Here is a 55,755-nt window from a genome sequence, read left to right as displayed (position 1 = left end):
TCATCACGATCACCGTGCAGCCGGTCATCCTGGCCATGAGGTAGCGGACGGTGTGGGTCTTGCCGGTGCCGGGCGGACCGTGCAGCAGCAGGCCGCGCTTGAGGTGCTGGCCGTGCGCGCGCAGCCGCGGCGCCTGCTCGGCGACTCCGACGATGTGCCGTTCGATCGTCTCCAGCACGCCGTCGGGCAGCACCACCTGGCCAGGCCTCAGGTCGGGGCGGGGCAGGAAGGTCACCAGGTCGTTGCCGCGGTACTCGCTCCACGCGAACGACAGGATCTGCCCCCGGTAGACGTCGTGCTCGCGCATCAGGCGCTCGATCTCGTCGCGCGACTCCTTGGCTGCGGCCCTGTCCGGCGCCAGCACGACCACCTGGCAGTCGGTCGACATGTGCTCCTGGGCGCCGCGCAGCGCCAGCACCACGGGCGTCCCGCCGGGGGCCCGGGTGAGCACCATCCCCAGCGAGACCACCTCGGTCGTCTCGTCGGGGCCGATCGCCACGGCCTCGTAGTCGACCGCGCCCGGCTCGTACCGCTCCCAGCCGCGGGCGGCGCGGGCCAGCATGTTGACGATGTCGTCGTGCTCGCGGCCCTGACCGGCGATGCCGAACCACCCGGCGCCGGGGGTGTGCGCGGCGAGGTAGGCGTCGACGCCGCGCTGCAGGTTGGCGTGCTCCCAGCCGGGGAACGCGGCCACCACGTTGACCACGTGTCTCAGCTCGCAGCCGAGGTGGCCGGTCACGCGGGTCACCAGCTCGGGTGGCGTGTCGAGGGCGAGGGTGTGGTGGGCGTCCTGGATCAGCTCTCTCAGCGACCGGGCCAGTGACCGGGCGTCGTCGGTGTCCATGACCGCCCACACTGACAGATCGCCGGGCCGCGCGCCGCTCCTTGTCCGTCAAGCGCGGTCATGCCGCTCGTCAGCGCTCCAGCTCGGCCAGCTCCGCGCTCACGGCCTCCCGGGCGCGCGCCTCCCACAGCTCTCGCGCCGGCGGCGTCCTGTAGAGGCGGGGTACGGCCAGCAGACGGCGGAGCACCTGGGCCCGGCCCCGCCTGAACAACTCGCCGGGGACGTGCGCGTACTCCTGCCTGATCTTGGCCGCGTAGTCCGCGTACCCGTCGCCGCCCAAAACCGCCAGGTCGGCGTCGCAGAGCACGGCCCCGTCGCGGTCTCCTTCGGCCAGCGTGTCGTGCGCCGCGGTCAGCCGTACCAGCCTGGCCACCTCGGCCACCCGCCGCGCCGGCACGCCGCAGCGGGGCAGGCGGGACCGGGCGAGCTGCGCGCTGCGCTCCTCGTCCCACCCGGGCCTGCCGTCGTAGACGGCGTCGTGGAACCAGGCGGCCAGGCGCACGGCCACGGGGTCCGCGGCCCACTCCTGGATCAGGCCGACGGCGCGCAGGACTGCCCGCAGGTGGTCGAGGTCGTGGTAGCGCCGGTGCGGCTCGGACCACCGGGCGACCAGCTCGGCTCCCACCGCGTCCCCGGCCCGGGACCCGCCCACCAGCGCACGCCACTCCTCCAGCACCCGGCCACCCTAGCCGCGCGCCGTGACCGCCGGGAAGGTTCACGGGTCGCCGCCCGCTTGTTAGCGTGGCGGCATCGAGCAGGGTCAGGGTGCGGGCCGGCGGCTGCCGCGGTGGCGGGAGCTGCGCGCGTTCGTGCCCCGGAGGCGGGCGCGGGGCGGGCTGGCCGGGGCGGCTGACGTGGCGGACGTGCGCCGGCTGGCGCGGCGGCGGGCGCCCCGGGTGGTGTTCGACTACGTCGACGGCGCGGCCGAGGGCGAGCTGTCCACGGCCAGGGCGGCGGAGGCGTTCGCGCGGGTGGAGTTCCGGCCGCACGTGCTGCGGGACGTGTCCCGCGTCGACACCGGGACCGAGATCCTGGGGCGGCGGGTGGCGATGCCGGTGGTGCTCGGGCCCACGGGGTTCACCCGGATGATGCACCGGGCCGGTGAGCGGGCCGTGGCCAGGGCCGCCGCCCGCGCCGGGGTCCCGTACGCACTCTCCACGATGGGCACCACGAGCGCCCGGGACGTGGCCGCGGCGGCGCCCGGCGGGTGGAACTGGTTCCAGCTGTACGTGGTGCGTGACCGGGGGCGGGTCAGGGACTGGCTGCGGCAGGCCCGTGAGGCGGGCATGGACGTGCTGGTCGTCACTGTGGACGTGCCGGTGGCCGGCGGGCGGCTGCGTGACGTGCGCAACGGCATGACCATGCCGCCGTCGCTGCGCTGGGGCGGGCTGGCGCAGGCGATGACCCGGCCGGCCTGGTGGTTCGGCTTCCTGACCGGCGAGCCGTTGCGGTTCGCGACGGTGGAGGGGGCGCCGGACGACCTGGCGGGGATCACGAACCTGATGTTCGACCCGGCGGTGACCCTCCGCGACCTGGAGTGGATCCGCGCGGAGTGGGGCGGGCGGCTGCTGGTGAAGGGCGTGCAGCGGGTCGACGACGCCGAGGAGCTGGTGGCGGCGGGGGTGGACGGCCTGGTGGTGTCGAACCACGGCGGCCGGCAGCTCGACCGCTCCCCCACGCCGCTGGAGCTGCTGCCGGAGGTGGCGGCGGCGGTGGGCGACAGGACCGAGGTGTTCCTCGACGGCGGCGTGCGCAGCGGCGCGGACGTCGCGGCGGCGGTGGCGCTGGGCGCGCGGGCCTGCCTCGTCGGCCGCGCCTACCTGTACGGCCTGATGGCGGGCGGGGAGGCGGGCGTGGACCGGGTGCTCGCGATGCTCCGCGGCGAGCTGGTGCGCACGCTCGCGCTGCTGGGCGCGTCCGGGGTGGACGGTCTGGACGCGGACGTGGTGCGGCTGCGCTGAGCCTGGGCGGACTACCTGAGCCGGGACAGCCGGTGCTCCATCAGCTCGTCCTCGGCCTGCTCGGCGGCGGTCCGCAGCTTGCGGACCGCCCGCAGCGCCTCCTCGACGCCGGTGCCGCTCCGCTCGACCTCCGCGGCCGCCTCCCGGACCCGGCGGAGCGTGGTGGCGATGAACGTGTCATTCATGACCCGACGGTACGCCGGACATATCTCCCCGAACAGGGCCCCTGCGCGGGGCTGTTGAACCCGGGCCGTGCGCTGCGCGTATCCCCGCGTGTGAGTGGTGTTCGCGCACGCGGCGCCCGGGAGGCGCAGGCGACCGGCCGGTCCGCCGTGCGGCTCCTGGGCGCCGCCGTGTTCGCGACGGTCTGCGTGTACGCGGCGCTCGGGACGCACGTGCTGGCCGGTGGTTCCGGGGCCTCCCTGGGGGTGGTGGCCGCGACGACCGTGGCCGCCGGGGCGGGCGCTTACCTGCTGGGCCGGCGCCGCCGGGGCAGGGGTGTGCTGGTGGCGGCCTCGTTCTCTGCCCAGTACGGCATGCACCAGGTGTTCAGCGCGGATCTCCCCGGTGCGGCGCACGTCCTGGGCCACGGCGCGGGCCACCATGGCGGGGGCCCGCTGCCCGGGATGGCGATGCCGCTCGCGCACGTGCTGGTCGCCGTGCTGTGCGCCTGGTGGCTGGAGCGGGGCGAGACGGCGCTGGTGACCGTGCTCGTCCTGCTGGGCTGCTCGCTGGCCGGGCTGTCGCGGCCGTCGCCGCGCGGCCCGCTGACTCCTACGCCTCTCCGGATCGTGCCCGCCGCCGGAGAGCCACCGGTACGCGGGCCACAGGTGCTCGCGTGGGCCGTGAGCCATCGGGGGCCACCCCGCTAGAGCAGGGAAAGACATCACCCGCCGACGGACCCGCGCCCTGACCACGGCACCGGTCTATCGCGCCGTGATCACGGCGCCGGAACCGCCGTCGGTCCGATCGTGCCGCGGGATGCCCGCCGCTGTGACCGGTCGCCGTCGCGCGGCCTGATCGTCATGGCCGGATACCGGCTGTGGCGGCCCCCCTCGCTCTCGTTCTTCCGGAGTTGACCATGACCACTGTCCACGCGCGCCCGGAGACCGTCACCGTCCGGCCCGCCCCGTCCTCCTCGCGGCGGTACCGCGCCTTCTGGCGCTGGCACTTCTACGCGGGCCTGTTCGTCGCCCCCGTCCTGCTCGTCCTGGCCGTCACGGGGTCCGTCTACCTGTTCAAGGAACCGTTCGAGGAGTGGCGCTACCAGGACGTGCGCACGCTCGCCGAGCCCGTCACCACCGCCCGCCCGCTGTCGGAGCAGATCACGGCCGCGCAGCGGAGCATGCCCGGCGCGCCCGTCATGTCGGTGATCCCGCCGGCCGCTCCCGACCGCACGACCCGGATCATCTTCCAGGGCGAGGACGCCGGCCCGTGGGCGGAGGGCGTCTCGGTGTACGTCGATCCGGGTTCGGCCACGGTCGTCGGCACGATCGACGACGCGGCCACGTTCATGCGGGTGGTGCGCACCATCCACGGCGAGCTGATGGCGGGCACCGCCGGCGACCGGGTGGTGGAGACCGCGGCGTGCTGGTCGCTGATCCTGGTCGCGACCGGCACGTACCTGTGGTGGACCAGCCGCGGCAGGCGCCCGGCCCGCTCGCCGAGGGCCAGGCTGCGCCGCGTGCACGCGCTGACCGGGGCGGGCGCCGGCGTCGTCATCGTGTTCCTGGTGATCTCGGGCCTGCCCTGGTCGGGCGTGTGGGGTGACGCGCTGCAGCGGATCCAGGAGCGGACCGGCTCCACCTACCCCGACGCCGGCGACTACCCGAACCGTTCGGCGGACCTGTCGGACAACCCCGACGCCAAGGTGCCGTGGGCCGCGGAACGGCTGCCGGTGCCGACCTCCCAGGACGGCGGGCACGCGGGCCACGACACGGGAGGCGGAAGCGCCTTGCACCCGGGCGCGCTCCCCCTGGAGCAGGCGCTGGCCGCCGCCCGGCCCGCCATCCGGGACTGCTCGCCGGCCGAGTGCGACCTGAAGATCCTCCTGCCGAAGGACCACGAGGGCGTCTACACGGTCGTCACCGCCCCGCGCCGCGACCCGTCGGCCGCCCAGACCCTGCACGTGGACCAGTACAGCGGCCGCGTGCTCGTCTCGTACGGGTGGGACGAGTACGGGGTGCTGGCCAAGGCGGTGGAGCAGGGCGTGGCGCTGCACGAGGGCCGCCGCTACGGCACGGTCAACCTGCTGGTGATGCTGGGCGCCTGCCTGGCACTGATCACGCTGGTCGTCTCGGGGGCGTGGATGTGGTGGAAGCGGCGTCCGAAGGGCCGGATGGGCGCGCCCGCCCGCCTGATGGACAGGCGCGCCGCGTACGGGGTGACGGCGATCATGGTGGTGCTGGGGGTGCTGTTCCCGCTGGCGGGCGTGACGATGCTGGCGGTGCTGCTGCTGGACCGGCTGGTGCTGCGCCGGATCCCGCGCCTGGCCGAGATCGTCGGCTGACGGCGCGGGCCGATCCGGGCGTTCAGCCGCGGCGGACGGGGACTTCCAGCCGGGCGGCCAGCTCGTCGAAGCCGATGCCGTACGTCTCCGCCACCGTGACGCCGTCCGGGCCGAGGTGGAAGATCGCCTGGTCGGTGTAGAGGCGGCTCACGCAGGCCAGGCCCGTCAGCGGGTACGTGCACTCCGGGACGAGCTTGGCCGTGCCGTCCTTGGCGAACAGCGTCATCATGACGAACACCTGCTTCGCCCCGATGGCCAGGTCCATGGCGCCGCCGACGGCCGGGATGGCGTCGGGGGCGCCGGTGTGCCAGTTGGCCAGGTCGCCGCGCCGCGACACCTGGTAGGCGCCGAGCACGCACACGTCGAGGTGACCGCCGCGCATCATGGCGAAGGAGTCGGCGTGGTGGAAGTAGGACGCCCCCGGCAGCTCGGTGACGGGCAGCTTGCCGGCGTTGATGAGGTCCGGGTCCACCTCGTCGCCCTTGGCGGCGGGGCCCATGCCGAGCATGCCGTTCTCGGTGTGCAGGATGACGCCCGAGTCGGCCGGCAGGTGGTCGGCGACCGTGGTGGGCTGGCCGATGCCGAGGTTGACGAACGCGCCGCGCGGGATGTCGCGGGCGACCACGGCGGCCAGCTCCTCGCGGCCGAGCGGGCCGCGGCCCGGATGCTCGACGGTGCTCATGCTGCCTCCCCCGCCTTCGTGTCCAGGATCCGGTCGACGTAGACGCAGGGGGTGACGACGGTCTCGGGGTCCAGGTCGCCGACCTCGACCACGTGGCTCACCTGCGCGATCGTCAGGGCGGCCGCGGTCGCCATGACCGGGCCGAAGTTGCGCGCGGTCTTGCGGTAGACGAGGTTGCCGAGCCGGTCGCCGGCGTGCGCTGCGATGAGCGCCACGTCGCCCTTGATCGGGTACTCCAGCACGTGGTCGCGGCCGTCGATGGTGCGCGTCTCCTTGCCCTCGGCCAGCGGCGTGCCTGCGCCGGTGGGGCAGTAGAACGCGCCGATGCCGGCCCCGGCGGCGCGCATCCGCTCGGCGAGCGTGCCCTGCGGCACCACCTCAAGCTCGATCTCGCCCGCGCGGTAGAGGCCGTCGAACACCCACGAGTCGCTCTGCCTCGGGAACGAGCAGATCATCTTGCGTACCCGGCCTGCGGCGAGCAGCGCCGCCAGGCCGGTGTCGCCGTTGCCCGCGTTGTTGCTGACCACGGTCAGGTCCTTGGCGCCCTGCCGGATCAGCGCGTCGATGAGCGTGACCGGCATGCCGGCCATGCCGAAGCCGCCGATCAGGACGGTCGAGCCGTCCTCGACGCCCGCGAGCGCCTCGTCCGGGTCGGTGAGTATCGCGGTCATGCGACGCTCACGTTCTCCAGGACGACCGCCAGGCCCTGGCCGACGCCGATGCAGATGGCGGCGACGCCCCACCGCTCGCGCCGCTCGCGCAGCACGTGGGCGAGGGTGCCGAGGACGCGGCCGCCGGAGGCGCCCAGCGGGTGGCCGATGGCGATGGCGCCGCCCTTGACGTTGACGATCTCCGGGTCGATCCCCCAGGCGTCCACGCAGGCCAGCGACTGCACGGCGAAGGCCTCGTTCAGCTCGACCGCGCCGACGTCGTCCCAGCCGATGCCGGCCCGTCTCAGGGCCTGGTTGGCGGCCTCGACCGGGGCGTACCCGAACGCCTGGGGTTCGAGGGCGGCGGCGCCGCGGCCGGCGACGCGCGCGATCGGCTCGGCGCCCAGCCGCCGGGCGGCCGTCTCGGAACCGAGGACCAGCGCCGACGCGCCGTCGCTGAGCGGCGAGGCGTTCCCGGCGGTGATCGTGCCGCCGGGCCGGAAGGCGGGCTTGAGCCCGGCCAGCACCTCGGGCGTGGAGCCGGGCCTGACGCCCTCGTCGCGCGCGAGCTCCGTGCCCTCGACCGGGACCGCCAGGTCGTCGTAGAACCCGGCGCTCCAGGCGGCGTCGGCCAGCGCGTGCGAGCGGGCCGCGAACGCGTCCTGCCGCTCCCTGGAGATGGAGAACTTCTCCTGCAGCTGCTCGTTGGCCTCGCCGAGCGAGACCGTCCACTCCTTGGGCATGCGCGGGTTGACCAGGCGCCAGCCGAGCGTGGTCGACACGGCGGTGACGTCGCCGGCGGGGAAGGCCCGCGACGGCTTGGGCAGGACCCACGGCGCCCGCGTCATCGACTCCACCCCGCCGGCCACCACGACGTCGGCGTCGCCGCTCTCGATCGTGCGCGAGGCCATCATGGCGGCGTCGAGGCTCGACCCGCACAGCCGGTTGACGGTGGTCGCCGGGACCGTCACCGGCAGCCCCGCCAGCAGCACGGCCATCCGGCCCACGTTGCGGTTGTCCTCCCCGGCGCCGTTGGCGTTGCCCCACACCACGTCGCCGATGCCGGCCGGATCCAGCTCGGGCACCCTGGCCAGTACGCCGCGCAGCGCGGCGGCCGCCAGGTCGTCCGGTCGGACACCGGCGAGCGCGCCGTTGAACTTGCCGAACGGCGTGCGCGCGGCGGCGTAGACGAAGGCCGAACCCATCACGTCCTCCCCTTCTGTTCGCTATACGAACACACGTTCTTTATGCGAACAGTGTGTAGCTTAGCGCAGCACCCGCACCTACCGAAGAGGCATGAGATGTTGCCTTTGTCAGGGTGTCCGCATTTCCCATCGCGGCACCAGAGGGAGCGCGACACAGTGATCTGGGACGGCATCACCCTCCGGCCGGGCCACCACGAGGCCGGGGAGCGCGACGCGCTCGCCGACGCCGCGCGGCACGGCGACTGGGACGCGGTCTTCGCCCTGCTCGGCGAGCACCCCGGCTGGGTGAACAGCGGCAGACTCGGCGGCGCGACTTGGTACGCCCCGTTGCACCAGGCGGCCTGGCGAGGGGCCGCGCCGGAAGCCGTGCGGCGGCTGGTCGCGCTCGGCGCCTGGCGTACGCTGCGCACCGCCAGCGGGGAGCGTGCCGTGGACGTCGCCCGCCGTAAGGGGCATCGGCACCTGGTCGAACCGCTCACGCCCGCGATCCTCCACCCGGTGCCGGAGGGCACGCTGGCGACGATCCAGCGCCACTTCCACGGCCTCATCCGCCAGCGCGCCGAGGACCTGGTCACCCTCCACCGGCTCCGGCTGCCCGAGCTGGAGCCGCTCACCGAGCAGGCGGACCCGTCCTGCTGGTTCCCCGTGCCCGGCATGTACGGCGGGTTCGGCTACCGACTGGAGCCGCCCGGGCTCGTCGTGGAGAGCTGGTGTCGCGTGGTGGGCGGGTCGGGGCAGAGGCACGCGATAGACGAGGGCGGCGTACGGCTCCTCGACGAGGGCTTCGTCTGAGGCGGTCAGGGCTTCGCCGAGCCCGCCAGGGCCGCTTTGTCGATCTTGCCGGTGGCGTTGCGGGGCAGGGCGCCGACCAGGACGATCTCACGGGGCACCTTGAAGCCGGCCAGCCGCTCCCGGCAGTGGCCGATCAGGTCCTCCGGCGTGACGGCCAGGCCCGGGCGGGGCACCACGTAGGCCCGCCCCACCTCGCCCATCCGCGCGTCCGGCACGCCGGTCACCACGGCTTCGGCGACCGCGTCGTGCCCGGCCAGCGCCTGTTCGACCTCGGCCGGGTAGACGTTGAAGCCGCCGGTCACGTACATGTCCTTGGAGCGGCCGGTGATGGTGAGGTAGCCGCGCCCGTCGAGCCGGCCGCGGTCGCCGGTGACCAGCCAGCCGTCCCGCACGGCGTCCGCCGTGGCGGCCTCGTCGCCGAGGTAGCCGAGCATCACGTTGTGGCCGCGTACGAGGATCTCGCCGTCCTCCCCGGCGGGCACCGGCTCGCCGTCGGCGCCGGTCACCCGCACCTCGACGCCCTCGATGGGCCTGCCCGAGGTGGTGGCCACGGTCCGGTCGTCGTCGTCCACGGAGCAGGCGGTGACCGTGCCGCACGACTCGGTGAGCCCGTACGCGGTGACGACCTCGGGGAACAGCTCGGCCCGCATCCGGCGGACCAGCGCGACCGGCACCACCGACGCGCCGGTGACCGCGAGGCGCAGCGACGACAGGTCGTGCCGCGCGCGTTCCGGGGCGTCCAGCATGGTGATGTAGATGGTCGGCGCGCCGGGCAGGACGGTGATCCGCTCGGCCTCGATCAGCCGCATCGTCTCGCCCGCCTCGAAGACCGGCTGCAGCACCATGGTGGCGGCCCTGATCAGGCAGGCGAAGACGCCGGCCTTGTAGCCGAAAGAGTGGAAGAGCGGGTTGACGATCAGGTAGCGGTCGCCGTGGCGCAGCCCGGTCCTGTCGGCCCAGGCGCGGTTGGTCCTGACGTCCTGGGCGTGGGTGCACATGGCGCCTTTGGAGCGGCCGGTGGTGCCCGAGGTGAAGAGGATGTCGGCCACGTCGCCGGGCCGGACGGCGGCGGCGCGGGCGTCCAGCTCCTCGTCGCCGACCGAGGCGCCGGCGGCGAGGAAGTCCTCCCAGGTGGTGGCGCCCGGACGGGGTCCGGCGTCGTACGTGACAGCGGTCAGGCCGGGCGGAGCCGGGACGCCCGCGCCGGGCGTGAGGCCGAGCATGGCGAGATAGCCGTTGCCGAGGAAGCCGTCCTCGGTGAAGAGCAGCCGCACGCCGCCGCGGCCGAGCATCCAGCGGGCCTCGTCGCCCTTGTAGCGGGTGTTGACGGGCACGACGACGGCGCCGGCGGTCAGCGCGCCGAGCGCGGTCACCACCCAGCGGTGGCTGTTGGGCGCCCAGATGCCGATCCGGTCGCCGTGCCGGACGCCGGCCGCGACGAACGCTTTGGCCGTCTCCCGCACGCGGGCTCCGAGCCTGGCGTAGGTGAGCCGGACCGGGCCGTCGACGACGGCCTCGGCGTCCGGGTGCTCGCGGACCGCCCGGGCCAGGACGCCGGGGATCGTCAGGTCCTCGTTCATCGGTCCGCTCCCAGCATCAGGCCGCTGGTCGGCACGCCGGTCCCGGCCGTGACGAGGACGTGCCGTACGGACGGGGGCTGGTTCACGGAGGTGCCGCGGACCAGCCGCACGCCCTCGGCGATGCCGTTCATGCCGTGGATGTACGCCTCGCCGAGCTGGCCGCCGTGGGTGTTGACCGGCAGCCTGCCGCCGACCTCCAGGTGGCCGTCGGCGATGAAGTCCCGGGCCTCGCCCCTGCCGCAGAAGCCGAGCTCCTCCAGCTGCGGCAGCACCAGCGGCGTGAAGTGGTCGTACAGGACGGCCGCGTCGACGTCGGCGGGGCCGAGCCCGCTCTGCCCGTAGAGCTGCCGTCCGACCAGGCCCATCTCCGGGATGCCGGTGATCTCGGGACGGTAGTAGCTGGTCATCATGTGCTGGTCGTCGCCGGAGCCCTGGCCGGCGGCGAGGATCAGCGCGGGCGGGTGCGGCAGGTCGCGGGCGCGTTCGGCGGAGACCACGACCAGGGCCTGGCCGCCGTCGCTCTCCTGGCAGCAGTCGAGCAGGCGCAGCGGCTCGGCGATCCAGCGCGAGGCCTGGTGGTCGGCGAGGGTGATCGGCCGCCCGTAGAACCAGGCCGCCGGGTTGGTCGCGGCGTGCTTGCGGTCGACCACGGCGACCCGGCCGAAGTCCTCGCCGGTGGCCTTGTACTCGTGCATGTAACGGCGGGCGAACATGGCCACCCACTGGGCCGGGGTGAACAGCCCGAACGGGCTGACCCAGGCGAAGGCGGCGTCGTCGGCCCCGGCGCCGGAGGGCGCGTCGGCCCTGCCGAGTCCGAAGCGCTGCCCGGACCGTTCGTTGAAGGCCCGGTAGCAGACGACCACCTCGGCGACGCCGGTCGCCACCGCCATCGCGGCCTGCTGGACGGTGCCGCAGGCCGCGCCGCCGCCGTGCGGGACGCGGGAGAAGAACCTCAGCTCGCCCATGCCGGTGCTGCGGGCGATGTGGATCTCGGAGCTGGAGTCGGCGGTGAACGTCACCATCCCGTCCACGTCGGACGGCCGCAGCCCGGCGTCGGCGACGGCGGCGAGCACGGCCTCGCAGGCCAGCCGGAGCTCGCTGCGGCCGGAGTCCTTGGAGAACTCGGTGGCGCCGATCCCGGCGATCGCCGCCCGCCCGGACAGCCCGCTCACGACTCCGCCCCGCCCGGCAGCCGCACCGCGACGGTGCCGGTGACGTGCGCGCCGAGGCGGTTGGCGCCGCGTACGGCGATCTCGACCCGGCGGTCCTCGTCGTGCTTGGCGGTGACGGTCCCGGTCAGCACCATGGTGTCGCCGGGGTAGTTGGGCGCGCCGAGCCTGATCTTGATGGCCTTGACCTCGGCGGCCGGTCCCGCCCATTCCGTGACGTACCGGTCGATGAGGCCGTTGGTGGTCAGGATGTTCATGAACACGTCCGGGGAGCCGCGCTCGGCGGCCAGGCCGGGGTCGTGGTGCACGTCCTGGTAATCACGACTGGCGATCGCCGTCGCCACGATCAGCGTGCGGGTCAGCGGGACGGGCAGCTCGGGCAGCGTTTCGCCGACCGTCACCTCGTCGTACGCGCGGCTCCTCATGCCGTCACCGGCCGGAACACCGGGAGCGACAGCTCCGGGTCCGGGTCGAGCCATTCGAGGGCGACCGGCATGTCGATCTCGACCTCCTCGGGGGCGACGCCGACCAGGTTGGTGACGAGCCTGGTGCCTTCCTCCAGCTCCACGAGCGCGACCACGTACGGGGGCTCGAAGGCCGGGTGGCGCGGGTGGTGGCTGACCACGTAGCTGTAGACGCGTCCCCGGCCGGACGCCTCGGCGGTGTCCCATCCGTACGAGCCGCACCGCGGGCAGCAGGGGCCGGGCGGGTGGCGCAGGGCGCCGCAGCCGTCGCAGCGCTGGATGACCAGGCGGTGCTCCCGCGCGGCCTCGAACCAGAACGCGTTGTCCCGGTTGACGGCGGGCCGCGGCCGCGGGGCCGCCGGCTCCCGGCTTCCGGGCGGCGTCCGAGCGGGGCGGAACCACAGCATGCGCCAGCGCTGGACGGCCACGGTCCCGCCGTGCTGGTCCAGGTACGTGCGCTCGGTGGTCACGAAGCGCCCGGCGCCGAGCGCGGTCTTCTTCTCCGGCGAGATCGACTCGATGATCTCGCGCACCCCGACGTGGTCGCCCACGGTCAGCTCGCGGTGGAAGGCGAACTCCGAGTCCGTCGCCACCACCGAGGTGTAGCCGCCCTCGGCCAGCAGCGCGATCAGCTCGCCCAGGCCGGACCCGTCGTCCTGCCCGGCGGTCGCGGCGGCGTACCCGCGCATGGTCCAGGCCTGCATCATCGAGGCGGGGGCGACGATCCCGGCGCGGCCGGTCCGGCGGGCGGCCTCCTCGTCGAGGTGGACGGGGTTGCGGTCGCCCATCGCCTCCACCCAGTGGCGGATCATCGGCACGTTGACCGGGTCGGGTCCGGGCCTCAGCGGCGCCGCCTCCCGGCCGGCGAACTCCCCCAGCCGTTTCTCGTAACCGTCCTGCTCTGTCTGGGCCAACGGGGTCCCTCCCTGAGCAACGCCTGCCGGCCTCCGACGTTAACCATCCGGGAGCCCCGGCAGGAGGGCGAATCCCGCTGAACGGGAGCGACGTCAGGCGTTCGAGCGACCGGCGAGCAGGAGGCGGCAGGCGATGCGCAGGTCGCTCTCCATCTGAGGAATCGGCAGCCGCCCGTTGAGCCCGGACTGCAGCACCCCGTACCAGCACTGGACGAGCAGCCGCACCAGCGTGACGTCCATCGGGGTGGGCTCGTCGACGGCCAGCGTCCGCAGGATGATGTCGCGGGAGGTGTCCTCGACGCGCGCGGCGTCGGCGACCACGGACGGGTTGGCGGTGCTGGCCGACTGGAGCATCGCGGCGGCCAGCGCGGGCCGGCGCAGGAGCTGGCGGCTGGCCTGGACGAGCACGTCGGCGACCGCGTCCTCGGGGCAGGCGGCGGGCTCCGGGCGGCGGAGGCTCTCGCTGAACCGGTCGATCTGCTCGGCCAGCACCGCGGTGAACAGGTGGGTCTTGGACGGGAAGTAGCGGTAGAGGGTGGCGATGGCGACCCCTGCCTCCTTGGCCACCTCGTGCATCTGCACGCGCTCCAGGCCCCTGTCGGCGCCGATCCGCGCCGCCGCCCCGAGGATGCGCAGGTGGCGGGCCCGCTGCTCCGGCGAGCTGGGCTCGGCCGGTGTCCTGACCTCGGCGATCCTCGGCACCTTCTCCCCCCGACCGGTCTGTGGGATGGCACGACCCTACACACCCGCGCGCCCGTGGACCTGGGAGTCTTCCACTCAACGGGATCCCGGGGGTGGAATGCCGGAGGGGGGTTTGTAGGTTCGAGTCGTCAAGCGCACGTTGAGGGGAAGCGATGACAGCCGAGTTCGCCGACGCCGAACCCCTGATCGACCCACCTACCACGGCCGAGTTCCGCAGGGCGATGGGCATGTTCGCCAGCGGGGTGACCGTGGTCACCGGCCTCGACGACGGCGAGCCGGTCGGGTTCACCTGCCAGTCGTTCGCGTCGGTGTCGCTGGAGCCGCCGCTGATCCTGTTCTGCGCCGATCACCGGGGGCGCGCCTGGCCGCGCATCAGGAAGAGCGGCCGCTTCTGCGTGAACGTGCTGGGCGAGGACCAGGTCGAGCTCTGCGGCCGGTTCGGGGCCGGCACCGGCCGGAAGTTCGACGGCCTCGGGTGGGATCTGTCCCGCTGGGGCGTCCCCGCGCTGCGCGACGTGCTGCTGCGGGTGCACGGCGAGGTGCGCGACGTGCACGTCGCGGGCGACCACGACGTGGTCATCGGTCTGGTACGGGAGCTCGAACCGGTCACCGAGCAGCAGCCGATGCTGTTCTACCGCGGCCGGTTCGGTCTCGGCGAGCAGCGGCCCGGCGAGCCCGGCGCCAACCTGTGGAGCTGGGGCGACTACTGAGTCCGGCCCGCGATCCCCTGGACAGGAGCAAGGACCGGCGCACGACGATCGTCCGGGCAGGAGCGTGGGCTGCCGCGGGGATCAGGACCGGTCGCCTCGTCCGGCGGTGAGCAGCCGGTCGATCGGTCCGGGGAGCCGTCCCCGATGCGGCACGCGGGCGGCGTGCCGGAGCGGCTCCGGCTCGGGGAACAGCGCGCGCGACGCCTGACGCGCGGCGTCGCGCACCAGCGGCGCCACCCGCTCCAGCGGCGCGCGGGAGTCGCCCGCCAGCGAGATGCCCGCGACCGGGCCCTCGGGCCCGCGGATCGCCGCCGCGACCGACGCGATGCCGGGGAAGCAGTCGCCGCGTTCGAAGGCCAGCCCGCGGCGCTGCCGGACGCGGTGCAGCTCCTGGTGCAGCGAGCCGGGGTCGCCGATGAGCGCCTCCACCCGTTCCGGCTCCAGCCAGGCGAGGATCGCCCGGCCGAGCGCGGTGGCGCGGGCGGGCGCCCGGCCGCCGACCCTGGACGGCACCGACCGCGCCAACGGGCCGCCCGCCTTGTCCAGGAAGCGCACGTCGGCGCCGTCGAGGACCGCGAGGTGGACGACCAGGCCGGTGCTCAGCTGGAGCTCGTGCAGCAGCGGCGCGGCGGCCTCGCGGATCCGGCCGTGGCCGCCGTCGCCGCCGAGCCCGAGCGCGCGCCGGCCCAGGCGGTAGCCGGACGAGGTGTGCTCCAGCCAGTCGAGCCTGACGAGCTGGTCGAGGATGCGGTGCGCGGTGGAGCGCGGCAGCCGGGTGCGGCGGGCGACGTCCTCCAGGGTGAGCAGGGCGGCGCGGCCGGCGAACGCGTCCATGATGAGCGTCATCCGCTCGACCATGGACGGCGGCGGCTCCGCGCCCGCGTTGAGAGGGGTCATCACACCTCCCAAATCTGAAATGAATTCTTGCGTGGACCCTAACAACGGGACGTACCCGTGGGAAGGCCCGGCGCCGTCACGCGCCGGGCCCGGGACACCCGTGGGGTCAGGAGGCGCTGTGGCCCACCGCCCTCGCGTAAAACGAGCGGTCCACGTACCGGTCCTCCGCGATGACGTCCGCGTACTTCACGGTCTTGAAGGCGATGAACACCTTCTGCTCCGACTCGCCGGTCCCCTGGCGGATCTCCCAGTCGAAGGTGAGCGACGGCGTGCGGGTCAGCGAGTCGCGCGGCTGCTGGGTGCCCTCCGCCATGGCGTCCAGCACCTTGTCGTCCTTGATGTAGTCGCCGTCCAGGTAGGTGTTGACCGTGCGGATGTACGCGCGGACGAACGCCTGGAGCACCTCGGGCCGCTCCTCGATCATCGACTTGCCCGCGTAGAAGCCGCCGAGCGGCTCACCCGCCGGCTGCCCGCCGACGAGCACGTAGCTGTCCGGCTGGTCGGCCGCGGCCAGCCAGTACGGGTCCAGCAGCCAGGCGGTGTCGATGGCCTTGTTGGACAGCGCGGTCATCAGGTCGGCGGCCGGGAGCTGCTTGATCTCCATGTCCCCCAGCGTGATGCCGTGCTCGCGCAGGGCCTTGTCCATCGGGTAGGCGATCGCGGAGGCGGCGCCCACGGTGGAGCCGAGGGTCTTGCCCTTCAGCTCCTTCAGGTCCGGATCGGCCGGATCGGAGAAGATGTCGCGGCGGGCCCACAGCCCGGTCTGCGGCTGGGACAGGTCGGCCGCCTTCGGCTCGACGAAGTTGCCCAGCACCCACTTGATGTCCAGCCCCTGGCTGACCGCGTTGAACAGGCCCGCCTCGGTGCCGCCGTACGAGACGTCCACCCGGCCCGCGGCGAGCTGCGGCATCGCGTCGGCGAACGGCAGGACGGAGAACTCGATCTTCAGGTTCTCCTTCTCGAACTCGCCCTGCGCCATCCCGACGAAGATCGGCGCGAGGCTGCTGGAGCGGGACGCGGAGGTCATGCGGATGGTCGCGGGCTCCTTGAGCGGCTGCGCCGCGGGCGTGCCCGCCTCGCACCGGGCGATCTTGCGGTCCGGGCTCAGGTCGGCGGGGTCGACGTACGAGTCCGGCCCGCAGCCCTCGACGGGCACGACCGCGCCGAGGTCGGTGGCGGGCGCGGCCGACGGCTCCCCGCCGCCACCGCCGCACGCCGCGGCGGACAGTAACAGCAGCGCGGCGCCCAGGACGCGGAATCTGGACATGGGTTCCTCCAGGATGAACATGCGGAAGGGGGGTCAGGTCGGGATGATCGCGTTGTCGTCGGACGTCCACCGGATGAACAGCCGGCCGATGGCCTTCACCAGGAGCGCGAACAGGTAGCCGATGAGGGCGACGAGCACGATGCCGACGTAGCTCTGCTCCAGCAGCAGCAGGGTGCGGCCCTGCTCGATGAGATAGCCGAGACCCTGGTCGCTGATCACGAACTCGATGCCGACGAGCATCAGGACAGAGACGCCGGCGGAGATCCGCAGGCCGACGAAGATCTCCGGGAGCGCGGCGGGGAGCAGCACGTGGCGGAACATCTCCCACCGGTTGGCGCGCAGCATCAGCGCGGCCTCACGGTAGCCGGTGGGCACCGCCATGACGGCCGACATGACCGAGATCCAGACGAAGAAGTAGACGGTCGCCGCGATCAGGACCACGACCGAGGTGTCGCCGAAGCCGAAGATGGTCAGGAAGATCGGCAGCAGCGCCAGCTTGGGCACGGTGTACCAGGCCCAGGAGAAGGGTTCGAGCGCCGCGCGCAACACCCGCGACATGCCCATGAGCAGGCCGACCACCAGCCCGCCCGCGGCCCCCAGCAGGTAGCCGAGTATGACCCGGCGGACGCTGGTGACGGTGGCCTCGACCAGCTTGCCGTCCTCCCACAGCGCGACGAGGCCCGGGATCAACCGGCTCGGCGGCGGGTAGAGGAACGGGTCCACCAATTCGAGCACGGCGCTGAGCTGCCACAGCACCACGAACCCCACGGGCACCGAGACGCCGAGCACGACCTTGGTCGCGTTCCAGCGGCGGCGGGTCCGTACGGGATGCAGTTCGGCCACCCCGGGACGGCGGTACAACGTCGTGCTCATCGCGGGTCCTTCCCGGCGTCGAACTGGGCGACGACCTCGGAGTGCAGGCTCGACCAGAGCTCGCCGCGCAACTTGGCGAACAGGGGATCGGTGCGGATGGCGCTGGAGCGGGGGCGCTCGAACGGGACGTCGATGTCGGCGATGACGCGGCCGGGCCGCGCGCTCATCACGACCACCCGGTCACCGAGCAGCAGCGCCTCCTCCAGGCTGTGGGTGACGAACACGACCGTGCGCCGCCTGGCCTGCCAGATGGCCAGCAGCTCGTCCTGCAGCACCTCGCGGAGCTGGGCGTCGAGCGCCGCGAACGGCTCGTCCATGAGCAGGACCTCGGGGTCGATGGCCAGCGCGCGGGCGATGGAGACGCGCTGGCGCATGCCGCCGGACAGCGCGCTGGGGTAGACGTCGGCGAAGTCGGTCAGCCCGAGGCGGCCGAGCCAGTCGTCCACCGTCTCACGCCGTTCGGCGGGAGGCCGGCCGCTGAGCCGGAGCCCGAGCTCGACGTTGGCGCGGACGGTCTTCCACGGGTAGATGCCGTAGTCCTGGAAGACCATCGCGATGGGGATGCGGTTGTCTCCGGAGATCTCGACCGCGACCTCTCCCGAGGACGGCGCCAGCAGGCCCGCGATGATCTTCAGCAGGGTCGACTTGCCGCAACCTGACGGCCCCACCACGCAGAGGAACTCGTCATCGCCGATCGACAGGTCGACTGGTCCCAGGGCGTGCACGGTCGAGCGGCCGGTCGTGACGAAGGAGCGGGTGACGTCGCGGGCGGCGATGCGCCGGCCAACGTGATCCATGGGTCTCCCTGTCGGCGAGGGGATATTAGATTTAGCATTGCTATTATTTACAAGATAGTAATGAGAATAGAGACAAGTCAACGATCAGGAGGCAACGTGGCGGTCCGGCTGCTCGAAGGTGTCCGCGTGGTGGAGTTCGCTCTCCTCGAAGCGGGGGGTGTCGGCACCGTCCTCGCCGACCTCGGCGCCGACGTGGTGAAGGTGGAGCGTCCCGGCGGGGGCGACTACATCCGCCAGGTCGGGTGGCCGTTCGTGAACGGCGTCTCCCTCATGCACCACCACCTGGGCCGGGGCAAGCGCAGCCTCGCCCTCGACATCCAGCGGCCGGAGGGCGCCCGGCTGGCCGCCCGCCTCGTCGAGGCGAGCGACGTCGTCATCGAAGGCATGCGGCCGGGCGTGCTCGCCCGGCGCGGGCTCGGCTCGGCCGAGCTGCGCGAGCGCCACCCCGCGCTGGTGTGGTGCACGGTCTCCGGGTACGGCACCACCGGCCCGTACGCCGGGCTGGCCGCGCACGGGGTGGCGTTCGACGCCTGGGCGGGCGGGCTGCGGCTGGGGACCGACGAGCGGGGGTTCGCCTCGGCCGAGCTGAACGTGCCGCTCGGGACCCGGGTGGCGCCCCTGCTGGCGGCGAGCGCCATCCTGGCCGCGGTGCTGCGGGCGGCGCGCACCGGACGCGGGTGCGCGATCGACATCGCCCAGGCCGAGGCGGCCGCGTCGGTGGACTGGCTGACGATCGAAGGGCACCGGGCGCATCTGCGGCCGGCGACCGAGGTGACCGGCAACCCGTCCGACGGCGGGGTACGCCGCGAGCCGGGCACGGCGGGGATGGGCGACAGCGTGCGCTACCAGGTGTACCCGAGCGCCGACGGGCACGTCCTGATCATGGCGACGGAGCGGAAGTTCTGGGAGCGGTTCTGCCACGCGGTCGAGCGGCCCGACCTGCTCGGCGACACCCCCGGCGGAGAGGTCGCCGACCACGCGCTCGGCGACCACCGGCTGCGCGCCGAGCTGACCGAGATCTTCCGCACCCGTGACACGGCCGGCTGGATCCGGCTCGGGCTGACCGCCGACGTGCCGATAGCGCCGGTGAACTCCCCCGCGACCCTTCCCGCCGATCCGCACTTCGCCGCCCGCACCCCGTGGCTGCCCGCCGCCGAGTACGGCGCCGACCTGCTGCCGCTCCCCGTCCACCTGGAGGACGAGGAACTCGCCCGCCCCTCCCCCGCCGCCACCCCCGGTCAGCACACGGACGAGGTCCTGACCTCCCTGGGCGTCCCGGCGTCCGAACTGGCCGAACTCCGCGAAGCCGGCGTTCTGGGCTGACCCCCAGCGGTCCCTGAAGACGACGCACCGCGAAACCGCCACCCTGGGTCTATTCAGGGCGGCGGACCGCGCCGTGAGGTCGGGGCGTCGTGGCCGGCGGTGACGGAGCCCGCCTGATCTGGACGCCCTTGCTCGGCGAGCTCAGAGCACCTCGATGGCTGCCAACACCGGGTCGCCCGTGCGGCAGACCTGGACGTCGATCTGGACGGCGCAGGCCGGGCAGTAGAGGCGCCGCAGGACGAAACGGTCAGCGCCCTCGTACACGGCTCCGAGCGGGCTGCGCTCGGCCGGGGAGGCGTCGGACACGACGAGGTGCTCGTACACGTTCCCGGCCGCGCCGCCCAGCACGGTGCCGCACCGCCCGCACGCCACGACGCCCTCCCGGTGCGGCGCGTCGCCGGCCGGTGGGAGGAGGTCGAGGACGGCCGAGAGGGGACGGCCCTGGCGGGAGGGGGCAGGGGGCGCGGGCGGTCGGCCGATCCTGGCGTGCCTGCGGTCGTCGCGGCACCGGGACGTGGCGGGCTCGTCGACGCGCAGCCCGTCCGGCCGCCGCGGGTCGCCGGTGACGACGACGCCGTAGTCGCGCAGCGCGCCGCGTACCGACACCAGGCCGTCCAGGACGTCGTCCAGCACGGCGGCCGGGTCGCGGTCCAGCGGGTCGCCCAGCCCGCCGCCGCCCTGGGAGACGGAGACCAGCAGCTCGCCCGTCCGGATCGGCACGGTCGCCGACGGCATGGGCAGCCGCCGCTCCCCCTCGTCCGCCAGCCCCGCGAGATCGGGCACGACGGCCACGACGCTCTGCCCGCCGTACTCGCCCCCGCACACCCCCGCCGCCAGCGGATGCTGCAACCCCTGGCCGAACGACATCATGGTCATCGAGGCCCCGTCCCCGTGCGGGGTCAGCGCGTGCAGGGTGCCGACGCCGCCGCGGTGCCGTCCGGGGCCGCCGGTGTCGGCCAGTTCGGCGCGCCGTTCGTACAGCAGCGGCAGGTACGCCTCGTTGACCTCGACGTTCGCGCACGACGCGCCGGGCGAGGTGGTGTAGCCGGAGGAGTCCGCGCCGTCGCAGGACCAGGTGGCGCCGCCGCCGCCGGTGATCTCGTCGAGCGTCATGGTGGCGTACGAGGTGCCGTCGCCGCGCTCCCCGTGCACCGTCCCGCCCCCGCCGCCCGCGGCCTGGCAGCTCGCCATCACCAGGTGCGCCAGGTCCCGCGACGCCTCCAGCATCCTGGCGAGGCACGCGTTGACGGAGACCCGGACCGCCTGACACGTGGCGGCGGTGCTCATGGCCACCCCGGCGGGCCACCGGGCGTGCACGACGGTGCCCTCGCGGCTGCGGATCCGCACGACCGGCCACACCCCGCCGGGCACCCAGGGCAGGCCGCCGCACAGGTAGATGAGCACGCCGCCGATCGCGAACCCGGCCAGCGCGGGGTAGGCGGCGTTGATGGTGCCGGGCGCCTGCGGGTCGCTGCCGGTGAAGTCCAGCTCCAGGTCGTCGCCGCGCTTGGTCATGGTCAGCCGCACCGCGTACACGGCCTCGATGGTGCCGCCGTGCGGGCGGTACTCGACGTAGGCGACGTGCCGCCAGCGGCCGTCCGGCAGCGCGCGCAGCCGCTCGCGCAGCAGCGCCTCGGTACGCTCCAGCAGCCGGTCCATGACGGCCGCCACCGCGTCCGCGCCGTACTGCCCGCACAGCCGGCCCACCTCGGCGGTGACGCTCCGGTTGGCGGCGACCTGGCCGACCAGGTCCAGCCGGTTCAGTTCGGCCGTACGGGAGCGTACGAGATATTCGCGTTCGAGGTCGCGGCGCAGCCGGCCGCCCTCGACGATCCGCACCGGAGGCATGGGCACGGCCTCGTCGAAGATGGAACGGGCGTCATACGTGATGCCGCCCGGGTTGGGGCCGCCCACGTCCGCCTGGTGGGCGGTGGAGCCGCACCAGCCGACGAGCTCGCCGTCCACGAAGATGGGCGCGACCACGACCACGTCGGGCTGGTGCAGGGTGCCGATGTAGGGGTCGTTGGTGACGAACTGGTCGCCGGGGCCGAAGCCGGGGTTGTCCGCGTAGTTCTCCAGGATGTCCCGTACGACCAGGTGCATCGAGACGACCTGGGCGAGCACGTAGCGGCCGCAGCAGACGACCCGCCCGTCCGGCGCCATGATCGCGGTGTTGAGGTCCCTGGCCTCGGCGGCCAGGTGCGAGCCGGACAGCCGTGCCAGCACCGCGGCCGCGTCGTCGTTGATCGTGTCGAGCCGGTGCCTGAGCACCTCGAACGTGATCTCGTCGATCATCGCTGTTCCTTGTCAGCTCGGGGATCAGGTCAGGTGGAGGTGGCCGCCGGCGTCCATGCGCGCCCGGCGCCCCGGGGGGAGCACGACGGTGGTCTGGCCGGACTCGACGAAGGCAGGCCCGGTGATCTCGCAGCCGGCGCTCAGGCGGCGCCAGTCGTAGACGGCGCAGCGGTGCTCGGCTCCGGCGAACCAGGCGGCCCGCTCGTCCACCGGCTCGGCCGCGCCGCCCGGCCGCGTGGCCGGGGGCGACACCGGCACCGGGGCCACCAGCTCGACCCGGACGCCGACCGCCTCGACCGGGGTGCCGTCGGCGGCGGTGCCGGCGCCGACGATCTCCTCGTACCGCTTGCGGAACTCCGACTCCAGCCGCGCCAGCTCGGCGGCGTCCACCGGCACGGCGACCGGCAGCTCGATGCGGCGCTGCTGGCGGTAGAAGCGCAGGGCCACGGTGTGGCGCAGGACGGGGGCGCGGCCGGACACCGCCGTGACGCTGTCCACCGCGCCGGGCAGGTCCGCCTCGATGCCGCCGGCCAGCTCCGCCAGCGCGGCCGCGACGGCCGGGCCGGCCTCGGCGACGGGCCCGGGGACGAGGCCGCGCTCGACGCCGATGCTCAGGTCGCTGGACACCGCCCCGTACGCGGACAGCTCGGCGGCCAGGTTCGGGATGATCACGTCCGTCGCACCGAGCCCGTCGGCGTACCAGCTCACGTACTGCGGTCCCGCGCCGCCGAAGGCGACCAGCGCGAACGCGGACGGGTCGTGCCCGCGCTGGATCGTGGTGCGGCGTATCAGGTCGCGCATCTGGTCGGCGGCGATGCGGACGATCCCCTCGGCGGCGGCCACGACGCCGATGCCGAGCGGCTCGGCGATGTGCGCGCGGATCGCCTCGCGGGCGGCCGCCACGTCGAGCGGCATCGACTCGCCGAGCCTGCTCAGGTAGCCGAGGACGGCGGAGGCGTCGGTGAGCGTCGGACGGGTGCCGCCCCGGCCGTAGCAGGCCGGTCCGGGGTCGGCGCCCGCGCTGCGCGGGCCGACCCGCAGCGCGCCCAGGCCCCGGTCGAGCCAGGCGAGGCTGCCGCCGCCCGTGCCGATGGACTCGACCTCGACCACCGGGATGGCCAGCGCGTGCCGGTGCACCATCGGGGTGCTCGCCCGCTGCATGGCGCCGCCGATGACGAGCCCGACGTCGAAGCTGGTGCCGCCGACGTCGGTGGCGACGACGTTGGCGTGCCCCAGCTCGGCGGCGAGCGCGGCGGTGGCGGCGAGCCCGGCGACGGGGCCGGAGCGCAGGGTGTTCACCGGGGCGCGCAGGGTGTGCTCGACGGGTTCGGCGCCGCCGCCGGTGCGCAGGATCATCAGCACCCCGCCGAAGCCGTCCTCGCGCAGCCGTTCCTGCAGCGCGCGCAGGTAGGTGGCGACGACCGGGGCCACGTACGCGTCCAGCACGGCGGTGGACGTGCGCTCGTACTCGCCCACCACCGGGGCGATGGCGGAGGAGCAGGAGACGTGCACGCCGGGCAGTTCCTCGGCGACCAGGGCGGCCAGCCGCCGCTCGTGCCCGTCGTTGACCGGCGACCACAGCAGGCAGACGGCGACCGAGTCGGCGCCGCGCTCGGCGAGGCGCCGGATGGCGGCCCGGGCCTGCTCCTCGTCGAGCGGCCGCACGACGGCGCCGGACACGTCGACGCGCTCGCTGACGCCGGCGATGCGGGAGCGGGCGACGAGCTGGTCCGGCTTGCGCCAGCGGACCGGCATGGTGACGTCCAGCTCGTCCAGGCCGTGCAGCTTGTTGGCCTTGGCGATGGGCAGCGTGGACTCGAACCCGGCGGTGGTGAGCAGGCCGACGCGGGCGCCGCCGCCGGTGAGGAGCGCGTTGAGCCCGACCGTGGTGCCGTGGGTGAGGATCACCGTACGGGACAGCAGTTCGGACAGGGTGAGGCCGAGCCCGGCGGCGGCCTGCCCGATGGAGTCGAGCACGCCCTGCTCGACCCGGCCGGGGGTGCTGAGCGCCTTGCCGACGCCCAGGCGGCCGTCGGAGAGGGTGACCACGGTGTCGGTGAAGGTGCCGCCGGTGTCGACGCCGATGAACGCCTTGACGCCGCTCGTCTCCGTCTGGATCATGCGGCGGCCCCGCCCGCGACCGGGAGGTTCACTCCGCTGACGAACGAGGCGGCGTCGGAGACGAGGAACTCGACGGCGGCGGCCACCTCGTCCGCCGACTGGCCGCGGCCGAGCGGGATGGTGCGGGCGAGCCAGTCGGCCAGCGGGAGCCCTTCGCGTTCGGCCAGCCTGACCAGGCCGGGGTTGGGGAACCGGGGGTCGCCCGGGTGGACGCCGAGCGGGCAGACCGTGTTGACCCGGATGCCGAGCGGGCCGAGCTCGCCGGCGAGCGCCGCGGTGAGGTGGTTGACCGCGGCGCGGGCCACGCCGACCACGCCGGCGTCGGCGACCGGGGTCAGGCCGGCGTACGAGGAGAGGGTGACGATGGCGCCGCCGCCGGCCGCGGTGAGCGGGGGCACGCAGGCGCGGGCGATGAGCCAGGCGGCGGTGAGGTTCCAGTCCAGGCCGCGCTGCCAGGCGTCCGGGCCGGTGGCCGCGAGCGGACCGTCGCCGAGCGCCGGGCCGGTGGCGCCGACCATGTTGCAGCAGGCGTCGAGGCGGCCCAGCTCCCCGACGGCACGGGCCACGAGCTCCTCGACCGAGGCCGGGTCGGTGGGGTCGACCGGGAACGCGGCCACCGGCCGCCCGGCGGCCTCGGACACCTCGGCCGCGACCTCCGCCAGCTTCGCCGCCGCCACCCTGCCGGTGCCCGCGTCTCCCTGGGACACGTCCACGGCGTCGGCGAGGACCAGCCGCGCGCTGGCCCTGGCCAGCCGTAGCGCCGTGGCCCGGCCGATGCCGGGCGGGCGGGCCGCTCCCACCACCAGGATCGCCTTCGCGCTGAGGTCCATGCCACCTCCACTGATATTATTGTCTTATCAATCTTAACCATGATTGCTCTCTTTGAGCTAGGCTTGATCACATGACTTCACCCCCACTCGACGTCAGCGGCCGCCCGCTCGCCCTGCGGGCCATCGACTGGGACCCCCTGTTCGCCCCGCGCTCGGTCGCGGTCATCGGGGCCACCGACACCGAGGGCAGCCCGCAGCGGGCCCAGTGGCGCCAGGCCAGGGAACGCCTGCTCGCCAGGGGGGCGCACGCCGTCCACCCGGTCCACCCGGTCAAGCCCGCCATCGACGGCGTCCCCGCGTACCGCACCGTCCTGGACGTCCCCGGCGACGTCGACGTGGCGATCGTGCTCGTCCGCGACCCGCTGCCGGTGCTGGAGGACTGCCTGGCCAAGGGCGTGCGGTTCGCGTACGTGTTCGCGGCCGGCTTCGCCGAGCTGGGCACCGAGGAGGGGCACGCGGCGCAGCGGCGGCTGGAGGAGCTCGCCCGCGGCCCGATGCGGATCATCGGCCCCAACACGAACCTCAACCTCATCGAGCCGTGGCGCGAAGGTCTGCCCGGCCGCAAGCTCGCCGTGGTGACCCAGTCGGGCAACCAGGGACGGCCCGTCGTGCAGGGGCAGGAGCTGGGCATCGGCGTCCACGCCTGGGCGACCGTCGGCAACGAGGTGGACCTGGAGTTCGCCGACTTCGCCGCGCACTTCGCCAGGACGCCGGGCGTCGGCGCCATCGCCGCGTACGTCGAGGGCTTCGTCGACGGCCGCACCATGCGGCTGGCCGCCGACGAGGCGGTGCGCGCGGGCGTGCCCATCGTCTGCATCAAGGTCGGCCGCAGCGACCAGGGCCAGGCCATGGCCAAGGCGCACACCGGGCACCTGACCGGCCCCGACGCGGTGCACGACGCCGTGTTCCGCCAGTCCGGGGTGATCCGGGTGGACGACATCGACGAGGCGATCGAGGTCTCCGGCGCGTTCTGCCACACGCCGCCGCTGGCCGGGGACCGGGTGGCGCTGTGCGTCATGTCAGGCGGCACCGGCTCGCACGTGGCCGACCTGTGCGGCCTGGCCGGGGTGCCGCTGCCCCGGCTGGAGGAGCGTACGATCGCCCGGCTGCGCGAGCTGCTGCCCGGCTACCTGCACCTCGGCAACCCGGTCGACACGGGCGGCGTCGCGACCGCCCGGCCCGAGGGCCGCAAGGTGCTGGAGGCGCTGATCGAGGACGCCAACACCGACGTCCTGCTCGCGCCGATCACCGGCGTGTTCCCCGGCATGAGCGACGCCATCACCCGCGACCTGATCGCGCTGCACGAGCGGGGCGGCAAGCCGATCGTGGTCGCCTGGACGTCGCCGATCAGGGACGCCGACCATCGGGCGCTGTGCGAGGCGGGCATCCCGGTGTTCCACTCCTTCCGCACGGCGGTCCGCGGCATCCGGGCGATGGCGGACTTCTGGGCGCTGCACCGCGGCTACCGGGGCCCGTTCGCGGACGCGTCGCGCGAGCCGTCCGCCGCCTTGGCCGCCGTCCGTGGACGGCTCGTGCCCGGCTCGACGCTGGACGAGGTGGCCGCGAAGGACGTGCTGCGCGCGTACGGGATCCCGGTGGTGGAGGAGGCGGTCGCCGCGTCGCCGGACGAGGCGGTGGCGGCGGCGGCCCGCTTCGGGTATCCCGTGGTGCTCAAGGCGCTCGCCGACGGCCTGGCCCACAAGTCCGACCTCGGGCTGGTCCGGGTGGGGCTCCGCGACGCGGACGGGGTACGGGACGCGTACGCGGAGATCGTGGCCGGGGCCTCGGGGCTGCGGCTGACGGGGGTGGTGGTCCAGCCGCAGGTGACCGACGCGGTGGCCGAGCTCATCCTGGGGGTCAGCCACCAGGCGCCGTTCGGGCCGACGATCACGTTCGGGCTGGGCGGGGTGTTCACCGAGGTGGTGCGGGACGTGTCGTTCCGGGTGCCGCCGTTCTCCCGGGAGGAGGCGCTGCGGATGATCGGCGAGACCCGCGCGCCGGCGTTGCTCGCCGGCGTCCGCGGCCGGCCCGCCGGCGACCTGGACGCGGTCGCCGACGCGGTCATGCGCCTGCAGACGCTGGCGCTGGAGCTCGGCGACTCCATACGCGAACTGGACGTCAACCCCCTGCTGGTACGGCCGAGCGGCCTCGGAGCGGTGGCCGTCGACGCCCTGGTGATCACATCCTGACGTGAACCCCCGCACGACGCGGGGCCGGGCCGGGCTCCCACACCCGGCCCGGCCCCGAACACTTCGCGGCGGCCGGATTTGTCACCACACCTGACCCGGCCCCGCGCACGATGCTGCGGCGAATCCGTCACCACACCCGGCCCGGCCCCGCGCGCGGTGCGGCGGGCTGGTCTGGTTACTCTGACCAGTCCTCGGTGCGGTCGGAGCGGGACGGTTGGCGGCCGATGCGCATGGGGGACAGCGGGGCGTCGACCAGCAGGATGCGCTGGAACGACCGGGCCGTGTCGCGGAGCCGGGTCTTCCAGCCGCCGGCGGCCCGGTCGGCGTCGTTCGCGGCCTCGAAGGCGGCCCACCGCTCGTAGTCCGGCACGGCCCAGAGCAGGAAGCACTCGGAGTCGTCGCCGAGCGCGGTGCGCCAGGCGCCGGCCAGGTCCCAGCCGAAGCGTCCGTAGTGCGGGACGGCCTGGTCGCGGGCCCGTTCCAGAAAGTCGGCCGCGTCCCCCGGCGGCACCGTGATCCGCTCGTGCGCGTACACCTCGCCGCGCACCCCGTCGGCGCACAGCTCCTCGATGGTGCGCGTCCACGGCGCGGGCAGGAGCAGGCGGTCGACGCCGCCGGAGCGCATCTCGGCGGCGGCCGCCCACCAGGCGGCCAACTTCGGGTCCTGCAGCGACGGGTGGCCCAGCTCGTGCCGGAACGACGACGCCAGGCCGTCCCACCCGTCCTCCTCCCAGATGTTGACCACGCCCGGCCACCAGGCGGTCGAGCCGACGACGCCCCACACCCCGTAGCAGAGCTGGTCGCGCTCCTCCTGGGCGATGGGGCTGAAGTTGGCGGTCATGTGGTGCATGTAGCGGGCGCGGTTGTGGCCGGTGACGTCGATGAACTCGTGGATGTACATCTTGTCGTTCACGGGGACCCTCCGGAGGTTCAGGCGCTGAGGCGCATGGTCTGCTCGGCGACCCCGGCCAGGGAGGCGCCGTCCTGCCACAACGCCACCCGGCCGGCGGCGGTGCGGCCGGCGCGGGCCACCAGGCTCACGTCGAGCAGGACCCACTCGGCGACGGGACCGCCGAACAGCCGGAGCGACGCGCTGACGGTGGTCACCCGGGGCCGTCCCGGCAGGGTCCGGCGCAGCAGGTAGGGGACGTGGTCGCTGACCACCGCGAGCCGCACCTCGTCCGGCACGTCGCAGAGCACCCGCGCCCACAACAGCACCGACCCGGGCGACCCACCGGCCACCCGGACGTCGAGCATCATCGCGCCGCCTGACCCCGACTCGTACGAGCGCTCCGGACACTCCAACGGCCCGGGAACCCGCGGCGGGCTCGCGACGCCGCCCGAGGTCACCGTCCCAGGGCGAGCGACGACGCCGCCCGGCGCCACCGTCCCAGCGCCCGCGACCTCAAGGAGCGCGGCGGCCCCGGCCGAGGCCGCCGTCTCAGGGTGCGCGGCTGAGGTCGCCTCCACGACGGCGGTGCCGGTGAGGGCCGGTCGGTCGCCGTCGGTGGCGTCGAGGCGGCAGTGGGACAGGGCCCGGCCCTCGGTGAGCACGTCGCACCGTACGGAGAGCCGGGCGCCACGCGCGACGGGCCGCAGGAAGGCCGCGGACAGGTCGCGCAACCGCCGCCCGGTAGCGCGCTGGGCGGCGTCGGCGAGCAGCCCGAGCCCCCAACCGCCGAAGAGCGCGCCGGTCCCGGAGCAGATCTCGCGGGACACGGGCACGTCGGACGGCGGGCCGCCGAGCGGCCAGGTCATCGCCTGATCACGGGTTTGGTCACCGAGTTGGTGCCGCCGAAGCAGAACTGGCTGCGCCCCGCCTTGGCCCCGACCACGAACAGCTCGAAGCAGTCGGCCGACGGGTTGACGGTGACCGGCGTCTCGGGGGCGTCGAGCAGCCAGCGCAGCTCGGGGTGCGAGGTCTCGAAGGCCGGCATCGACTGGTTGAGCATGAGCTGGCGGAAGGGCAGCTTGGTGCGCCGGTGGATGGCCTCCTTGATGTCGGCGGGCGTCCATCCGGCGGCGGCGAACGCGGCGGCGTGGTCGGGCGCCATCAGCAGCAGGTTGGAGAACGTGCCGTGGAACGGGTAGCCGGCCTCCAGCGGCGCGTCCTTCTTGATCAGCCACGCCCCTGCGGACGGCGTGCCGACCGCGTGGGAGGTGAGCGTGGACCAGCTCTCGATGAGCTTCTCCGGGTCGGAGTTCTGGAAGTCGAAGAACTCGGTCATCCCGTACGGCACGTTCACGGTGACCGTGGAGTCTTCGAGGGAGTGGCCCTGCTGCACCCGCCACGGCTCCCACGGGGTGCGCTCCTCGTTCTCCGCCACGCAGGCGGAGAACTTCATCGGCGTGCCGATGGTGTCCATGTCGGTGATGCCGGGGTAGGACAGGCCGACGTTCATCATGATCAGCCGCAGGGCGCGGCCGATGGCGACGTTGACCTCGGAGACGGAGCCGGGGCCGAGGGCGCACATGCCGCGGTTCATGCCGATCTCGTCGGCGATCGGGCCGGACACCAGCACCACGGGCGCCTGCGGGCCGGTGGACATGGCCCAGGTGCGCAGCCCGATGGACGGGTCCAGCACGCACTCCATCATGGCCATGATCACCGGCATGGTCTCGGGCCGGCAGCCGGCCATGACCGCGTTGGCCGCGATCTTCTCGACCGTGCCGATGCCGAAGCCCGGCGCGAAGTCGCCCACGACGTGGCCGCCGTCCAGCCCGGACGCCGCGATCATGGCGTCGACCTTGGCCCGCGTGGGCGGCACCAGCGGCATGCCGTCGCTCCAGCCGTTGGCCACGAACCGGCGCTGCATCTCGTCGAACGCCTCCAGCAGGTCGCCGCCTCCGTAGTGCAGCTCGGGGGCGCTCTCCAGGACCATCGAGGCGAACTCGGGCAGCACGTCGAACACCGGCCGCGGCTTGGTCAGGCACTCGACCACCTCGGCGAACGACTCCTCGACCATGCGGTGGATCTCGGCGGTGTCCTTGTTGGAGAAGCACTCGGGCACGATGACCGGGCAGGCCTCGGGCACCCCGAAGGTCTTGGCGCTGAACCGGGCGTCCTCGTCGAAGATCGCCGCGGTGTAGCCGATCGCCGGCACGCCGCGCCGCTCCACCTCGCACAGGTCGCGGATGAGCCAGGAGGTGCAGCTGCCGCAGTCGGCGGAGGTGCCCACCAGGGCGTCGACCTTCTCCTCGATGAGCGTGAGCTGCTCCTCCGACAGGTAGCGGGTCGTGCCGCCGAGCGCGCCGGTCATCTCGACGAACGTGACGTCCTCGTACGCGGCCTCGATCAGCTCGCGGGCCTTGACCAGCGCGTCGAGGCCGTTCTGCTTGCCGTTCCAGTAGAGCGCCACCGTGGCGCCGTCGAGCGTCTCCGGCCGCGGCGCGGGCGGGAACCGGTCGCCGTCGGCGTGGGAGCGTGGCGTGGCCACCGGGTTGACGATGCTCAGCCGGGCACTCATGTAAGGACCTCCACCACGATCTCCGTTCCTGGGCTGCGGCGGCGCAGCGTCTCCGCCATGAGCTGGCTCAGCTCGTGCTGCGGCAGGACGCACACGTCGTCCGCGCAGTCGGGACCCGCGCTGCCGGGCCGGTAACCGACCCGGATCGTGCCGGCGTCCTCCGCCAGCAGCACGAGCTCGCCGCCGTCACGGCTGACCATCCGCTCGAACTCCGCCACCAGCCGCGCTCCGGTCGACGTCACGGCCATCACCACCCTTGCTTCCATAACCAGGTACCTAGTTTTACAGCCCGTGCGAGCGGCCGACAAGAGACCTGAGGCGAATTCAGGTACCTAGTTTTTCTCAGCTATGTTTTCTATCATTGCTACGATAAATTGAAACGGTGGCAACCCTCAAGCGGGTGCGCGCGGGAAAGTCAGGACGGCTCGCGCACGTCCGACCAGTCGATCACCTGGGCGATCTGCCGGGGGTAGCCCTCGCGCAGCCGCCGGCCGAACTCCTCCTCCAGCTCGCGCATCGCGTCGCGGGCCGCCTGCGCGTCACGCGCCGCCACCGCCGCGTGCACCGTGCGCAGCCGGCCCAGCACCTGCGCGCGGTAGCGCTCGTCCGGCACGAACCCGGCGCTGTTCACGATCGCCCGCAGCGCCGGGCTGAGGAAGGCGAACAGCTGGTTGTGGCAGCTCTCGGCCAGGTGGCGCCAGTAGGACTCGTAAGCCGCGGAGAAGGCCCGGTAGGAGCCGAGCCCGCGCTCGATCGCGTCGAGGTCGCCCGCCATCGCGGCCAGCTCCTCGTCGGTGGCGTTGCGCGCGGCCAGCTCCGCCAGGCCGGGCTCGATCATCACCCGGGCGTCCAGCACCGAGCTCAGCGGCGCCCCGGCGAACTGCAGCAGCAAGGCGACGGTGGAGGCGAGGTTGGGCCAGCCGGGCTGCACGATCTCCGGCCCGCCGTTCGGCCCCGGCCGCATCACGATCAGCCCCTGGTGCTCCAGGAACCGGAGCGCCTCCCGGTAGGTGCCCCGCCCCACGCCGTGCCGCCGCATCGCCTCGGCCTCCGGCAGGTAGCGGTCGCCCGGGCCCATGCCGCTGTCGCGCATCGTCTCCACGATCTGCCTGGCGACCTCGAGAGACAGCTTCGGGCGGCGCTCACCGGGATCAACTCGCACCCGCAGATTGTACGCAGCACGCACAGGAGGACCCGATGACCGATCTCGGCCTGCTCGGACTGTGCCACGTGGGCATCGCCGTGCCCAGCGTGGCGGAGTTCACCCGCACCTGGGGCACGCTGCTGGGCGTCTCCGACTGGCTGGTCACCGAGATCGACCAGCCGGCCGGACTCCTCCAGCTGCACGGCGAGCGGCAGGGCCCGTCCCGCTCCAGGATCGCCATGGCCCGCCTGGCGGACACGGCGATCGAGCTGGTCGAGCCGCTGGAGGGCCGCACCCGCACCTCGGCCTGGCTGGAGACCCGCGGCCCCGGCATCCACCACCTGGCCTTCTGGGTACGCGACCTGGACCACGCCGTGGCCGCGCTCGCCGATCACGCCGACGTCACCTACTCCCCCGCCGCCCGCCTCCGGCCCGGACCCGCCGGGGCGCCGGTGTCCGCGGTGGCCCGCGGCAGCGGCCCGCTTCCCGTCGATCCGGGGTTCTGGCTGTACTCGGAGTCGCGTGACGCCCAGGTGCCCTGGTGCCTGGAACTCCTGGACGCGCGCCGGGCGGACGTGGTGCGCGCCGCCTTCGGCGACCACGTCGTGTACCCCTCTTGATGATCGGCCGCACCAAGGTCTTGCCGGAGGTGTGACGTAGGCGACAATATAAGTCGCTATACGTCTAACGACGCGCCCCTGGCACCAACGGAGGTGGCCTGTGACGATGATCGGCTCGGCAGTACCACGCAAGGAGGACGCCGCGTTGCTCACCGGGCGCGGCACGTTCGTGGACGACATCCATCGTCCCGGGCTGCTCCACATGGTCTACGTGCACAGCACGGAGGCCCACGCGCTCATCACCGGCGTCGACGCCGAGGAGGCCCGCTCGCTGCCCGGCGTGGTCGGCGTCTGGACCGCGCGGGACTTCGCCGGCCTGCCGCCCCGCCCGTCCGTGCCCGGCCTGGAACGCGGCTACCTGGCCGCCGGCAAGGTGCACTACGTCGGCGAGCCGGTGGCCGTGGTCGTCGCCGCCGACCGGTACGCCGCCGCGGACGCGGCGCGCGCCGTGCGCGTGGCGTACGAGCCGCTGCCGGTGATGGCCACGGTGGCCGACGCGCTGGCGCCGGACGCGGTGCCCATCTTCGCGCCGCTGCCCGGCAACCTGGCCCTGGAACAGCAGGTGACGCCGGACGACGTGACGGCCGATCTGGAGGCCGCCCCGCACCGGCTGCGCGCCCGTCTGGTCAACCAGCGCTGCGCCGGCGCGCCGATGGAGCCGTACGGGGTGCTCGCCGACTGGACCGGGGCCGGGCCGACCGTGTGGGCCACGGTGCAGGCGCCGCACCGGGTCCGGGCGGAGATCGCCGAGCGGTTCGGGCTCGCCAGGCACCTGGTCCGGGTGGTCACGCCCGACGTCGGCGGCGCCTTCGGGGTGAAGTCGTCGTTCATGCCCGAGCTGTTCCTCGCGCCCGAGCTGTCGCGCCGGCTCGGCCGGCCGGTCAAGTACGTCGAGACCCGCGGCGAGCACATGGTGCACACCTACCACGGCCGCGACCAGTTGCAGGACGTCGAGGTGGGCTTCGACGACGAGGGCCGCATCCTCGCCCTGGACGTGACGCTCACGGTCAACATCGGCGGCGTGCCCGACCCGGTGGGCATCGGTCTCGCCACGCTCACCTCGTACATGCTGGGCGGCTGTTACAAGATCCCGAAGATCGCCGCGCGCTACCGGAGCGTCGTTACCAATACCACGCCTACCGCTTCATACCGGGGAGCGGGACGGCCCGAGGCGAGCTTCCTGATCGAGCGGGTGGTCGACCTGGTCGCCCGCGAGCTCGGCAGGGACCCCGCCGACGTCCGGAAGGCGAACCTGATCCAGCCGGGCGAGATGCCGTACCAGACCCCGTTCGAGGGGATCGTGTACGACGAGGCCGACTACCCGGCCGCGCTGGACCTGCTGCTGGACCGGCTCGGCTACGCCGGGTTGCGCGAGGAGCAGGCGCGGCGGCTCGCCGACCCGCGCGCGCCGCTGCTCGGTGTCGGGCTGTCCACGTTCGTGGAGATGGGCGGGTTCGGGCCCACGCCGCTGTTCGAGCAGTTCGGCTACCTCGGCGGCTGGGAGTCGGCGAACGTCCGGATGCAGCCGGACGGATCGGTGATCGTCCTGGTCGGCACCGCCCCGCACGGGCAGGGCCACCAGACCGCGCTGGCCCAGATCGCCGCCGACCAGCTGGGCGTGCCCTTCGACGCGATCAGCGTGCTTTACGGGGACACCGCGGTCGTGCAGGAGGGCACCGGCACCATGGGCAGCCGCGGCATGCCGGTCGCGGGCAACGCCGTGCGGATGGCCGCTGTGGAGGTGGCGGACAAGGCCAGGCGCGTCGCGGCCCACATGCTGGAGGCCGACGCGGACGACCTGGTGCGGATCGGCGACGGGTTCCAGGTCAAGGGCGTGCCCGACGCGACGGTGACGCTGGCGGAGGTGGCGGAGCGCGCCTTCAAGCCGCACCTGCTGCCCGAGGGCGCCGCGCTCGGCCTGGAGAACACCTCGTACTTCGAGCCCAAGAACCTCAGCTACCCGAGCGGGGCGCACGGGTGCGTGGTGGAGATCGACCGCGACACCGGGCGGGTGTCGATCCTGCGGTATGTCTGCGTGGACGACTGCGGCACCGTCATCAACCCGATGACGGCCCGCGGGCAGATCCACGGCGGGGTCGCCCAGGGCATCGCGCAGGCGCTGTTCGAGAAGGTCGCCTTCGACGCCGGCGGCCGGCCGCTCACCGCGTCCCTGGAGGACTACATGGTGCCGGGCGCGCTGGACCTGCCCCCGTACGAGACCCACCACATCGAGACGAGGTCCAGCTTCAACCCGCTCGGCGCCAAGGGGCTCGGCGAGGCGGGCGCGACGGCGGCGCCGCAGGCCGTGGTGAACGCCGTGGTGGACGCGCTGGCCCATCTCGGCGTGCGCGACGTGGAGATGCCCTGCACGCCGGAACGAGTCTGGAAGGTCATGCACGATGCGAGTTGAGATCACCGTCAACGGGCAGGCGCACAGCCGGGAGATCGAGCCCCGGCTGCTGCTCGTCCACTTCCTGCGCGACACGCTGTCCCTGACAGGCACGCACGTCGGCTGCGACACCTCCAGCTGCGGCGCCTGCACGGTCCTGCTCGACGGCGAGGCCGTGAAATCCTGCACCGTCCTGGCGGCGCAGGCCGACGGCCTCGCGGTCACCACGGTCGAGGGGCTGGCCGGTGAGGACGGGCTGTCGCCCGTGCAGGAGGGCTTCCGGCAGTGCCACGGGCTGCAGTGCGGGTTCTGCACGCCGGGCATGGTGATGGCGGCCACCGCGCTGCTCGCCGAGAACCCCGACCCGACGGAGCAGGAGATCCGCGGCGGGCTCAAGGGCAACATGTGCCGGTGCACCGGCTACCAGATGATCGTCGAGTCGGTCCAGTGGGCGGCCGCGAACGGAGGCGCGAAGTGATCCCGGCCGGCTTCTCCTACGTGCGCGCCGGCTCCGTCGAGGAGGCGCTCGACGAGCTCTCCCGGCACGGCGACGCCGCCAGGCCGCTGGCGGGCGGTCACTCGCTGCTGCCCGCGATGAAGCTGCGGCGGGCCGAGCCGGGCGTCCTGGTCGACATCGGCCGGCTCCGCGAGCTGTCGTACGTCAGGGCGGACGGCGACCGGATCGCGGTCGGCGCGCTCACCAGCCACCGGACCCTGGAGCGCGACCCGGTGGTGGCCGCGCAGGTGCCGCTGCTGGCCGCCGCCGCGCGCCGGATCGGCGACCCGCAGGTGCGCAACCGGGGCACGATCGGCGGCTCGCTGGCCCACGCCGATCCGGCGGCCGACCTGGCCGGCGCGGTGCTCGCGCTGGACGGGGTGCTGGTGGCGCGCGGCCCTGCGGGCGTACGGGAGATCCCGGCGCGGGAGTTCTTCACCGGCCGGCGCCGTAACGCGCTGGCGCCGGGCGAGCTGCTCACCGAGATCCGGCTGCCGGCCGCGCCCGGCCGGTCGTACGCGTTCGAGAAGTTCAGCCGCCGCGCCCTGGACTGGGCCGTGGTCGGGGTCGCGGCCCAGGCCCGGCCCGGCGGGGGCGTGGCGATCGCACTGATCGGCATGGGGCCGACGCCGGTGCGGGCGACGGCGGTGGAGGAGGCCCTGGCGGCGGGCGAACCGGCCGCCGAGGCTGCCCGGCTGGCCGCGTGGGGCTGCGAGCCGCCGGACGACGCGGTGGCGAGCGCGTCCTACCGCACCCACCTCGCCGAGGTGCTGGTGACCCGCGCCCTGGCCGCGCTGTAGAAGCCCGGGGCCCGGCCGCGACCTCGCGGCCGGGCCCCGCTCGTTCAGGACGTCGGCTTGACCTGCTGGAGGAGCGGGAGCACGCGGTACGGGACGCGGCCGCGCAGGGCTACCTCGGTACGGGTCCGGACCACGCCGGGAAGCGCGAGCAGGGCCTGCACGATCTGCTCCAGGTGACCGTTGTCCAGGGCCGCGATCCGGCACAGCAGGTCGCCCTCTCCGGTGGTCGAGTGGGCCTCCAGCACTTCCGGGAGCTGGCCGAGCCGCTCGGTCACGTCGTCCAGCCTGCCCTGCGCGAGGTGCAGGTGCACGAACGCCTGGACCGTGTAGCCGAGGGCGGCCGGCGACACGTGCGCGGCGTAGCCGGTGATCGCCCCGCGCCGCTCCAGCCGCGCGATGCGGGCCTGCACCGTGCCCCTGGCCACGCCGAGCACCCGCGCGTACTCGCGGTAGCCCGCGCGCGGCTCCTCCACGAGCAGGCGCAGGAGGGCCAGGTCCAGGTCGTCGAGGTCCACGAGACTGTCAGCCCGCCAGCACGGGGGCGATCAGGGCCCGCCAGGGGGCCAGATCGGTGTAGTCGCGGAAGCCGGTGATCAGCTCGCGGGCGGGATCCACCTCCGCGACGCCGTTGCAGGCGACGCTGTACTCCCGGCCGTCGATCCAGAACCGGTCGACCCGTTCGAGCCACGCGCGCTCGTCCGTGTAGCTCGCGGTCACCAGCTCCCACCGCACCCGCTCGGAGCGGCCCAGAATCGGCCGGAGCAACGCCGCGACGGCGGCCCGCCCGGCCACGGGCGCGTGCGGGACGTTCGCGTACGTGCCGTCCTCCGCGAAACATCCGGCCGCCGCGTCCGCATCCCTGGCGTGCACCGCCGCCAGAAAACGCTCCGTCACCCGATACCCGGCCGTCATCCGTTCCCACCCACCCTCCCGTGAGCACCCGCCACCCCGTGAGCGCCCAACACCCCATAGCCGGTCCTCACCGCACAAGCGGACGCCACCGCACAGGCAGATGTCACAGCGCGAGCGGATGTCATCGCCTGGTCAGGCGTCACCGCGCAAGCGGACGCCACCCTCCGGGCGGATGGCACCGCCTGGTCGGATCCCACCCCACAGCCGGTCGTCACCGCACAGCCGGTCGTCACCGCACAGACGGATCTCACCGCGTAGGCCGATCTCACCGCGTGGGTGGATGTCATCGGAACAGCACTGGATAGGAGGCGAAGTGGTCGCGGGAGGAGTTGGGGTCGCGCCTGGGCGGATGGTGGGGGTCTGGGCGGGCGCCGGCGGTGAGCAGGGCCGACAGCATGAGGGTGACGGTGCCGAGAACCTGCTCGGCGTCGTCCGCCGCCGGGACACCGCCGGCGAGTTCGGTGCCGATGCACGCGTGGGTGCCGCCGCCGAAGGCGTGGCCCCAGCGGGGGACGCCGGCCGGGACCTCGCGCAGGGGGTCGAACTCGTCCGGGCGCTCGAAGACCCGGGGGTCGCGGTTGGCCGCCGCGATGTCCAGCACGACGAAGGCGCCCTCGGGGATCTCGGTGCCGCCGCGCAGCACGGCGGGGGCCAGCGCGCGCCGCTGCGCGACAGGGCTGGCCGGGTGCAGCCGCAGGGTCTCGTGCACACAGCGCTGGAGCAGGGCCGGGTCGTCGAGGGCCTTCTCGGCGGCGGCCGGGTCGCGGCGGACCCAGGCGAAGAACTCGTCGGCCGAGTGCGTGAACGCGTCGGCGGTGCTGTGCGAGCCGGCCTGGAGGTAGAAGGCGCATTCGCGGAGCAGGATCTCCTGGTCGATGCCGAGCTCGTCCCAGTGGCGCAGCAGGCCGGTGAGCACATCGCGGGGCAGGTCCTGCTCACCCAGCTCGCCGGCCGCGTGCCGGGCCAGCAACGCCCTGCGGCGCTCCAGCGACGGCCGCATGAACGTGGCGTCGAACTCGTCCAGCGCCGCCCGCACCTCGGCCCGGACGACGTCCGGGTCCCGGGTGGTGTGCACCAGGGTGGCGCCTTCGGAGAACTTCTTCGCGTAGCGGTAGAGCGCGTCCGCCTCGGCCGCGGAGCCGGTGGGCCGGTCGATGCCGGCGACCAGCGCGGTCAAGCTCATGATCGTGCGGTAGCCGAGCTCGACCAGGTCCGCGCGGCCGTCGGCGGCGAACGGCGCCAGCGTGTCGCGTACGACGTCGTGCAGGAACTCGCGCTCCCAGTGCCGGAACGTGCCCCGGCGGAACAGCCGGTTCTCCACCCTGCGCCGCACGCGGTGGTCCTCCCCGTGCAGCACCAGCAGGCAGTCGGCCATGACGACCCCGCCCTCGTCGTAGAGCGCCTGCTTGAGGTCGCGCAGCCGGAAGGCCTCGCGTACGTCGGCGTAGCCGTCAAGAGTGATCGTCGTCATCGCCACGCGCTCCCTGATTGACACGGGGTTAGAACACTAACGACGCTACCAGCGGACACCGCCCTGCGGAAGATGTGACCCTGCGTACCGCCCTGTCATTCGTCGTTAGGGTCTTGACGCCGCTCGGTGAGCCACGAGACCCTCAGCAGGGACCGGCAACCCCCCGATCCGGTCGTGCGCAACGGAGGAGCAAGTCCAGATGACAGCCGTCGCCGAAGAGACAACGATCGTCCTCACCACGTTCGCGGACGCCAAGGACGCCTATCGCAGCAAGGACCTGCGCCAGTCGCTCTACGACGAGGGCGAGGTCGTGATGGCGGACGTGCTGGTGAACCTGCACGGCGACGAGCACCGGTCCCGGCGCCGGGTGGAGAACCGGATGTTCCGCCGCGAGGTGTTCGAACGCTACGAACGCGAGCTGTTCCCAAGGGTGATCGAGCAGACCCTGGCCCCGTACCAGGCGGAGGGCCGGGTCGACCTGGTGCACCTGGGGCACGAGCTGATGCTTAACCTCGCCGCCCTGACCGCGGGCGTCGACCGCCCCGCGGGCACCGCCGAGGAGACCGGCCGGCTCTACGCGTACATGATGAGCTTCATCGAGGGCGCCACGCTCGCGCACTCGACGAAGGACAAGGACGAGCAGCGGCGCGTGATCGCGCGGGCCCTCGAAGACTGGGACGCGGAGTTCCTGGCCCCGTCCATCGCCCGCCGCCGCGACCTGCTGGAGCGGGAGGCGGCCGGCGAGGACGTGGACGTGCCCAGCGACGTGCTGACCACGCTGCTGCGCCACACCGGGGAGCTGCGCCTGCCGCACGAGGTGATCCGCAGGGAGGTCGCGTTCTTCCTGCTGGCCGGCGCGCACACCAGCGCCACCGCGTTCGTCCGCTCGGTCGATCACATCCTGGGCTGGATCGAGGCGCACCCCGAGGACGCCGGGCTCGCCGCCGCCGACCCGCTGTTCGTCCAGCGCTCCGTGCACGAGACCGTACGGCTCAACCCGTCGAGCCCGATCGGCCGGAGGCGCGCGCTGGCTCCGGTCTCGCTGCGTTCCGGCATCGAGATCCCCGAGGGCGCGACCGTGGTGATCGACCTGCAGTCGGTCAACCGCGACCCGGAGGTCTTCGGCGCGGACGCCGCCGCGTTCGACCCGCACCGCACGTTCCCCCCGAACGTGGCCCCGTTCGGGCTGAGCTTCGCCGCGGGGATGCACGTGTGCATCGGCCAGGACCTCGCCGCCGGGGTCGTGCAACGGGCCGGCTCGGATCCGGACGACCACCTTTTCGGCCTGGTCACCGGTGTGGTCCAGCGGATGTTCGCGGCGCGGGTGCGGCGCGACCCGGACAACCCGCCGCAGCGTGACGCCAACACCCAGCGGCCCTACTGGGGCTCCTACCCGGTCCTGTTCGGAGGCGGCGAGTGACGTACCGGATCCAGCTCGACCGGGACGTGTGCATCAGCTCCGGCAGGTGCGTCGCGGAGGCGCCGGAGTCGTTCCGCTTCGACGACGACGAGATCGTCGCGCTGGTCCCTGGCGGGCCGCGGCTGACGGACGAGCAGATCTTCGACCTCGCCCGCGACTGTCCCTCCGGCGCCATCCGCGTCTTCGACGGGGACGAGGAGATCGATGTCTACTGAGGGCGCCTTCGCGTCACGACTGATCCCGTTCGTGAACACCTTGGGCGGGCCGCTCGGGCGGTCCGCCGCGCGGCGCGAGCCGTAGTCGTGGACCTGGGAATCCGGGGCCGGCGTGCGGCCGTGGCGGCGGCGAGCGCGGGGCTCGGTCACGCGAGCGCGGCCGCGCTGGTCGCGGAGGGGGCGCGGGTCACGATCTGCGGCTCCGACGAGGAGCGGGCGCGCGCCGCGGCGGAGCGCCTGGGGCCAGGCGTGCGGTGGCTGCGCGCCGACGTCTCAGGACCGGACGGCGCCGCGGCGTTCGTGGAGGAGGCCGCGGCGCTGATGGGCGGGCTCGACATCCTGGTGGTGAACGGGCCGGGCCCGCCGCCCGGCACGATCGCGCAGACCCCGCTGGACGCCTATCGACCGGCGCTGGAACGCAGCCTGCTCGCCGTCGTGCGGATGTCGCTGGCCGCGCTGCCGTTCATGCGGGAGGGTGGCTGGGGCCGGATCGTCGCGATCACCTCGCTCGGCGTGCGCCAGCCGTACCCGAACCTCGCGCTGTCCAACACCGCACGCGCGGGCGCCACGGGTTTCCTGCGCACGCTGGCCCGCGAGGTGGCCGCGGACGGGATCACGGTGAACTCCGTGCAGCCCGGCCTGCACCGTACGGAACGGGTCACGCAGGTGTACGGCGACAGCCCGCCGGTCGGCGACGTGCCGGCGGGACGGCTGGGCGAGCCGGCCGACCTCGGCGCGGTCGTCGCGTTCCTGTGCTCGGCGCAGGCCGGTTACCTCACCGGCGCGGCGGTGCCCGTGGACGGAGGGGCCTACCAGGCGCTGCTGTGACCCGTCGAACGTTGTGAACAAGGCACGCCGCCGCGTCCACTAGCGTAGTTAACCTTATGACGACGCTTGGGACAGGCCGACAAGGGGAGAGAACAGCATGACGAAATGGGCCGTGGTCACCGGGGCGGCGCACGGCATCGGAGCCGTCATCGCCGAGTACGCGGTGAAAGAGGGCTACCGGGTCGCCGCATGGGACGTCGACGGCCCGGCCGTCGAGCAGACGGCCCGCGACATCGGCGACGCGTGCGCGGGCACGGCCGTCGACGTCGCCGACGAGGAGTCGGTGCGCGCCGCGGCGGCGCTGCTGCCGGAGCCGCCGCAGCTGGTGGTGAACAACGCCGGCATCGTCCGGTTCGGGCCGCTGCTCGACCTCCCGGTGGCCGAGTGGGAGGCCGCGCTGCGGGTCAACCTGACGGGCACCTTCATCGTCGCCAGGACGCTCGCCAGGGCGATGGCCGACGCCGGCGGAGGCGCGATCGTCAACCTGGCCTCGATCAACGGCATCGCGGCCGCCCCGAACGCGGGCGCCTACTCGGCCAGCAAGGCCGGCGTCGTCCGGTTGACCGAGCACATGGCGATGGAGTGGGCCAGGCACGGCATCCGCGTCAACTGCGTGGCTCCCGGGCTCATCCACGCGGGCATGTCCGACGCCATCTACGCCGACCCCGAGGTCCGGCGCGTCCGCGAGGGCGCGGTGCCCCTGGCCCGGCTCGGCTCGGCCGAGGACATCGCCGCCGCCGTCCTCTTCCTCGGCTCCGAGAAGTCCGCCTACGTCAGCGGCCAGACCCTCGCCGTCGACGGCGGCCTCATCAAGAGCACCCTCGCCTCCCTCCCGCGCCCGGCATCAGTGGACTCCGTCGGCTTCGCCGAGGCCTGACGACTGGGGGCGCGTCACGTCGTACGTGACGCGCCCCCGCCGTCGTGTGCACGGGCTGCTCGCGCACCTGCGGGGCCGTCTCGCATGTGCGAGCCGTCGCGTGTGCGGGGCGTCTCGCGTGTGCGTGCCGTCTCCCTGTGCGTGCCGTCTCCCGTGTGGCGGGCCGTCTCGCGTGCGGCCGGCCGTTTCATACGCGCTGGTCGGTACGGCGGTGAGGGTTGTCTTCACACGTGCGGGTGCGGTTTGGGGTGTGTGGGTCAGCCGTGGGTGGTCCAGTGGATGGCGCGGCGAAGGATCTCGCGGTGTTCGGGGACCTCGTACGACGGCGGGTGGTGGCCGAGGGCGTCGTAGACGATGCGGCCGCCGGCGTGTTCGCGGGCCCACAGCAGGGGGTGACGGCTGTGGGTGTCCGGACGGGTGGGCTGGGCGGCGGTCAGGAGTGGGACGGTCCCGGGTGCCCGTTCCAGGTCCCCGTACACCTCGTCGACGACCGTGAACGGGTCAAGGCCGTCGACCAGTTCGTGCCCGCCCTCCGGCCGCACCTCGACCGCGGGGCCGATGGGCGGGTGGTGCGAGCGGCCCCACACCCAGGCGGCGCCGAGCGTCCGCCCCCACTCCGGCCAGTCGTCGAAGCAGATGCTCGCCGTGTGCATGCCGAGCACGCCGCCGCCCGCTTCGAGGTGGGCCGCCAGCCTGGCCCTGGCGCTCTGGGACGGGCTCGCGCCCTCCGTTCCGGCCAGTTCCCGATAGCGGTCGGGGGTTCCGGGCCCGGTCATCGTCCAGCGCAGCGCGTTCACCACCAGCAGCGCCGCACCGGGCAGGGCCCGCAGGGCGGCGTCTACGTCGGTATGGACCTCCGCCCGGATCCCTTGCCCCGACAGGAGCTCCACCAGGCAGGCGGTGGTGGCGGGGAAGTCATGGGTGAGCCCTCCGGACAGCACAACGGCACGCATGGGGTGTCCCTTCGCAGTTAGGTGTCAGATCAGCCTGAACGCCTCTGCGGCAGCCGCCGGGGCAAGCTGGTTATCCGCACGAAGGCTTTGTCCGTACGAAAGCTCTGTCTCCGCACGGGCGCTCCGTCGCCGCACGAAAGCTCTGTCTCCGCACGAAAGCTCTGTCTCCGCACGAAAGCTCCGCCGCCACACGAAAAGCTCCGTCGCCGTACGAAACGCTGCACGAAGAGGCTGTGGAGGGCATGGGATCGTCAGGTGGCTGTCCAGGCGCCGTCGACCGGGATCACCGCGCCCGTGAGGTAGGAGGCGCCGCCGGAGAGCAGGAACGCCACAGCCGCCGCGACCTCTTCCGGCTCGCCCACGCGCGCCATCGGGACGCGGTTCATCAGCCACGCCGCCTGCTCGGGTGCGCCGAGCCGGTCCGCTGTCATGGGGGTACGGATGACGCCGGGCGCGATGGCGTTGACCCGGATCCCGGCGGGGGCCAGCTCGGCCGCCGCCGCGCGGACCAGCCCGGCGACCCCGGCCTTGGCGGCCACGTAGTGCGGCTGTCCGGCGACGGCGTGGGTGCCGGTCACCGAGCTGATGGTGACGACGGCGCCGCCGACGCCGGCCGCCAGCCAGCGCCGGGCGCAGCCCTGGATGCCCAGGAACGTCCCGATGACGTGCACGGACAGCATGCGTTCGAACTCGGCGACGTCGAGCTCGGTGATCGCGCCGCGGCTGCGGTGGCCGGCGCAGTTCACCAGGGCGTCGAGCGGCCAGGCCGCGTCGAGCACGCGCTTCCAGGACTCCCGGTCGGCCACGTCGAGCTCGTGCCGCCCCGGCCCGGCGCGCAGGTCGGCGACCTCGACCTCCCAGCCCTGGGCGGCGAGGAGCTGCGCGCACGCGAGGCCGATGCCGGAGGCGCCACCGGTGACGAGGACGCGGCGGGGTGCGCTGGCCGAATCCCCCACGTGGCCGAGGGTCGTCATCGGACCTCCGTCGCGGCCAGGCGCCGTCATCGGACCTCCAGCAGGTCAGGGCGGCGCAGGAGTCTGGCGGCGTTGGCGGCCAGGACCGCGGGGTCGAGCCCCGGCCCCTCGTGGGCGCCGGAGTCCCAGCCTGCGAAGTTGGTGCCGAACACCAGCCGCTCCGTCCCCGCGTGCTCGGCGAGCAGGTGAAGCGACAGGTCGTCGTGCACGTGGGTGTCGAACCACAGGCGGCGGTAGTAGTGCTCGAACCCGTTCTCCCGCAGTTTCGCGCCGGCCCACGGGCGCTTCTCCACGGCGCGGGCGAACCGACCGGCGACGAACGCCGCGGCGCCGCCGCCGTGCGAGACGCACACGTCCAGGCCGGGGTGCCGGTCGAGCACGCCGCCGAAGACCAGCGCGGCCACGGCCAGCGTCTCGTCGCGGGCGAACCCGAAGAGCAGGTCGAGGTCGAAGCGGCGCAGCCGGGGGTCCTGCGGCGGCCCGTCCGGGCCGAGCGGCGACGGGTGCACGAACAGCGGCACGTCCAGGTCGGCGAGCGCCTCGTAGAGCGGGTCGAGCCCGGGATCGTCGAGGGTGCGCCCGGCGGGGTCGGTGCCGATGTACACGGCCGCCATCCCCAGCTCGCGCACGGCGCGCCGGGCCTCGGCGATCGACGCGGGGACGTCCTGCACCGGCAGCTGGGCGGCGCCGAGCAGGCGCGCCGGGTGCTTGCCCACCGTCTCGGCCAGCGCGTCGTTGTGGGTGCGCGCGTAGGCCACCGCCGCGCCGGGGTCCAGCCGGTCGAAGTAGGTCAGCGGGTTGGGCGACAGCAGCTGCACGTCGACGCCGGCCTCGTCCATGGCGGCGATGCGGACGTCCACGTCCATGAAGGGGCTTCCGGCGTAGCGCACGCCGTTCAGCACGTACCCGCCGACGCGGTAGAAGGGCGTGCCGTCGGGCGAGACGCCCAGCTCGGGCCCCGCCGCGCCGGCCGCCCCGAGGCTGACCTCCAGTACGGCGTGCGCGTGCACGTCGATCACCGGGGAACGCCGGGAAGGAAGCTCGGGGTGGTCAGACACGGGCCAGCTTCTCCAGTTGATCCTCGGTCAGGGCCAGCCCGCGGGTGAGGGGGCAGGAGGCGAGGAACCTCACCTGGTCGGTGGAGCGCATGCGGCGCTCGGGGATCGGGGTGGTGAGGTCGATCCGGCGCCCGCCCTTGATCACCTCGGCGATCCGGGTGCGGTCCTGGAGGATCGTGACGTCCTTCAGCGGGTCGCCGTCGACGATGAGGACGTCGGCGAGCCGGCCGGTCTCCAGGGTGCCGACCTCGCCTTCCATGCGCAGCGCGAAGGCGCCGTTGCGGGTGGCGGCGACGATCGCCTCCATCGGCGTCATGCCCATGTACTGGACGAACATCTCCAGCTCGCGGGCGTGCCACTCGCCGACGGGGGTGACGGCGAAGCCGGTCTCCGAGCCGGTGAGGAACGGCACGCCGGCGGCGTGCGCCTTGGCCATCTGCGCGGCGGTGACCTCGATCTCGGCGCGGAACACGTCGAGCAGCTCGGGCGCGCTGCCGATCTTCTGGCCGTAGTCGGCGAGGTTGCCGAGGAGCGTGAACGTCGGGCACAGCGCGCTGCCGGACTCGACGACGGCTTCGAGCGCCTCGTCGTCCATGTAGGAGGCGTGATAGATCAGGTCGACGCCCGCCCTCGCGGCGTCGCGGGTGCTCTCGGAGTTGCGGCAGTGGGCGACGACCTTGGTGTTGAGCTCGTGCGCGGCGTCGCAGACGGTACGGAGCTCGTCGAAGCTCCAGACCTTGACCTCGGGGCCCTTCATGGACGGGATCAGGCCGGTGACCATGATCTTGATCCAGTCGACCCCGTACTTGATCTGGCGTCGTACCTCTTTGACCATCATGTCGCGGTTGTGGACGACGGTCGCGTAGCCGGTGGTGCCCTCGTCGCGGATCATCCGGCCGGCGGTGCCGCCGAGCATGGTCATCAGGGCCTGTCCCCCGGCGCGCATGCGGGGGCCTTCGACGATGCCGGTGTCGATGGCGTCCCGCAGCTCGACGCCGATGGACCACAGGCAGTCGGCGTCGAGCACGCCGGTCACCCCGGCGCGGAGCACCTTGCGGGCGTGGTAGGCCGACAGCATCGAGCTGTAGCCCTGCGTGCGGTGGTTGAGCAGCTCGTCGTTGCCGGTCGGTTCGCCGAAGCTGAGGTGGGTGTGGGCGTCGATCAGGCCGGGCATGACCGTGCGCCCGCCCGCGTCGATCCGCTCGTCCACGCCGCCCGACTCGGCCTGGGCCAGCGCCTCGGCGCCCAGGGCGGCGATCCGGTCGCCGCGCACCAGCACCGCCTCGTCGGCTCGCGGCGCGGCGCCGGTGCCGTCGATGACGGCGCCTCCGGTGATCAAGATGCTGTCGGCCATCGGCTCTCCTCGGACCTCGTTATGCGTCAGAAGGTTAACTACTATGAACCCTCCTGGCTAGACTGGCCTGGCGGTGATCGGAATTCGTCCCGGAGCCCGAGGTGATGCGACGATGGCAACGTGTCTCAGCAGAGAGTGATCGAAGAGCTCCAGCGCCTCGGCATGTCCGGTTACGAGGCCAAGGCCTACGTCGCGCTCGTGGCGGCCGGCGCCCCGCTCAACGGCTACGAGGTGGCCAAACGATCGGGAGTGCCGCGCAGCACGGTCTACGAGACGCTGGGCAAGCTCGTGGGCCGGGGAGCCGCCTACGAGGTGCGGCTCGGCGACGCGGGCGTGGGCTACATCTCGCTGCCCCCGATGTCGCTGCTCGACCGGATGCGGCGCGAGTTCGACCAGTCGATCAGCACGCTGCGCGAGTCGCTGCCCGAGGTGGCCTCGCCCACCCAGGTCCGGCTGATCCACAACCTGACCGACCGGTCGTCGCTGATCACCCGGGCCGAGGACGTGGTCTCGGCGGCGCGCAGAGACCTGTTCCTGTCCGGGTGGCCGGCGGAGCTGGAGCCGCTCAAGCCGCTGGCCCGCAGGGCCGAGTCCGACGGCGTCGACGTCTCCACGGTCGTCTTCGGCGACGACCCCGACCCGGTGGGCCACACCACCCAGCACCGCTTCTCCAGCCCCAAGGTGGCGCTTGAGAACCTGGGCTGCCGGCTGCTGGTCGTGGTGGCCGACCGCGAGCAGGCGGTCATCGGCGGCGTGATCAACGACGACGCCTGGGGCGTCTACACCGACGACCCGGCGGTGGTCCTGGTCGCGGTCGAGTACGTGCGCCACGACATCGCCATGCACCTCATCGTGGAGAAGTTCGCGGCCGAGGACTTCGAGACCTTCTGGAAGTCCGATCCGGCGCTGCTGCGGCTGCGCGCCGACCACGGCGCCCCCGCCACGCTGCTCAGAAGGGGCGCCGGCGCGCCCCCGCCCGCCCCCGGCCGGCGACGCGGGAACGACACGTCCCGCTGATCCGCTGACGCGGGGGCGTCCGGCGGACGAACCCCCGGATCCGCCGGACGGCCCCGCCCGCCGATCCGGCCGTATCAGGATCGCGACGGCGTCCATCTGACGATGGGCGCCGTTTCCGCGTGCCCGCAGGCCGGGCCGCCTGATCGCGCTCCGGTCGCTCCGGTCTCGCCGCGTCGTTGCCAAATCGGGACTGTCGCGTCTTCCCATTGGACGTTAGCATCCTGACGACTAGCGGCTGGAGGCGTAACCGTGTGGCAACAGATCATCAGCGGCTTGCAGGCGGGGAGCTGGTACTCCCTCATGGCACTGGCCATCGTCCTCGTGCTGAAGGCGACCGACGTACCCAACTTCGCCATGGCTGAGCTGGGATTGTTTCCGGCTTTCTGCACCTGGGCGCTCATCGACGGCGCGCACCTGTCATGGTGGCTCGCGGTACCGATCGGGTTGCTCATCGGCGTCGCGCTGTCCGTAGTGGTGGAACGAACGGCTATCCGTCCGATCCTGGCGGAGAACCATTTCGCCACGGTCCTGATGACGATCGCGGTCTTCGTCGTGATCAACGCGGTCGTCCAGCTCGTATGGGGATCCGAACCCCGCAAGATCGACTCCCCGTTCGCGGGCTCGTTCACCGTGGCCGGGCAGGTCGTGGCGTACGAGCAGCTGCTCAGCATCGCGGCCGGGCTGGCGGTGATGGCCGGGCTCATCCTCTTCTTCCGCACGCCGCTCGGCGTGCGGATGCAGGCGATCGCGGAGGACCGCGTGACGCCGAGGCTGCTCGGCGTCTCGGTCACGACGGTGTTCCGCACCTCGTGGGCCCTGGCGGGGGCGATCGCCACGATCGCGCTGCTGCTGCAGGGCCAGGCTTCGCTGCTCACCGACCAGAACGGCTCGGGACTGCTCATCAAGGGCTTCGTCGCGGCGACGCTCGGCGGGTTCTCCAGCATCACCGGGGCGTTCGTCGGCGGGCTCGCACTCGGCGTCGCGGAGAACCTGGCGGGCGCGTACATCTCGACGTCGAGCAAGACCGCGATCGCGCTGCTGGCCATCGTCGTGGTGCTGTCGATCAAGCCGCAGGGGCTGTTCGGCCGCCACCAGGTCCGGGAGGTCTGATGACACCGCTCGCGCTGCTCTCCGGCTCGCCCCGGCGGGTCGCCGGCGTGGCCGGCGCCGTGGCGGCGGCCCTCGTCCTGCTCGCGCTGCCCGGCCTGGTCAACCCGTACCTGCTGTTCCAGGCGTGCCTGGTCATGGTGACGGCGACGGCCGGGCTGGGGCTGGTCCTGATCATGGGATGGTCGGGGCAGATCGCGCTGTCCCAGGCCGGTTTCCTCGGCGTCGGGGCGTACGCGACCACGTACCTGGTCGCGCAAGGCTGGGCCTGGCCGCTCGCGGCGGTCACCGCGGGCCTGGTCGCCGCGCTGTTCGGGGTGCTGATCGGGCTGCCGGCCACCCGGCTGCGCGGCTTCTACCTGGCGATCGCCACGCTCGCGTTCGCCGAGCTGATGATCCGCGTGTTCGTGGAGGCCACGCCGGTCACCGGCGGCATCGCCGGCACCGCCGTACAGGCCGTGGTGCTGCCCGGGATCGACGTCGACGGCAGCCGCTGGTACCTGTGCCTCGCCGTGGCGGCCGTCACCACCGCCGTCGTCATGCGCATCGGCCGTGTCGGGCTCGGCAGGCGCCTGCGGGTCGTGCGGGACGCGGAGATCGCCGCGCCGTCGCTGGGGGTGAGCCCGATGCGGACGAAGCTGCTGGCCTTCGCGCTGTCGGCGTTCATCGGGGGCGTCGCCGGGGCGCTGTACGCGCAGTGCCTGTCGTACCTGACGCCGGAGATCTTCGACATGGGGCTGCTCATCGAGTTCCTGGTCGTCGCGTTCCTCGGCGGCGTGGGTTACGTCGCCGGGCCGTTCCTCGGCGCGGTCGTCGTGGTGGTGCTGCGTGACCTGCTGCAGGACCTGGGGAGCTGGCAGCGGCTGGTGTACGGGCTGATCCTCGCGCTGGCGATCGCGTTCCTGCCGCGCGGGCTGGCCTCGCTGCCCGCCCGGCTGCGGGCCAGGCGCCCGGCCCCGCCTGCGCCCGAACCGCCGCCCGTGTCCGGGCAGGCCGACCTGACGGGAGCCGCCCGATGAACGCGCTCGAACTGTCCGGGATCGCCGTGCGCTTCGGCGGCAACGAGGTGCTGAAGGGCGTCGACCTCGCCGTCGGCCCGGGGTTCACCGGGCTCATCGGGCCGAACGGCGCGGGCAAGACGACGGTGTTCAACGTGGTGACCGGCTATGTGCGGCCGGTCGCGGGGTCCGTGCGGATCGCGGGCGAGCCCGTACGCGCCGGACGCCCGGCCGTCGTGGCCCGCAGAGGCGTGCGCCGGACCTTCCAGACTCCCCGGCTGGTGGCCGAGCTGTCGGTCGAGGCGAACGTGCTGGCCGGGCTGGACGCCGGGCTGCCTCCCGGCGGCGGGCTGGCCGACTTCCTCGGGGTCTCGCGCGGGGCGCGCGCCGCCAGGGAGCGGGCGCGCGAGCTGCTCGACGCCTTCGGGCTGGCCGCACGCGCCGCCGAGCCCGCCGGCAACCTGCCGCTGGGCAGCCAGAAGATCGTCGAGGTCGTCCGCGCGCTGGCTCCGCGGCCGCGCATCGTGCTGCTGGACGAGCCCGCCGCCGGCCTGTCGGCGGCCGACGTCGACCGGATGGTGGCGCCGCTGGCCGAGATCGGCGAGCGGGACGAGCTGTCGATCCTGATCATCGAGCACGACCTGGAGCTCGTCTCGCGGCTGTGCCCGCGGGTCGCGGCGCTGCACTTCGGGCGCATCCTGGCGGACGGCACTCCGGCCGAGGTCGTCGCCCATCCCGATGTCGTCAAGGCCTACCTGGGAGCCGGCGTTGCTACTGTCGATTCGTGAGCTGACCTCCGGCTACGGCCGGGTCCCGGTGCTGCGCGGGGTCGACCTCGACGTGGCGGAGGGCGAGATCGTCGCGCTGCTCGGGGTCAACGGCGCGGGCAAGACCACGACGCTGCGCGCCGTCTCCGGCGTGCTGCCCACCTGGTCGGGCTCGGTGAGCTTCGACGGCGCCACGCTCGGCGGGCGGCCGCCGGAGGCCAGGGCCAGGCTCGGCCTCGGCCACGTCCCCGAGGGCCGCGGCATCCTCTCGTCCCTCACCGTGCGGCAGAACCTGCGCCTGGGCGCCACCGCCCGTGGGCGCGGCGCCCGGGACGTCGCCCAGGACGAGGAGCGGCTGCTGGAGGTGTTCGACGCGCTCCGCGACAAGCTGGCCGCGCCCGCCGGTTCGCTGTCCGGCGGCCAGCAGCAGATGCTGGCCGTCGCCAGGGCGCTGCTCGGCCGGCCGCGCCTGGTGATGGTGGACGAGATGTCCTTCGGCCTCGCGCCGATCCTGGTCACCCAGCTGCTCGGGCTGGTCGCCCGGTTGCGGGCGGAGTCGGGCACCGCGTTCCTGCTCGTCGAGCAGAACTCGGCCGTGCTCGACATCGCGGACCGCGCGTACGTGCTCGCCGGCGGAGCCGTGCACACCTCGGGCCCCGCCCACGAGCTCGCGGACTCGGAGAACCTCGTCCGCGCCTACCTCGGCTGAACCACTAGCACCATTCTGACTGGAGGGTCCCATGAGGCCACGACGGTTCCCGCTCACCGCCCTGCCCGTCCTGCTGACCGCGCTCGCCGTCGCGGGCTGCTCGTCCCAGGCGGCCGCGCCGTCGGACGGGGGAGGGACGGTCCAGGGTGTCACGGACGACACCATCACCATCGGCACCACCCTGCCGCTCTCCGGCGGCGCCGCCACCTCGGGGAAGGGCTTCGAAGCCGGGCTGAACGCGGCGGTCAAGGAGATCAACGACAAGGGCGGTGTCCTGGGGCGCCAGGTGAAGCTCGTCGTGCTCGACGACGGGTTCGAGGCGGCGCGCAGCGTGGCCAACATCCGCCGCCTGGGCGACCAGGAGAAGGTGTACGCGGTCGTCTCCCCCGCCGGGTCGGCCAACATCCCGGGCAGCTATCCCTACCTGGCGCAGAAGGGGATGCCGCTGTTCGCGCCGGTGCTGCCGCCCGACCCGGAGCAGGACTCGGTGTTCCTGCTCGGCACCAGCCAGCGTGACCAGGCCAGGGTGATCGTGGACTTCCTGGCGGGCAAGGACGTCAAGAAGGTCGCCGTCATCGGGCAGGACAACGAGCTCGGACACGCGATCCGGGACGGGGTCAAGGAGGAGGCCGCGGCCACGGGGGTCGAGGTCGTGGCGAACGAGACGACCGAGCCCAACTCGACCGAGGTGAGCTCCGCCGTACTGAAGGTGCGGGAGGCGAAGCCGGACGCCATCGTGCTCGGGACGGACAACACGCAGTCGGCGCTGATCATGAAGGCGGTCGGCGAGCTGGGCTGGAAGCCCACGATCATGGGCACCTCCTCGACCGTGACCACGGGCAGCGCGGGCACGGTCGGGCCGGCGGGGCCCGCGGCGAAGGGCATCTACGGCACGTTCATCTCCGAGCTGCCGACGTCGGACGCCCCGGAGGCCGCGGCGTGGCGGACCGCCCAGCAGGCCGTCGCCCCGGACCAGGCCGGCAGCGCCTACGCCCTGCAGGCGTACGCCAACACGAAGATCTTCTTCGAGATCGTGAACCGGATGGGCGACGACCTGAGCTGGGCGAGCTTCCAGAAGACCGCCGAGTCGCTCAAGGAGCACGCGTCCGGCATCTACCCGCCGATCACCTTCGGCCCGGCCGCCGGCGGCGGGCACGTCGGGACGACCGGCGCGAAGGTCGCGGAGTGGGACGGCTCCGCGTGGAAGCTCGTCAGCGAGGACTGGCTGGAGCCCGGCAAGTCCGCGTCCTGACACGACCCGAAGGGCGCGTGGTGTCCCACCACGCGCCCTTCGCCGGTAAAGGCCAGGACCGCGCCGCGCACAGGCCCGTCCGTGTCGTCAGGCGTTGGTGACGCCGAGGCCGAGGCCGCCGTCGATGGTGAGCACGCCGCCGGTCGCCCACTCGGCCGTGATCAGGTACTCGACGGCCTCGGCGACCTCGGCCGCGGTGCCCGCCCGGCCGAGCGCGTGGGCGGGGCCGAGCGAGCGCATGCGCTCGGCGGCGGTGGCGTCGTCCATGAGCCCGGCCCGCTGGTTGATCTCGGTCAGCACGCCGCCGGGCCGCACGCAGCCGACCCGCACGCCCTGAGGTCCCAGCTCCGCGGCCAGCACCCCGGTCAGCGTCTCCAGCGCGCCCTTCGTGGCGGCGTACGGGGACGCGCCGGGAAAGGCGCGCTGGGTGTGCACGGAACCGAAGAAGACCACGGCGCCGGAGCGCTCCCGCAGGTGCGGCAGGGCAAGCGCGGTCAGCATCATCGGGCCGATCGTGTTGGAGGCGAACACGTCGTGCAGCGCCTGCTCGTCGAGGTCTTCGAGCGCGCCTCGGTACATGTTGCCCGCGGCGTGCACCACGGCTTCCAGCCCGCCGCCGTGCTCGACCGCCCGTGCGACCATGCGCTCGCGGTCGGCGGCCACGGTGACGTCGGCGACGACGCCGCACGCGCCGGAGCCCGCCTGCCTGGCGACCGCCTCGACCCTGTCCGCGCGCCGGCCCGCGAGTGTCACCTTGGCACCGGCCTTGACCAGGCGGTGGACCACCGCCTCGCCGATCCCAGAACCGCCCCCGGTGACGAGCACCGGCATCCCTTCGAGCGAACGCCCCACGGAAGCCTCCCGACCTCACTGTCTTTGGACGGGATGCTAACGACGACTACACCGCTCCAGGAAGCCGTATCCGCTGACTTTTTAGCCGTTAATGGGTTAGCGACTAGCCAAGTGTCCAGTGGGCCCGCCGGCCGACCGGCCTCTTCTGTGCCAGTGGCCCAGACCCTCTTGAGCCCGCCGCGCCCGCCTGGCTGAATCTCGCCCAGCCACCCATGGAAGGGGGACGGACCGGATGCGGCTGGAAGATCGCTACGAGGCGACCACTGGACGGGTCCAGCTGACCGGCGTGCAGGCGCTGGCCCGGCTGCCCATCGACCAGCACCGCCGGGACCTGGCTCGCGGCCGCCGGGTCGCCACCTTCGTCTCCGGCTACGAGGGCTCGCCGCTCGGCGGCTACGACCTGGAGCTGCACCGCCAGCGCCGCCTCCTCGACGCCAACGACGTCGTCTTCCGGCCAGGGTTGAACGAGGAGAGCGCGGCGACCGCGGTGCAGGGCAGCCAGCTGGCCAACACCCTCGACGGCGCCCGTTACGACGGCGTGCTCGGCATCTGGTACGGCAAGGCCCCCGGGCTGGACCGGGCCACGGACGCCCTGCGGCACGGGAACCTGATGGGCGCCCACCCGGACGGCGGCGCGATCGTGCTGGTGGGCGACGACCCGGCCGCCAAGTCCTCCAGCGTCCCCTGCTCGTCGGAAGCGGCGCTGGCCGATCTGGCCATGCCGTTCCTGTATCCGGCCGACTCCCAGGACGTGCTGGACCTGGGAGCGCACGCCGTGGAGCTGTCCCGGGCCACCGGGCTGTGGGTGGGACTGAAGATCGTCACCGCCGTGGCCGACGGCTCCTCGACGGTCTTCCTCGACGACGAGCGGCCCGAGCCGGTGCTCCCGCCGGGCGCCGGGCGCCACCGGCCCACCGCGCGGCTGCTGCAGCCCACGCTGGGGCCGCTCGAACGCGACCTGGTGACCAACCGGCTGCGGCTGGCCGTCGAGTACTCCCGGCTCAACCGCCTGAACCGCGTCGTGGGCGCGGCGCCGGGCGACCGGGTCGGCGTGATCGCCGCGGGCCGCACCTTCCTGGACGTGGTCGAGTCGCTGCGCCGGCTCGGCGTCGACGAGCCGGACCTGCGCGCGAGCGGGCTCCGGCTGCTCCGGGTGGGCATGCCGTTCCCGCTGGAGCCGGAGACCGTCAGGGAGTTCGCGGACGGGCTGGCCGAGATCGTGGTCGTCGAGGAGAAGCGGTCCTTCCTGGAGACGGCCGTCCGCGACATCCTCTACGGCGGCCCGGCCGTCCCCCTGGTCACCGGGAAGCGGGACCAGGACGGCGACGAGCTGGTTCCCGCGTACGGGGAGCTGGACGTGGACGCGATCGTCCCCCGGCTGCGCCGGCGGCTGCTCGCCAACGGCATCCCGGTGACGCCGGGACCGCGCCCCGACCCCCGCCGTCCGCTGCCGCTCCTGCGGCGGGCGCCGTACTTCTGCTCGGGCTGCCCGCACAACACCTCCACCAAGACGCTCGAAGGCAGCCTGGTCGGCGGCGGCATCGGCTGCCACGCCATGGTGGTGCTCATGGACGAGGCCCAGGTCGGCTCCGTCACCGGGCTCTCCCAGATGGGCGGGGAGGGCCTGCAATGGGTGGGGATGGCGCCCTTCGTCGAACGTGACCACTACGTACAGAACCTGGGCGACGGCACCTTCGACCACTCCGGCTCCCTGGCGATCCGGGCGGCGGTGGCGGCGGGCGTCGACATCACGTACAAGCTGCTCTACAACTCCGCCGTGGCCATGACCGGGGGGCAGCGGACGGTCGGCGGGATGGACGCGGCGCGGATCGTCGGCGTGCTGCTGGCCGAGGGCGTCTCGAAGATCATCGTCACCACCGAGGACCGCCGCAGGTACCGCCGGATCCGGCTGCCGCGCGGCGTCGAGGTCTGGGACCGGTCGCGCGTCGAGGAGGCGCAGCGGGTCCTGGCCGGCACCCCGGGCGTCACCGTGCTCCTGCACGACCAGGAGTGCGCGACCGAGACCCGCCGCAAGCGCAAGCGGGGCCTGCTCCCGCAGCCGGCGACGCGGGTCTTCATCAACGAGCGGGTCTGCGAGGGCTGCGGCGACTGCGGCCGCAAGTCCAACTGCCTGTCGGTGCAGCCGGTCCCGACGGAGTACGGCCGCAAGACGCGCATCCACCAGGCATCGTGCAATCTCGACACCCGTTGCCTGGACGGCGACTGCCCCGCCTTCATGATGGTCTCCGCCGCCCCGGTGACCCGCGAGGGCGGCGCGATCGAGGCGGACCTGCCGGAGCCGGAGTCCGTGGTGGGCGGTGACGCCTTCGGCGTCCGGGTGCTCGGCATCGGCGGGACCGGCGTCGTCACCGTCTCCCAGATCCTCGCCACCGCCGGGCTGATCGCCGGATGGAACGCGCGGTCGCTCGACCAGACGGGGCTCGCGCAGAAGGGCGGGGCGGTGGTGTCGGACGTGAAGTTCTCCCGCGACCGCAGCCTGACCTCCAACCGGCTCGCCGAGGGCGAGTGCGATCTCTACCTCGGTTGCGACCTCCTGGTCGCCGCCGACCCCGGGAACCTGACGGTCGCCTCGCCCGAGCGGACCGTCGCGGTGCTGTCCACCTCCGAGGTGCCCACCGGCCGGATGGTCGCCGACCCGGCGGTGGGTTTCCCCGAGCCGGACGAGGTGACCGGCCCGATACTCGACCGGGTCCGCCCCGGCCTGGCCCGGCTGCTCGACGCCCGCGCGCTGGCCTCCGACCTGTTCGGGGACGACCAGACGGCCAACATGCTGCTGGTGGGCGTCGCCTTCCAGCAGGGCGCGATCCCGCTGCCTGCCGAGGCGATCGAGGAGGCCATCCGGCTCAACGGCGTCGCGGTGGAGGTCAACCTGCGGGCGTTCCGGCACGGCCGCACGTTCGTCAGCGACCCCGCCGTACGGGACGCGCCCGGGCCCGCTCCGCAGGAGGACGTGACGGGGATCGTGCAAGCGCCTCCGGGGTCGGAGCTGGCCCGGCTGGTGGGACTCCGGTCCCAGGAGCTGCTGGCCTATCAGGACCTCGGCTACGCCCGCCGCTACACGCGCCTGGTGGAGCGGGTGCGCGCCCTGGAGGCGTCGCGGGTGCCCGGCTCGGCCGCCTTCGCCGAGTCGGTCGCGCGCCACCTGTTCAAGCTGATGGCCTACAAGGACGAGTACGAGGTCGCCCGCCTCAGCCTCGGCGACGACGTCCGGTCGGCGCTGGCGGAGCGGTTCGGACCCGGCGCCAAGGCGTCGTGGAAGCTCCACCCTCCGCTGCTGCGG

Annotated in this window: 53 protein-coding genes (2 of these 53 running past the window's edge); 22 read left to right on the top strand and 31 right to left on the bottom strand. The window is 73.4% G+C overall.

The genetic code is table 11. The annotated features are described in order from the left end of the window. A protein-coding gene (locus tag AB0K05_RS32905) for an ATP-binding protein (protein ID WP_364234387.1) crosses the window boundary here: on the bottom strand, positions 1-844 show its 5' portion. The gene continues 662 nt to the left of window position 1, outside the view; 844 of the gene's 1,506 nt are visible here — the first part of the coding sequence; its start codon is at positions 842-844; the stop codon falls past the left edge of the window. Positions 845-914: 70 nt separating this feature from the next. Then, positions 915-1,520, bottom strand: a complete 606-nt coding sequence (locus tag AB0K05_RS32900; RefSeq protein ID WP_219543338.1) for a metal-dependent phosphohydrolase — start codon at positions 1,518-1,520, stop codon at positions 915-917. 133 nt (positions 1,521-1,653) lie between these two features. Between AB0K05_RS32900 and AB0K05_RS32895 the strand changes: the two genes are divergently transcribed. Next, positions 1,654-2,805 carry an alpha-hydroxy acid oxidase gene (locus AB0K05_RS32895; protein WP_364234384.1) on the top strand — a complete coding sequence of 384 codons (1,152 nt, stop codon included), beginning with the start codon at positions 1,654-1,656 and terminating at the stop codon, positions 2,803-2,805. 11 nt (positions 2,806-2,816) lie between these two features. Here the strand turns inward: AB0K05_RS32895 and AB0K05_RS32890 are convergent, their stop codons facing one another. Further along, positions 2,817-2,990 (bottom strand): hypothetical protein, encoded by a 174-nt coding sequence (locus AB0K05_RS32890; protein ID WP_187281127.1) that lies wholly within the window; start codon positions 2,988-2,990, stop codon positions 2,817-2,819. 90 nt (positions 2,991-3,080) lie between these two features. On the opposite strand from AB0K05_RS32890, the gene AB0K05_RS32885 reads away from it, so the two are divergent. Then, a complete protein-coding gene (locus AB0K05_RS32885) occupies positions 3,081-3,677 on the top strand; it encodes a hypothetical protein (protein ID WP_364234381.1) in 597 nt (198 codons plus the stop codon). Positions 3,678-3,886: 209 nt separating this feature from the next. Further along, on the top strand, positions 3,887-5,314 hold the full coding sequence (locus tag AB0K05_RS32880; protein WP_364234378.1) for a PepSY domain-containing protein: 1,428 nt from the start codon (positions 3,887-3,889) through the stop codon (positions 5,312-5,314). 22 nt (positions 5,315-5,336) lie between these two features. On the opposite strand, the gene AB0K05_RS32875 is transcribed toward AB0K05_RS32880, so the two are convergent. Genes AB0K05_RS32875 through AB0K05_RS32865 form a run of 3 tightly spaced genes read right to left on the bottom strand, consistent with a single transcriptional unit; the run spans position 5,337 to position 7,851 of the window. Further along, positions 5,337-5,996 carry a 3-oxoacid CoA-transferase subunit B gene (locus AB0K05_RS32875; protein WP_364234375.1) on the bottom strand — a complete coding sequence of 220 codons (660 nt, stop codon included), beginning with the start codon at positions 5,994-5,996 and terminating at the stop codon, positions 5,337-5,339. Continuing rightward, positions 5,993-6,667, bottom strand: a complete 675-nt coding sequence (locus AB0K05_RS32870) for a 3-oxoacid CoA-transferase subunit A (protein WP_148031159.1) — start codon at positions 6,665-6,667, stop codon at positions 5,993-5,995. The genes AB0K05_RS32875 and AB0K05_RS32870 overlap by 4 nt, the downstream gene beginning before the upstream one ends. Continuing rightward, on the bottom strand, positions 6,664-7,851 hold the full coding sequence (locus tag AB0K05_RS32865; protein WP_364234372.1) for a thiolase family protein: 1,188 nt from the start codon (positions 7,849-7,851) through the stop codon (positions 6,664-6,666). The genes AB0K05_RS32870 and AB0K05_RS32865 overlap by 4 nt, the downstream gene beginning before the upstream one ends. A gap of 156 nt (positions 7,852-8,007) precedes the next feature. Between AB0K05_RS32865 and AB0K05_RS32860 the strand changes: the two genes are divergently transcribed. Further along, the gene (locus tag AB0K05_RS32860) at positions 8,008-8,643 is read left to right on the top strand and encodes an ankyrin repeat domain-containing protein (RefSeq protein ID WP_364234370.1); all 636 of its coding nucleotides are present in this window, start codon (positions 8,008-8,010) and stop codon (positions 8,641-8,643) included. Between the two features lie 5 nt (positions 8,644-8,648). Here the strand turns inward: AB0K05_RS32860 and AB0K05_RS32855 are convergent, their stop codons facing one another. The 5 genes from AB0K05_RS32855 to AB0K05_RS32835 all read right to left on the bottom strand — a co-directional run bounded on the left by AB0K05_RS32855 (position 8,649) and on the right by AB0K05_RS32835 (position 13,472). Continuing rightward, a complete protein-coding gene (locus tag AB0K05_RS32855; protein ID WP_364234367.1) occupies positions 8,649-10,223 on the bottom strand; it encodes a FadD3 family acyl-CoA ligase in 1,575 nt (524 codons plus the stop codon). Then, positions 10,220-11,395, bottom strand: a complete 1,176-nt coding sequence (locus tag AB0K05_RS32850) for a lipid-transfer protein (protein WP_148031155.1) — start codon at positions 11,393-11,395, stop codon at positions 10,220-10,222. Before AB0K05_RS32850 ends, AB0K05_RS32855 begins: the two co-directional genes overlap by 4 nt. Further along, a complete protein-coding gene (locus tag AB0K05_RS32845; RefSeq protein ID WP_148031154.1) occupies positions 11,392-11,817 on the bottom strand; it encodes a MaoC family dehydratase in 426 nt (141 codons plus the stop codon). The genes AB0K05_RS32850 and AB0K05_RS32845 overlap by 4 nt, the downstream gene beginning before the upstream one ends. Continuing rightward, positions 11,814-12,770, bottom strand: a complete 957-nt coding sequence (locus AB0K05_RS32840) for a bifunctional MaoC family dehydratase N-terminal/OB-fold nucleic acid binding domain-containing protein (protein WP_364234364.1) — start codon at positions 12,768-12,770, stop codon at positions 11,814-11,816. The genes AB0K05_RS32845 and AB0K05_RS32840 overlap by 4 nt, the downstream gene beginning before the upstream one ends. Before the next feature lie 93 nt (positions 12,771-12,863). Continuing rightward, positions 12,864-13,472, bottom strand: a complete 609-nt coding sequence (locus AB0K05_RS32835; protein WP_364234361.1) for a TetR family transcriptional regulator — start codon at positions 13,470-13,472, stop codon at positions 12,864-12,866. Between the two features lie 152 nt (positions 13,473-13,624). Here AB0K05_RS32835 and AB0K05_RS32830 point away from each other — a divergent pair, with 152 nt between their 5' ends. Further along, a complete protein-coding gene (locus AB0K05_RS32830; protein ID WP_364234359.1) occupies positions 13,625-14,182 on the top strand; it encodes a flavin reductase family protein in 558 nt (185 codons plus the stop codon). Between the two features lie 81 nt (positions 14,183-14,263). On the opposite strand, the gene AB0K05_RS32825 is transcribed toward AB0K05_RS32830, so the two are convergent. The 4 genes from AB0K05_RS32825 to AB0K05_RS32810 all read right to left on the bottom strand — a co-directional run bounded on the left by AB0K05_RS32825 (position 14,264) and on the right by AB0K05_RS32810 (position 18,016). Then, positions 14,264-15,079 carry an IclR family transcriptional regulator gene (locus AB0K05_RS32825; protein ID WP_364234356.1) on the bottom strand — a complete coding sequence of 272 codons (816 nt, stop codon included), beginning with the start codon at positions 15,077-15,079 and terminating at the stop codon, positions 14,264-14,266. Between the two features lie 106 nt (positions 15,080-15,185). After that, the gene (locus AB0K05_RS32820; RefSeq protein WP_187281126.1) at positions 15,186-16,346 is read right to left on the bottom strand and encodes an ABC transporter substrate-binding protein; all 1,161 of its coding nucleotides are present in this window, start codon (positions 16,344-16,346) and stop codon (positions 15,186-15,188) included. 33 nt (positions 16,347-16,379) lie between these two features. Beyond that, the gene (locus AB0K05_RS32815; protein ID WP_364234353.1) at positions 16,380-17,219 is read right to left on the bottom strand and encodes an ABC transporter permease; all 840 of its coding nucleotides are present in this window, start codon (positions 17,217-17,219) and stop codon (positions 16,380-16,382) included. Further along, the gene (locus tag AB0K05_RS32810; RefSeq protein ID WP_148031149.1) at positions 17,216-18,016 is read right to left on the bottom strand and encodes an ABC transporter ATP-binding protein; all 801 of its coding nucleotides are present in this window, start codon (positions 18,014-18,016) and stop codon (positions 17,216-17,218) included. The genes AB0K05_RS32815 and AB0K05_RS32810 overlap by 4 nt, the downstream gene beginning before the upstream one ends. A gap of 96 nt (positions 18,017-18,112) precedes the next feature. On the opposite strand from AB0K05_RS32810, the gene AB0K05_RS32805 reads away from it, so the two are divergent. Beyond that, positions 18,113-19,339: a CoA transferase gene (locus AB0K05_RS32805; protein ID WP_222708915.1), complete on the top strand. Its 1,227-nt coding sequence runs from the start codon at positions 18,113-18,115 to the stop codon at positions 19,337-19,339. A gap of 141 nt (positions 19,340-19,480) precedes the next feature. Here AB0K05_RS32805 and AB0K05_RS32800 read toward each other — a convergent pair whose 3' ends face one another. The 3 genes from AB0K05_RS32800 to AB0K05_RS32790 are packed head-to-tail and all read right to left on the bottom strand — an operon-like array spanning position 19,481 to position 24,585. Then, on the bottom strand, positions 19,481-21,634 hold the full coding sequence (locus tag AB0K05_RS32800) for a hydantoinase B/oxoprolinase family protein (protein WP_364234349.1): 2,154 nt from the start codon (positions 21,632-21,634) through the stop codon (positions 19,481-19,483). A 24-nt stretch (positions 21,635-21,658) separates the two neighbouring features. Then, entirely contained in the window at positions 21,659-23,755 is a 2,097-nt protein-coding gene (locus AB0K05_RS32795; protein WP_364234346.1) for a hydantoinase/oxoprolinase family protein, read from the bottom strand. Next, positions 23,752-24,585: an SDR family oxidoreductase gene (locus AB0K05_RS32790; RefSeq protein WP_364234344.1), complete on the bottom strand. Its 834-nt coding sequence runs from the start codon at positions 24,583-24,585 to the stop codon at positions 23,752-23,754. Before AB0K05_RS32790 ends, AB0K05_RS32795 begins: the two co-directional genes overlap by 4 nt. A gap of 71 nt (positions 24,586-24,656) precedes the next feature. Here AB0K05_RS32790 and AB0K05_RS32785 point away from each other — a divergent pair, with 71 nt between their 5' ends. Then, positions 24,657-26,774 (top strand): acetate--CoA ligase family protein, encoded by a 2,118-nt coding sequence (locus AB0K05_RS32785; RefSeq protein WP_364234341.1) that lies wholly within the window; start codon positions 24,657-24,659, stop codon positions 26,772-26,774. A 175-nt stretch (positions 26,775-26,949) separates the two neighbouring features. On the opposite strand, the gene AB0K05_RS32780 is transcribed toward AB0K05_RS32785, so the two are convergent. The 5 genes from AB0K05_RS32780 to AB0K05_RS32760 all read right to left on the bottom strand — a co-directional run bounded on the left by AB0K05_RS32780 (position 26,950) and on the right by AB0K05_RS32760 (position 31,403). Continuing rightward, on the bottom strand, positions 26,950-27,687 hold the full coding sequence (locus tag AB0K05_RS32780; protein WP_364234339.1) for an NIPSNAP family protein: 738 nt from the start codon (positions 27,685-27,687) through the stop codon (positions 26,950-26,952). Positions 27,688-27,704: 17 nt separating this feature from the next. Then, positions 27,705-28,532 carry an acyl-CoA thioesterase domain-containing protein gene (locus AB0K05_RS32775; RefSeq protein WP_364234336.1) on the bottom strand — a complete coding sequence of 276 codons (828 nt, stop codon included), beginning with the start codon at positions 28,530-28,532 and terminating at the stop codon, positions 27,705-27,707. After that, positions 28,529-30,241: a hypothetical protein gene (locus AB0K05_RS32770; RefSeq protein WP_271278195.1), complete on the bottom strand. Its 1,713-nt coding sequence runs from the start codon at positions 30,239-30,241 to the stop codon at positions 28,529-28,531. Before AB0K05_RS32770 ends, AB0K05_RS32775 begins: the two co-directional genes overlap by 4 nt. Beyond that, complete coding sequence (locus AB0K05_RS32765) at positions 30,238-30,483, bottom strand: hypothetical protein (protein ID WP_148031141.1); 246 nt, start codon at positions 30,481-30,483, stop codon at positions 30,238-30,240. The genes AB0K05_RS32770 and AB0K05_RS32765 overlap by 4 nt, the downstream gene beginning before the upstream one ends. A gap of 173 nt (positions 30,484-30,656) precedes the next feature. Further along, on the bottom strand, positions 30,657-31,403 hold the full coding sequence (locus AB0K05_RS32760; RefSeq protein ID WP_364234332.1) for an FCD domain-containing protein: 747 nt from the start codon (positions 31,401-31,403) through the stop codon (positions 30,657-30,659). 35 nt (positions 31,404-31,438) lie between these two features. On the opposite strand from AB0K05_RS32760, the gene AB0K05_RS32755 reads away from it, so the two are divergent. The 4 genes from AB0K05_RS32755 to AB0K05_RS32740 all read left to right on the top strand — a co-directional run bounded on the left by AB0K05_RS32755 (position 31,439) and on the right by AB0K05_RS32740 (position 35,690). After that, entirely contained in the window at positions 31,439-32,005 is a 567-nt protein-coding gene (locus AB0K05_RS32755; protein ID WP_271278194.1) for a VOC family protein, read from the top strand. Positions 32,006-32,111: 106 nt separating this feature from the next. Next, on the top strand, positions 32,112-34,415 hold the full coding sequence (locus tag AB0K05_RS32750; RefSeq protein ID WP_364234493.1) for a xanthine dehydrogenase family protein molybdopterin-binding subunit: 2,304 nt from the start codon (positions 32,112-32,114) through the stop codon (positions 34,413-34,415). Continuing rightward, positions 34,405-34,872: a (2Fe-2S)-binding protein gene (locus AB0K05_RS32745; protein WP_148031137.1), complete on the top strand. Its 468-nt coding sequence runs from the start codon at positions 34,405-34,407 to the stop codon at positions 34,870-34,872. The genes AB0K05_RS32750 and AB0K05_RS32745 overlap by 11 nt, the downstream gene beginning before the upstream one ends. Next, positions 34,869-35,690, top strand: coding sequence for a xanthine dehydrogenase family protein subunit M (locus AB0K05_RS32740; RefSeq protein WP_364234327.1), 822 nt, complete (start codon positions 34,869-34,871; stop codon positions 35,688-35,690). The genes AB0K05_RS32745 and AB0K05_RS32740 overlap by 4 nt, the downstream gene beginning before the upstream one ends. Positions 35,691-35,734: 44 nt before the next feature. On the opposite strand, the gene AB0K05_RS32735 is transcribed toward AB0K05_RS32740, so the two are convergent. The 3 genes from AB0K05_RS32735 to AB0K05_RS32725 all read right to left on the bottom strand — a co-directional run bounded on the left by AB0K05_RS32735 (position 35,735) and on the right by AB0K05_RS32725 (position 38,073). After that, positions 35,735-36,205: an Lrp/AsnC family transcriptional regulator gene (locus AB0K05_RS32735; protein WP_364234324.1), complete on the bottom strand. Its 471-nt coding sequence runs from the start codon at positions 36,203-36,205 to the stop codon at positions 35,735-35,737. Positions 36,206-36,212: 7 nt separating this feature from the next. After that, positions 36,213-36,602, bottom strand: coding sequence for a nuclear transport factor 2 family protein (locus AB0K05_RS32730; RefSeq protein ID WP_364234321.1), 390 nt, complete (start codon positions 36,600-36,602; stop codon positions 36,213-36,215). Between the two features lie 283 nt (positions 36,603-36,885). Further along, positions 36,886-38,073 carry a cytochrome P450 gene (locus AB0K05_RS32725; RefSeq protein WP_219549588.1) on the bottom strand — a complete coding sequence of 396 codons (1,188 nt, stop codon included), beginning with the start codon at positions 38,071-38,073 and terminating at the stop codon, positions 36,886-36,888. A gap of 199 nt (positions 38,074-38,272) precedes the next feature. Here AB0K05_RS32725 and AB0K05_RS32720 point away from each other — a divergent pair, with 199 nt between their 5' ends. The 4 genes from AB0K05_RS32720 (at position 38,273) to AB0K05_RS32705 (ending at position 41,413) form a co-directional block, all read left to right on the top strand. Next, the gene (locus AB0K05_RS32720) at positions 38,273-39,493 is read left to right on the top strand and encodes a cytochrome P450 (protein ID WP_271280491.1); all 1,221 of its coding nucleotides are present in this window, start codon (positions 38,273-38,275) and stop codon (positions 39,491-39,493) included. Then, positions 39,490-39,708, top strand: coding sequence for a ferredoxin (locus tag AB0K05_RS32715; protein ID WP_271280490.1), 219 nt, complete (start codon positions 39,490-39,492; stop codon positions 39,706-39,708). The genes AB0K05_RS32720 and AB0K05_RS32715 overlap by 4 nt, the downstream gene beginning before the upstream one ends. Positions 39,709-39,795: 87 nt before the next feature. Then, positions 39,796-40,536, top strand: a complete 741-nt coding sequence (locus AB0K05_RS32710) for an SDR family oxidoreductase (protein ID WP_219549585.1) — start codon at positions 39,796-39,798, stop codon at positions 40,534-40,536. Positions 40,537-40,633: 97 nt separating this feature from the next. Beyond that, positions 40,634-41,413: an SDR family NAD(P)-dependent oxidoreductase gene (locus AB0K05_RS32705; protein ID WP_345483102.1), complete on the top strand. Its 780-nt coding sequence runs from the start codon at positions 40,634-40,636 to the stop codon at positions 41,411-41,413. A gap of 257 nt (positions 41,414-41,670) precedes the next feature. Here AB0K05_RS32705 and AB0K05_RS32700 read toward each other — a convergent pair whose 3' ends face one another. The 4 genes from AB0K05_RS32700 to AB0K05_RS32685 form a co-directional block, all read right to left on the bottom strand. Continuing rightward, positions 41,671-42,366 (bottom strand): ThuA domain-containing protein, encoded by a 696-nt coding sequence (locus AB0K05_RS32700; RefSeq protein WP_271280110.1) that lies wholly within the window; start codon positions 42,364-42,366, stop codon positions 41,671-41,673. A 251-nt stretch (positions 42,367-42,617) separates the two neighbouring features. Beyond that, positions 42,618-43,340 (bottom strand): SDR family NAD(P)-dependent oxidoreductase, encoded by a 723-nt coding sequence (locus AB0K05_RS32695; RefSeq protein ID WP_364234314.1) that lies wholly within the window; start codon positions 43,338-43,340, stop codon positions 42,618-42,620. Positions 43,341-43,366: 26 nt separating this feature from the next. Beyond that, the gene (locus tag AB0K05_RS32690; RefSeq protein ID WP_271280112.1) at positions 43,367-44,398 is read right to left on the bottom strand and encodes an amidohydrolase family protein; all 1,032 of its coding nucleotides are present in this window, start codon (positions 44,396-44,398) and stop codon (positions 43,367-43,369) included. Beyond that, positions 44,391-45,752: an amidohydrolase family protein gene (locus tag AB0K05_RS32685; RefSeq protein ID WP_271280113.1), complete on the bottom strand. Its 1,362-nt coding sequence runs from the start codon at positions 45,750-45,752 to the stop codon at positions 44,391-44,393. The genes AB0K05_RS32690 and AB0K05_RS32685 overlap by 8 nt, the downstream gene beginning before the upstream one ends. A gap of 120 nt (positions 45,753-45,872) precedes the next feature. Between AB0K05_RS32685 and AB0K05_RS32680 the strand changes: the two genes are divergently transcribed. The 6 genes from AB0K05_RS32680 (at position 45,873) to AB0K05_RS32655 (ending at position 51,602) form a co-directional block, all read left to right on the top strand. Beyond that, positions 45,873-46,769, top strand: a complete 897-nt coding sequence (locus tag AB0K05_RS32680) for a helix-turn-helix domain-containing protein (RefSeq protein WP_261808494.1) — start codon at positions 45,873-45,875, stop codon at positions 46,767-46,769. Positions 46,770-47,018: 249 nt separating this feature from the next. Then, positions 47,019-47,879, top strand: coding sequence for a branched-chain amino acid ABC transporter permease (locus AB0K05_RS32675; RefSeq protein WP_148031125.1), 861 nt, complete (start codon positions 47,019-47,021; stop codon positions 47,877-47,879). Continuing rightward, positions 47,879-48,895, top strand: a complete 1,017-nt coding sequence (locus AB0K05_RS32670) for a branched-chain amino acid ABC transporter permease (RefSeq protein WP_148031124.1) — start codon at positions 47,879-47,881, stop codon at positions 48,893-48,895. The genes AB0K05_RS32675 and AB0K05_RS32670 overlap by 1 nt, the downstream gene beginning before the upstream one ends. After that, complete coding sequence (locus tag AB0K05_RS32665; RefSeq protein WP_271280114.1) at positions 48,892-49,662, top strand: ABC transporter ATP-binding protein; 771 nt, start codon at positions 48,892-48,894, stop codon at positions 49,660-49,662. Before AB0K05_RS32670 ends, AB0K05_RS32665 begins: the two co-directional genes overlap by 4 nt. Next, positions 49,643-50,350, top strand: coding sequence for an ABC transporter ATP-binding protein (locus AB0K05_RS32660; RefSeq protein WP_219549569.1), 708 nt, complete (start codon positions 49,643-49,645; stop codon positions 50,348-50,350). Before AB0K05_RS32665 ends, AB0K05_RS32660 begins: the two co-directional genes overlap by 20 nt. Before the next feature lie 31 nt (positions 50,351-50,381). Continuing rightward, positions 50,382-51,602 carry an ABC transporter substrate-binding protein gene (locus tag AB0K05_RS32655; protein WP_364234305.1) on the top strand — a complete coding sequence of 407 codons (1,221 nt, stop codon included), beginning with the start codon at positions 50,382-50,384 and terminating at the stop codon, positions 51,600-51,602. 87 nt (positions 51,603-51,689) lie between these two features. On the opposite strand, the gene AB0K05_RS32650 is transcribed toward AB0K05_RS32655, so the two are convergent. Continuing rightward, on the bottom strand, positions 51,690-52,454 hold the full coding sequence (locus AB0K05_RS32650; RefSeq protein ID WP_261808493.1) for an SDR family oxidoreductase: 765 nt from the start codon (positions 52,452-52,454) through the stop codon (positions 51,690-51,692). Between the two features lie 232 nt (positions 52,455-52,686). Here AB0K05_RS32650 and AB0K05_RS32645 point away from each other — a divergent pair, with 232 nt between their 5' ends. Next, a protein-coding gene (locus AB0K05_RS32645) for an indolepyruvate ferredoxin oxidoreductase family protein (protein WP_364234301.1) crosses the window boundary here: on the top strand, positions 52,687-55,755 show its 5' portion. Its footprint extends 339 nt past the window's final position; only the first 3,069 of its 3,408 coding nucleotides appear in the window; its start codon is at positions 52,687-52,689; the stop codon falls past the right edge of the window.

The sequence above is a fragment of the Nonomuraea sp. NPDC049486 genome (genome assembly GCF_040676925.1).
GTDB classification, from domain to species: Bacteria; Actinomycetota; Actinomycetes; order Streptosporangiales; family Streptosporangiaceae; genus Nonomuraea; species Nonomuraea ferruginea.
This window is presented reverse-complemented; position numbering and strand designations above follow the sequence as displayed.

What these genes read in the sequence shown, in the direction of transcription:
- AB0K05_RS32890 (WP_187281127.1), bottom strand. Translation starts at nt 2,990, where the DNA reads ATGAATGACACGTTCATCGCCACCACGCTCCGCCGGGTCCGGGAGGCG.
- AB0K05_RS32880 (WP_364234378.1), top strand. Translation starts at nt 3,887, where the DNA reads ATGACCACTGTCCACGCGCGCCCGGAGACCGTCACCGTCCGGCCCGCC.
- AB0K05_RS32875 (WP_364234375.1), bottom strand. Translation starts at nt 5,996, where the DNA reads ATGAGCACCGTCGAGCATCCGGGCCGCGGCCCGCTCGGCCGCGAGGAG.
- AB0K05_RS32870 (WP_148031159.1), bottom strand. Translation starts at nt 6,667, where the DNA reads ATGACCGCGATACTCACCGACCCGGACGAGGCGCTCGCGGGCGTCGAG.
- AB0K05_RS32865 (WP_364234372.1), bottom strand. Translation starts at nt 7,851, where the DNA reads ATGGGTTCGGCCTTCGTCTACGCCGCCGCGCGCACGCCGTTCGGCAAG.
- AB0K05_RS32855 (WP_364234367.1), bottom strand. Translation starts at nt 10,223, where the DNA reads ATGAACGAGGACCTGACGATCCCCGGCGTCCTGGCCCGGGCGGTCCGC.
- AB0K05_RS32845 (WP_148031154.1), bottom strand. Translation starts at nt 11,817, where the DNA reads ATGAGGAGCCGCGCGTACGACGAGGTGACGGTCGGCGAAACGCTGCCC.
- AB0K05_RS32830 (WP_364234359.1), top strand. Translation starts at nt 13,625, where the DNA reads ATGACAGCCGAGTTCGCCGACGCCGAACCCCTGATCGACCCACCTACC.
- AB0K05_RS32825 (WP_364234356.1), bottom strand. Translation starts at nt 15,079, where the DNA reads ATGACCCCTCTCAACGCGGGCGCGGAGCCGCCGCCGTCCATGGTCGAG.
- AB0K05_RS32820 (WP_187281126.1), bottom strand. Translation starts at nt 16,346, where the DNA reads ATGTCCAGATTCCGCGTCCTGGGCGCCGCGCTGCTGTTACTGTCCGCC.
- AB0K05_RS32815 (WP_364234353.1), bottom strand. Translation starts at nt 17,219, where the DNA reads ATGAGCACGACGTTGTACCGCCGTCCCGGGGTGGCCGAACTGCATCCC.
- AB0K05_RS32810 (WP_148031149.1), bottom strand. Translation starts at nt 18,016, where the DNA reads ATGGATCACGTTGGCCGGCGCATCGCCGCCCGCGACGTCACCCGCTCC.
- AB0K05_RS32800 (WP_364234349.1), bottom strand. Translation starts at nt 21,634, where the DNA reads ATGATCGACGAGATCACGTTCGAGGTGCTCAGGCACCGGCTCGACACG.
- AB0K05_RS32795 (WP_364234346.1), bottom strand. Translation starts at nt 23,755, where the DNA reads ATGATCCAGACGGAGACGAGCGGCGTCAAGGCGTTCATCGGCGTCGAC.
- AB0K05_RS32790 (WP_364234344.1), bottom strand. Translation starts at nt 24,585, where the DNA reads ATGGACCTCAGCGCGAAGGCGATCCTGGTGGTGGGAGCGGCCCGCCCG.
- AB0K05_RS32785 (WP_364234341.1), top strand. Translation starts at nt 24,657, where the DNA reads ATGACTTCACCCCCACTCGACGTCAGCGGCCGCCCGCTCGCCCTGCGG.
- AB0K05_RS32775 (WP_364234336.1), bottom strand. Translation starts at nt 28,532, where the DNA reads ATGACCTGGCCGCTCGGCGGCCCGCCGTCCGACGTGCCCGTGTCCCGC.
- AB0K05_RS32770 (WP_271278195.1), bottom strand. Translation starts at nt 30,241, where the DNA reads ATGAGTGCCCGGCTGAGCATCGTCAACCCGGTGGCCACGCCACGCTCC.
- AB0K05_RS32755 (WP_271278194.1), top strand. Translation starts at nt 31,439, where the DNA reads ATGACCGATCTCGGCCTGCTCGGACTGTGCCACGTGGGCATCGCCGTG.
- AB0K05_RS32750 (WP_364234493.1), top strand. Translation starts at nt 32,112, where the DNA reads ATGATCGGCTCGGCAGTACCACGCAAGGAGGACGCCGCGTTGCTCACC.
- AB0K05_RS32745 (WP_148031137.1), top strand. Translation starts at nt 34,405, where the DNA reads ATGCGAGTTGAGATCACCGTCAACGGGCAGGCGCACAGCCGGGAGATC.
- AB0K05_RS32730 (WP_364234321.1), bottom strand. Translation starts at nt 36,602, where the DNA reads ATGACGGCCGGGTATCGGGTGACGGAGCGTTTTCTGGCGGCGGTGCAC.
- AB0K05_RS32725 (WP_219549588.1), bottom strand. Translation starts at nt 38,073, where the DNA reads ATGACGACGATCACTCTTGACGGCTACGCCGACGTACGCGAGGCCTTC.
- AB0K05_RS32720 (WP_271280491.1), top strand. Translation starts at nt 38,273, where the DNA reads ATGACAGCCGTCGCCGAAGAGACAACGATCGTCCTCACCACGTTCGCG.
- AB0K05_RS32705 (WP_345483102.1), top strand. Translation starts at nt 40,634, where the DNA reads ATGACGAAATGGGCCGTGGTCACCGGGGCGGCGCACGGCATCGGAGCC.
- AB0K05_RS32700 (WP_271280110.1), bottom strand. Translation starts at nt 42,366, where the DNA reads ATGCGTGCCGTTGTGCTGTCCGGAGGGCTCACCCATGACTTCCCCGCC.
- AB0K05_RS32695 (WP_364234314.1), bottom strand. Translation starts at nt 43,340, where the DNA reads ATGACGACCCTCGGCCACGTGGGGGATTCGGCCAGCGCACCCCGCCGC.
- AB0K05_RS32685 (WP_271280113.1), bottom strand. Translation starts at nt 45,752, where the DNA reads ATGGCCGACAGCATCTTGATCACCGGAGGCGCCGTCATCGACGGCACC.
- AB0K05_RS32670 (WP_148031124.1), top strand. Translation starts at nt 47,879, where the DNA reads ATGACACCGCTCGCGCTGCTCTCCGGCTCGCCCCGGCGGGTCGCCGGC.
- AB0K05_RS32665 (WP_271280114.1), top strand. Translation starts at nt 48,892, where the DNA reads ATGAACGCGCTCGAACTGTCCGGGATCGCCGTGCGCTTCGGCGGCAAC.
- AB0K05_RS32655 (WP_364234305.1), top strand. Translation starts at nt 50,382, where the DNA reads ATGAGGCCACGACGGTTCCCGCTCACCGCCCTGCCCGTCCTGCTGACC.